55 protein-coding genes and 1 tRNA gene are annotated in these 49151 nt (G+C 44.3%); 22 read left to right on the top strand and 34 right to left on the bottom strand.

The annotated features are described in order from the left end of the window. The first annotated feature begins 98 nt into the window (after positions 1-98). From purE to JV36_RS0103700, 6 genes are all read left to right on the top strand, one after another. Complete coding sequence (gene purE / locus JV36_RS0103725; protein WP_032095432.1) at positions 99-593, top strand: 5-(carboxyamino)imidazole ribonucleotide mutase; 495 nt, start codon at positions 99-101, stop codon at positions 591-593. After that, entirely contained in the window at positions 590-1726 is a 1137-nt protein-coding gene (locus JV36_RS0103720; protein WP_032139765.1) for a 5-(carboxyamino)imidazole ribonucleotide synthase, read from the top strand. Before purE ends, JV36_RS0103720 begins: the two co-directional genes overlap by 4 nt. A gap of 61 nt (positions 1727-1787) precedes the next feature. Further along, positions 1788-1863 (top strand) — tRNA-Thr (locus tag JV36_RS0103715). Positions 1864-1930: 67 nt separating this feature from the next. Beyond that, positions 1931-2521 carry a copper chaperone PCu(A)C gene (locus tag JV36_RS0103710; RefSeq protein WP_052010107.1) on the top strand — a complete coding sequence of 197 codons (591 nt, stop codon included), beginning with the start codon at positions 1931-1933 and terminating at the stop codon, positions 2519-2521. A gap of 191 nt (positions 2522-2712) precedes the next feature. Then, a complete protein-coding gene (locus JV36_RS0103705) occupies positions 2713-3186 on the top strand; it encodes a Dps family protein (protein ID WP_032095430.1) in 474 nt (157 codons plus the stop codon). A 380-nt stretch (positions 3187-3566) separates the two neighbouring features. Continuing rightward, entirely contained in the window at positions 3567-4712 is a 1146-nt protein-coding gene (locus tag JV36_RS0103700; RefSeq protein WP_032095429.1) for a PQQ-dependent sugar dehydrogenase, read from the top strand. A gap of 159 nt (positions 4713-4871) precedes the next feature. Here JV36_RS0103700 and JV36_RS0103695 read toward each other — a convergent pair whose 3' ends face one another. Together JV36_RS0103695 and JV36_RS0103690 are read right to left on the bottom strand one after the other, a co-directional pair. Next, complete coding sequence (locus JV36_RS0103695) at positions 4872-6986, bottom strand: S9 family peptidase (RefSeq protein ID WP_032095428.1); 2115 nt, start codon at positions 6984-6986, stop codon at positions 4872-4874. Between the two features lie 183 nt (positions 6987-7169). Further along, positions 7170-7499: a DUF962 domain-containing protein gene (locus tag JV36_RS0103690; RefSeq protein ID WP_032095427.1), complete on the bottom strand. Its 330-nt coding sequence runs from the start codon at positions 7497-7499 to the stop codon at positions 7170-7172. Between the two features lie 232 nt (positions 7500-7731). Here JV36_RS0103690 and trxA point away from each other — a divergent pair, with 232 nt between their 5' ends. Beyond that, positions 7732-8601: a thioredoxin gene (gene trxA, locus JV36_RS0103685; protein ID WP_052010106.1), complete on the top strand. Its 870-nt coding sequence runs from the start codon at positions 7732-7734 to the stop codon at positions 8599-8601. A 75-nt stretch (positions 8602-8676) separates the two neighbouring features. Here trxA and JV36_RS0103680 read toward each other — a convergent pair whose 3' ends face one another. Next, complete coding sequence (locus JV36_RS0103680) at positions 8677-9105, bottom strand: hypothetical protein (RefSeq protein ID WP_032095480.1); 429 nt, start codon at positions 9103-9105, stop codon at positions 8677-8679. A gap of 247 nt (positions 9106-9352) precedes the next feature. Here JV36_RS0103680 and JV36_RS0103675 point away from each other — a divergent pair, with 247 nt between their 5' ends. The 6 genes from JV36_RS0103675 to JV36_RS0103650 all read left to right on the top strand — a co-directional run bounded on the left by JV36_RS0103675 (position 9353) and on the right by JV36_RS0103650 (position 15200). Further along, on the top strand, positions 9353-10516 hold the full coding sequence (locus JV36_RS0103675) for an aminotransferase class V-fold PLP-dependent enzyme (protein WP_032095426.1): 1164 nt from the start codon (positions 9353-9355) through the stop codon (positions 10514-10516). Positions 10517-10623: 107 nt separating this feature from the next. Then, positions 10624-10806, top strand: a complete 183-nt coding sequence (locus JV36_RS0103670) for a DUF2065 domain-containing protein (protein ID WP_032095425.1) — start codon at positions 10624-10626, stop codon at positions 10804-10806. A 271-nt stretch (positions 10807-11077) separates the two neighbouring features. Then, positions 11078-12376, top strand: a complete 1299-nt coding sequence (locus JV36_RS0103665; RefSeq protein WP_032095424.1) for an adenylosuccinate synthase — start codon at positions 11078-11080, stop codon at positions 12374-12376. 311 nt (positions 12377-12687) lie between these two features. Beyond that, positions 12688-14094, top strand: a complete 1407-nt coding sequence (locus JV36_RS0103660) for an aldehyde dehydrogenase family protein (protein ID WP_032095423.1) — start codon at positions 12688-12690, stop codon at positions 14092-14094. A gap of 11 nt (positions 14095-14105) precedes the next feature. Continuing rightward, on the top strand, positions 14106-14522 hold the full coding sequence (locus JV36_RS0103655) for a VOC family protein (protein WP_032095422.1): 417 nt from the start codon (positions 14106-14108) through the stop codon (positions 14520-14522). A 207-nt stretch (positions 14523-14729) separates the two neighbouring features. After that, entirely contained in the window at positions 14730-15200 is a 471-nt protein-coding gene (locus tag JV36_RS0103650) for a LabA-like NYN domain-containing protein (protein ID WP_032095421.1), read from the top strand. Positions 15201-15245: 45 nt separating this feature from the next. Here JV36_RS0103650 and ggt read toward each other — a convergent pair whose 3' ends face one another. After that, positions 15246-16844, bottom strand: coding sequence for a gamma-glutamyltransferase (gene ggt, locus JV36_RS0103645; protein WP_235207757.1), 1599 nt, complete (start codon positions 16842-16844; stop codon positions 15246-15248). Between the two features lie 169 nt (positions 16845-17013). Beyond that, positions 17014-18390: a Na+/H+ antiporter NhaC family protein gene (locus tag JV36_RS0103640; RefSeq protein ID WP_032095419.1), complete on the bottom strand. Its 1377-nt coding sequence runs from the start codon at positions 18388-18390 to the stop codon at positions 17014-17016. A gap of 176 nt (positions 18391-18566) precedes the next feature. Here JV36_RS0103640 and JV36_RS0103635 point away from each other — a divergent pair, with 176 nt between their 5' ends. Further along, a complete protein-coding gene (locus tag JV36_RS0103635) occupies positions 18567-20771 on the top strand; it encodes a glycoside hydrolase family 3 N-terminal domain-containing protein (protein WP_235207753.1) in 2205 nt (734 codons plus the stop codon). A gap of 902 nt (positions 20772-21673) precedes the next feature. Here JV36_RS0103635 and JV36_RS0103630 read toward each other — a convergent pair. The 3 genes from JV36_RS0103630 to murQ form a co-directional block, all read right to left on the bottom strand. Next, on the bottom strand, positions 21674-23077 hold the full coding sequence (locus tag JV36_RS0103630) for an exo-beta-N-acetylmuramidase NamZ family protein (protein WP_052010105.1): 1404 nt from the start codon (positions 23075-23077) through the stop codon (positions 21674-21676). Next, positions 23028-23216, bottom strand: coding sequence for a hypothetical protein (locus tag JV36_RS19550; protein WP_152561518.1), 189 nt, complete (start codon positions 23214-23216; stop codon positions 23028-23030). Before JV36_RS19550 ends, JV36_RS0103630 begins: the two co-directional genes overlap by 50 nt. A gap of 173 nt (positions 23217-23389) precedes the next feature. Further along, entirely contained in the window at positions 23390-24358 is a 969-nt protein-coding gene (murQ, locus tag JV36_RS0103625) for an N-acetylmuramic acid 6-phosphate etherase (RefSeq protein WP_032095417.1), read from the bottom strand. Positions 24359-24639: 281 nt separating this feature from the next. Here murQ and alr point away from each other — a divergent pair, with 281 nt between their 5' ends. After that, complete coding sequence (gene alr / locus JV36_RS0103620; protein ID WP_032095416.1) at positions 24640-25722, top strand: alanine racemase; 1083 nt, start codon at positions 24640-24642, stop codon at positions 25720-25722. A 433-nt stretch (positions 25723-26155) separates the two neighbouring features. On the opposite strand, the gene JV36_RS0103615 is transcribed toward alr, so the two are convergent. Beyond that, on the bottom strand, positions 26156-26866 hold the full coding sequence (locus tag JV36_RS0103615; RefSeq protein ID WP_032095415.1) for a YitT family protein: 711 nt from the start codon (positions 26864-26866) through the stop codon (positions 26156-26158). Positions 26867-27106: 240 nt separating this feature from the next. Beyond that, a complete protein-coding gene (locus tag JV36_RS0103610) occupies positions 27107-27409 on the bottom strand; it encodes a hypothetical protein (protein WP_235207752.1) in 303 nt (100 codons plus the stop codon). 448 nt (positions 27410-27857) lie between these two features. On the opposite strand from JV36_RS0103610, the gene JV36_RS0103605 reads away from it, so the two are divergent. From JV36_RS0103605 to JV36_RS0103590, 4 genes are all read left to right on the top strand, one after another. Then, the gene (locus JV36_RS0103605; RefSeq protein ID WP_032095413.1) at positions 27858-29000 is read left to right on the top strand and encodes a hypothetical protein; all 1143 of its coding nucleotides are present in this window, start codon (positions 27858-27860) and stop codon (positions 28998-29000) included. A gap of 18 nt (positions 29001-29018) precedes the next feature. Continuing rightward, positions 29019-29816 carry a substrate-binding periplasmic protein gene (locus tag JV36_RS0103600; protein ID WP_032095478.1) on the top strand — a complete coding sequence of 266 codons (798 nt, stop codon included), beginning with the start codon at positions 29019-29021 and terminating at the stop codon, positions 29814-29816. 100 nt (positions 29817-29916) lie between these two features. Beyond that, positions 29917-31260: an alginate export family protein gene (locus JV36_RS0103595; protein ID WP_032095412.1), complete on the top strand. Its 1344-nt coding sequence runs from the start codon at positions 29917-29919 to the stop codon at positions 31258-31260. Between the two features lie 121 nt (positions 31261-31381). Beyond that, positions 31382-32656: an NRAMP family divalent metal transporter gene (locus JV36_RS0103590; protein ID WP_032095411.1), complete on the top strand. Its 1275-nt coding sequence runs from the start codon at positions 31382-31384 to the stop codon at positions 32654-32656. A gap of 18 nt (positions 32657-32674) precedes the next feature. Here the strand turns inward: JV36_RS0103590 and JV36_RS0103585 are convergent, their stop codons facing one another. From JV36_RS0103585 to JV36_RS0103560, 7 genes are all read right to left on the bottom strand, one after another. Continuing rightward, entirely contained in the window at positions 32675-34153 is a 1479-nt protein-coding gene (locus JV36_RS0103585; RefSeq protein WP_052010104.1) for a hypothetical protein, read from the bottom strand. A gap of 347 nt (positions 34154-34500) precedes the next feature. Further along, the gene (locus tag JV36_RS19750) at positions 34501-34674 is read right to left on the bottom strand and encodes a hypothetical protein (RefSeq protein WP_200883130.1); all 174 of its coding nucleotides are present in this window, start codon (positions 34672-34674) and stop codon (positions 34501-34503) included. A gap of 98 nt (positions 34675-34772) precedes the next feature. Further along, positions 34773-35282, bottom strand: coding sequence for a shikimate kinase (locus tag JV36_RS0103580; protein WP_032095410.1), 510 nt, complete (start codon positions 35280-35282; stop codon positions 34773-34775). Further along, positions 35276-35860 carry a histidine phosphatase family protein gene (locus JV36_RS0103575; protein WP_152561517.1) on the bottom strand — a complete coding sequence of 195 codons (585 nt, stop codon included), beginning with the start codon at positions 35858-35860 and terminating at the stop codon, positions 35276-35278. The genes JV36_RS0103580 and JV36_RS0103575 overlap by 7 nt, the downstream gene beginning before the upstream one ends. Before the next feature lie 105 nt (positions 35861-35965). Further along, entirely contained in the window at positions 35966-36610 is a 645-nt protein-coding gene (locus JV36_RS0103570) for a DUF4386 family protein (RefSeq protein ID WP_032095408.1), read from the bottom strand. Positions 36611-36648: 38 nt separating this feature from the next. Next, on the bottom strand, positions 36649-36945 hold the full coding sequence (locus tag JV36_RS0103565; protein WP_032095476.1) for a YciI-like protein: 297 nt from the start codon (positions 36943-36945) through the stop codon (positions 36649-36651). A 105-nt stretch (positions 36946-37050) separates the two neighbouring features. Beyond that, a complete protein-coding gene (locus tag JV36_RS0103560) occupies positions 37051-37410 on the bottom strand; it encodes a hypothetical protein (protein WP_032095407.1) in 360 nt (119 codons plus the stop codon). Between the two features lie 228 nt (positions 37411-37638). Here JV36_RS0103560 and JV36_RS0103555 point away from each other — a divergent pair, with 228 nt between their 5' ends. Beyond that, entirely contained in the window at positions 37639-39099 is a 1461-nt protein-coding gene (locus JV36_RS0103555) for a potassium/proton antiporter (RefSeq protein ID WP_032095406.1), read from the top strand. A 90-nt stretch (positions 39100-39189) separates the two neighbouring features. Here JV36_RS0103555 and JV36_RS0103550 read toward each other — a convergent pair whose 3' ends face one another. The 8 genes from JV36_RS0103550 to JV36_RS0103515 form a co-directional block, all read right to left on the bottom strand. Beyond that, entirely contained in the window at positions 39190-39516 is a 327-nt protein-coding gene (locus JV36_RS0103550; RefSeq protein WP_032095405.1) for a gamma-glutamylcyclotransferase family protein, read from the bottom strand. Between the two features lie 90 nt (positions 39517-39606). After that, entirely contained in the window at positions 39607-39975 is a 369-nt protein-coding gene (locus JV36_RS19195; protein WP_052010102.1) for a glyoxalase/bleomycin resistance/dioxygenase family protein, read from the bottom strand. A 51-nt stretch (positions 39976-40026) separates the two neighbouring features. Next, on the bottom strand, positions 40027-40542 hold the full coding sequence (locus JV36_RS0103540; RefSeq protein ID WP_032095404.1) for an AAA family ATPase: 516 nt from the start codon (positions 40540-40542) through the stop codon (positions 40027-40029). 65 nt (positions 40543-40607) lie between these two features. Further along, positions 40608-41819, bottom strand: a complete 1212-nt coding sequence (locus tag JV36_RS0103535; protein ID WP_032095403.1) for a metallophosphoesterase — start codon at positions 41817-41819, stop codon at positions 40608-40610. Between the two features lie 162 nt (positions 41820-41981). Beyond that, positions 41982-42344, bottom strand: a complete 363-nt coding sequence (locus JV36_RS0103530) for a hypothetical protein (RefSeq protein ID WP_032095402.1) — start codon at positions 42342-42344, stop codon at positions 41982-41984. Positions 42345-42477: 133 nt separating this feature from the next. After that, the gene (locus JV36_RS0103525) at positions 42478-42891 is read right to left on the bottom strand and encodes a hypothetical protein (RefSeq protein ID WP_032095401.1); all 414 of its coding nucleotides are present in this window, start codon (positions 42889-42891) and stop codon (positions 42478-42480) included. A 91-nt stretch (positions 42892-42982) separates the two neighbouring features. Beyond that, the gene (locus JV36_RS0103520; protein WP_152561516.1) at positions 42983-43396 is read right to left on the bottom strand and encodes a hypothetical protein; all 414 of its coding nucleotides are present in this window, start codon (positions 43394-43396) and stop codon (positions 42983-42985) included. A 131-nt stretch (positions 43397-43527) separates the two neighbouring features. Further along, complete coding sequence (locus tag JV36_RS0103515; RefSeq protein WP_032095399.1) at positions 43528-43809, bottom strand: hypothetical protein; 282 nt, start codon at positions 43807-43809, stop codon at positions 43528-43530. Between the two features lie 218 nt (positions 43810-44027). On the opposite strand from JV36_RS0103515, the gene JV36_RS0103510 reads away from it, so the two are divergent. After that, positions 44028-44312 (top strand): type II toxin-antitoxin system RelB/DinJ family antitoxin, encoded by a 285-nt coding sequence (locus JV36_RS0103510; protein WP_032095398.1) that lies wholly within the window; start codon positions 44028-44030, stop codon positions 44310-44312. Continuing rightward, positions 44309-44590, top strand: coding sequence for a type II toxin-antitoxin system RelE/ParE family toxin (locus JV36_RS0103505; protein WP_032095397.1), 282 nt, complete (start codon positions 44309-44311; stop codon positions 44588-44590). Before JV36_RS0103510 ends, JV36_RS0103505 begins: the two co-directional genes overlap by 4 nt. Before the next feature lie 272 nt (positions 44591-44862). Here the strand turns inward: JV36_RS0103505 and JV36_RS0103500 are convergent, their stop codons facing one another. From JV36_RS0103500 to JV36_RS0103455, 9 genes are all read right to left on the bottom strand, one after another. After that, positions 44863-45465 (bottom strand): hypothetical protein, encoded by a 603-nt coding sequence (locus JV36_RS0103500; RefSeq protein WP_152561515.1) that lies wholly within the window; start codon positions 45463-45465, stop codon positions 44863-44865. Between the two features lie 108 nt (positions 45466-45573). Then, positions 45574-45789, bottom strand: coding sequence for a hypothetical protein (locus JV36_RS0103495; RefSeq protein ID WP_032095395.1), 216 nt, complete (start codon positions 45787-45789; stop codon positions 45574-45576). Positions 45790-45918: 129 nt separating this feature from the next. Then, positions 45919-46245 (bottom strand): hypothetical protein, encoded by a 327-nt coding sequence (locus JV36_RS0103490; RefSeq protein WP_032095394.1) that lies wholly within the window; start codon positions 46243-46245, stop codon positions 45919-45921. A 103-nt stretch (positions 46246-46348) separates the two neighbouring features. Next, positions 46349-46642: a HigA family addiction module antitoxin gene (locus JV36_RS0103485; protein ID WP_032095393.1), complete on the bottom strand. Its 294-nt coding sequence runs from the start codon at positions 46640-46642 to the stop codon at positions 46349-46351. After that, the gene (locus tag JV36_RS0103480; RefSeq protein ID WP_032095474.1) at positions 46642-46920 is read right to left on the bottom strand and encodes a type II toxin-antitoxin system RelE/ParE family toxin; all 279 of its coding nucleotides are present in this window, start codon (positions 46918-46920) and stop codon (positions 46642-46644) included. Before JV36_RS0103480 ends, JV36_RS0103485 begins: the two co-directional genes overlap by 1 nt. A 547-nt stretch (positions 46921-47467) precedes the next feature. Further along, positions 47468-47713, bottom strand: a complete 246-nt coding sequence (locus JV36_RS0103470) for a hypothetical protein (RefSeq protein WP_052010101.1) — start codon at positions 47711-47713, stop codon at positions 47468-47470. 111 nt (positions 47714-47824) lie between these two features. Next, entirely contained in the window at positions 47825-48091 is a 267-nt protein-coding gene (locus JV36_RS0103465; RefSeq protein ID WP_032095391.1) for a hypothetical protein, read from the bottom strand. Positions 48092-48286: 195 nt separating this feature from the next. After that, complete coding sequence (locus JV36_RS0103460; protein ID WP_032095390.1) at positions 48287-48571, bottom strand: hypothetical protein; 285 nt, start codon at positions 48569-48571, stop codon at positions 48287-48289. Between the two features lie 104 nt (positions 48572-48675). Beyond that, positions 48676-48999: a hypothetical protein gene (locus tag JV36_RS0103455; protein ID WP_032095389.1), complete on the bottom strand. Its 324-nt coding sequence runs from the start codon at positions 48997-48999 to the stop codon at positions 48676-48678. Between the last annotated feature and the right edge of the window lie 152 nt (positions 49000-49151).

Genomic DNA, 49151 nt, shown 5'->3' with positions numbered 1-49151 from the left:
CTATTACTTACTTTTGCAACGCAGTAATTCGCGTTTCTAGTGGTGCTGAGCGCCTTTTCTTAAACAGGATTCAGGTTACCTACTCCGAGGATCATTAGATGGCGAAAGTCGCGATTGTAATGGGTTCAACTTCAGACTGGCCTACCATGCAGCAGGCTGCAAAAATGCTGAAGTCGTTCAACGTCGAATTTGACGCGAAAGTCGTGTCGGCGCACAGAACACCAAACTTACTAGTGGAGTTCGCAGAGAGCGCTGCAGATGAAGGCTTTAGCGCCATTATTGCAGGTGCCGGCGGTGCTGCTCATTTGCCTGGCATGATTGCAGCGCATACTCATTTGCCAGTATTTGGGTGTCCGGTAAAATCAAAAGCACTTAGCGGTTTAGACTCATTGTTATCAATTGTGCAAATGCCTAAGGGCGTTGCCGTTGGTACGCTCGCCATTGGCGAAGCTGGCGCAGCCAATGCTGGGCTATTGGCCGCTCAAGTTGTTGCGTTGCAAGACGAGACAGTGCGAGACGCGATTATTGCCTTTAGAAAAACTCAAACCGAGACAGTGCTAGCGTCAAGTAACACATTGGAGCTAGATGAATGAGAGTCGTCGTTTACGGTGCAGGTCAATTAGCACAAATGATGTACCTTGCGGGTAGTCCGTTAGGTATTGATGTACAGGCCGTTGACGTAAATAACGACACGGTTGTTCATCCGGTAAGTAAAACCCCTCTAGATATCCCTCTTGATGAAGCGTTAGTCGGTGCTGATGCGCTAACCGTTGAATTTGAGCACGTTCCAGAGCGCCTGCTTGAAGTTGCCGCGCAAACCAATAAGTTAATGCCGAATATTCAAAGTATTTTGGTGGGTGCAGATCGTGTTCGTGAAAAGCACTTGTTGCAGACTATGGGTGTGGCAAATTGCGAGCACAAAATTGTTACGCACTTAGACCAGTTAGATGAATGTGTTGATGCGCTTGGCAGCAAGTTAATTTTAAAAGCCAGTCGCGATGGTTACGATGGTTACGGCCAATGGCGTTTGTCAGACGACGCCGAATTACCAGAGTTAAAGCAGTCTCTTCAGGGCCTAGATTTAGAAAATGTGCCTCTAGTTGTTGAGAAAATAGTTGCCTTCGACCGCGAGCTTTCACTCATTGGTGTGAGAAATGCCAAAGGTGATATTCGCACTTATCCACTTGCGGAAAACTTGCACCATCAGGGCCAGCTACATGTGTCTGTTGCGCCTGCAACAAACGTCGATGAGGCGCTACAGCAACAAGCACACGATATCTTTACCACCTTGGCCGACGGTATGGACTATGTGGGTGTACTTGCGGTGGAGCTATTCCAAGTTAACGATACCTTATTGGTGAATGAGTTAGCGCCCCGGGTTCACAATTCAGGTCACTGGAGTCAATCTGGCGCGGTAACCAGTCAGTTCGAGAATCATCTCAGAGCGGTGTGTGGACTGCCATTAGGCGATACATCAGCGTTGGGACCCAGTGCCATGGTGAATATTATTGGGTGCAGCAGTTTCTCTCGAGAGCTTTTGAGTATTGATGGCAGTCATTTGCATTGGTACGGTAAATCGGTAAGAGACAAGCGCAAGATGGGCCACATTAATGTGACGACTGATAGCTACCATCAGCTTGGTGAAAAGCTGATGGCCCTTAGTCAATATCTTCCCCTTGAGTACTTCCCCAAATTAGTTGCTGAGGCAACGCGATTAAAAGGTTGACAGTAACCATTTAATCGCTAGAATACGCATCCGCTGTCTAGGCAGCGGTTTTAAATAGTGTGCCGACTTAGCTCAGTTGGTAGAGCAACTGACTTGTAATCAGTAGGTCGCCAGTTCGATTCCGGCAGTCGGCACCATTTATCTTTGTTATTACGCATTTCTTACGTAATATAGTTCCGTTAACCACAACGGAGCAATTTCTCAATGTCATTATCTTCCTATGTTCGCCAATTTCATGGCAAAGCGTTTAGCTGTCTGCTAGCCCTGTCTTGTTTTACTTCGGCTACTGTTTTTGCTCACGGTGAGCACAGCCATGAGAATGAGCACGGCAAAAGCCATGAGCACGACAAAAGCCATGAGCATCATAAAAACCATGGGCACATGACAGACTCCCAATCGCCCGTTGTTCTTAACGATGGCTATGCCCGCGCAACCTTCCCAATGGCTAAAACTGCAGCCGCTTATTTTACACTGCACAATCATAGCGAAGACGACCTTCAACTAAGTGGTGTTACTGTTGACGCCAAAGTGGCAGACGAGGCGCAAATTCACACCACGAAAATGGAAGGCGACGTTATGCGTATGCGTCACTTAACTGATGGTGTGACTATAGGCGCTCACGAACATGTCACTTTCACATCGGGTGGTTACCACGTAATGCTTTTAGGTTTAAAAAATGGTTTAAGCGAGGGAGAAGAAGTGCAGCTCACTCTTCACTTTGATGGGCAAGAGCCATTGCATACGGTTCTACCTGTAAAAGCCGATAAACAAGCTGTGCACAAGCACGGGCATTAAGCACTGTGACGTGTTTATGATGGCGGACAATACCCGTATCTTTCACGTTGAAACTTAAGGGGCTAGCATCTATAAAATAGATGGCTGCAATCAACTTAATGCGAGTTCTATCTGCGTTAGGTTGATATATAATATTTAGATTCGTTAGCGTTACTGCTAATTAGTTTTAACATTATGTTGAGGAGCGGAACATGAGTAAAATTGATATTGGAATTTCAGAAAGCGATCGTAATGAAGTGGCCCATGGTTTAAAGAAACTATTGGCAGACTCGTACACGTTATACCTTCAAACTCATAATTTTCACTGGAATGTTGAAGGCCCACAGTTTCGCGAACTACACCTAATGTTTGAAGAGCACTACACCGAACTGGCATTAGCGGTAGATGAAATCGCAGAGCGTATTCGTACTTTAGGCGTGGCGGCTCCAGGAACGTACAAAGCATTTGCCGAGCTAAGTGCAATTGAAGAAGTGGATGGTGTGCCAGAGGCTACCGAAATGGTACGTTTACTTACCCATGGCCACGAGCAGGTGGTAAAAACGTGCAGAGAGTCTTTGAAATTAGCCCAAGGTGCGGATGATGAATCGTCTGCTGCACTTATTGGCGACAGAATGCGCGTTCATGAAAAAACCGCTTGGATGCTTCGCGCGACGTTACCGAAGTAGACGTCAAAAGGCAGCGTTTAAGAAAGCTTTTTAAAAAGAGAACTCTGTAAAAAGAGGTCTCTGTCCGATATCTCGGGACAAATAAAGTAAAGGGTACAGCTATGCTGTACCCTTTTTTGTATAATTGTTACTTCACTTAGCTATATTCGCCTTATTTGGATATAGAAAGCCGGATATAGAAAGCCGGATATAGAAAGCTGGATATAGAAGGCTAAATACATAAAGCCGGATACAGAAGACTAGATACAGAGCACTAATTACAGATAACTAGATACAAAAGATTCTATACACAGCAAAAGATGTATCTACGATAGCGCATTAAAAAATGCGGCATTCAAAAAACGACATCGATAAGAGCAATAGCGGACATTGAGGCACAGATGAAAAAATTTACAGCGGGGTTACTTGGCCTTTGTAGTATCAGTTTGGCAGTGAGCCAAGGCGTGATGGCAAATAGTCACAACGACTCAGACAAGGTCATTAGCACTAAAAATGACGGGATAAAAGTAACGACACTAGCACAAGGGCTTGAGCATCCGTGGGGAATGGCGTTTCTACCTAACGGAGATATGCTAGTAACTGAACGCTCTGGTGGTATTCGTAGGTTGTCACAAAGCGGCGAGCTATCAGACAGGCTAGCAAACGTGCCAGAGGTTGTTGCAAACAACCAAGGCGGAATGCTAGATATTACTATCGACCCTGATTTCAGCGAAAACAATACGGTGTATTTTTGCTACAGCAAACCCTCTGATGATGGCAAGCCTGGCAGCAGCAGTAGTGTGGCGAAGGCGACACTGATAGACAATGGGCTCGAGAATGTAGAAGTAATATTCAGCGCTTCGCCTGTTATCGACAGTGGTTTTCACTTTGGATGTCGTTTGGTATTTGATGCTGAAAAGTCACTGTATATCACCCTTGGCGATCGCTACAAATACATGAAAGAGGCACAAAATACGGATAATCACTTCGGTACTATAGTGCGCATAAATCGCGATGGCAGCGTACCTGAAAGTAATTCCTTCACTGACGGTGATGCGCCGGAAGTATTCAGTTTTGGTCATCGAAACGTTCAGGGCGTAACGGTTCACCCCGATACTGGTGTAGTGTGGGCAATGGAGCATGGGCCTAAAGGCGGTGATGAAATAAACCTTATCAAAAATGGCGCCAACTATGGCTGGCCTGAAATTACCTATGGCATTGATTACAGTGGAGAGATCATCAGCGATAAAACGCACATGGACGGCATGGAGCAACCTTGGCTCTATTGGGACCCTTCTATCGCTCCTAGTGGACTCGTATTTTATAGCGGTGATATGTTCAAAGAATGGCAGGGCGACATTCTTGTGGGGTCGTTGAAGTTTACTCATCTTCGTCGTATCGATGTGGTAGATGGAAAACCCGCAGAGCAGTACGAGTACCTACGAGATAACGGCGCTCGCATCAGAGATGTTGAGGTTGACGAAGCAGGTGCAATTTATCTGTTAACGGATGCGCCAAATGGCAAGGTGCTAAAGCTGACCAAATAGTGTCAACTCTAATGCCAACACCAATGTCAATACGGGTGACGCGATAGGTCAGTCGACGCTCTTATCATCAACGGTAAGACAAGGCTTGGCAAAAAAGGCAAGCAAAAAAGCCGAGCTAGCGAATTGCGCTAGCTCGGCTTTTTATTTGAAGCGCGTAGCTTATTTATCTTCACCTTCGGATGTGGTTTTGTAGCGCTCGAACCACGCAAGAATATTCCCCACCTTTTGAATAAGGCGAGATGGCTTGCTTGCAATCCCATGCGAAGCGCCAGGTATTCTCACCATGGCTGCATCAATATCCTGAAGCTTTAGCGCCTGGTAATACTGTTCAGACTCACTAATCGGTGTGCGGTAATCAGACTCACCGGTTAACAGCATAGTGGGTGTCGTCACGTTGCCAACTAATGAAAGTGGGCTGCGTTTCCACAGCTTGTCGGCAATATTCCACGGCATATCAGACATCCAATATTGACTGAAAAACGGATATGCATCGGCGGTCAAAGCAAAGCTCATCCAGTTAATCACGGGCTTAGCAACCACGGCCGCAGCAAAGCGGTCGGTCTTTCCGATTGACCAAGCAGTGAGCACACCACCCCCTGAGCCGCCTGTAATAAATAGGTTGTCGGTATCAACATAACCCTTGTCGATGACAGCATCTACGACATCCATAAGGTCGTTATAATCCTCAGACGGGTAGTTATGGTGAATAAGGTTGCCAAAATCTTCGCCATAAGAGCTACTGCCTCTTGGGTTAGACCAAGCCACTACATAACCTTGCGCCGCCATTAACTGTATTTCCATGGCGAAGTGGGGGCCGTAGGCAGCGTGCGGACCACCGTGGATTTCTAAGATAAACGGGTATTTTTTACTGCTATCAAAACCTGGTGGCAGTGCTATCCAAGCATCGATGTTTCGCTCATCAACGCTAGAGGTTACCGATAAATCGATCACCTCTGCGAGTGCCTTATGACCCAGTGTATCGTCGTTAAGGTGTGTTAAGGTTCTATCTTCATCGCGGGTGCGATACAACGTAAGATCCCCCGGCATGTTTCGAGCTGCGCTGGTATACACAATGGTACCTTCATCGCTCATGGCGAAGGCCCCCGATGTATATGGTCTACCTAGCGATTGACCACCTATGGCAACGTCCAATGGCTTCACGTCGCCTTTGAGGTTAACTGCTGCTAGCTTATTGTCACCTTCATCAAGGTATGAAAAAAGAAGCCCTCGACTATTCTTACGCCAAGTAAAGTCGCCGATAGCACGGTCAAGGGAAGAGGTGAGACGGGTTATTTCGCCGTCACTTAGCTTCATTACAAGCAGGTCGTTGTTTTGATAAGACAATTTTCTATCGTTAACATGGGTAAACGCGAGATATTTACCATCTGGGCTTAGGGCGGGTGAGCCCTCAGGTCCTTCCATACTGGTCACTTGCTCACTTTCAGCGGTAGCGACGTTGACTCTGTAGATATCACTAAAGTAAGGATGCAGGGCATAGTCCTCTCGATGAGGCGTGGCAAAGTATATCCAATCTCCATCCCGCGAAAATGAAAGCGAACCACCGCTGGGAAACTTTCCATCCGTTAATTGTCTCGGCGTGCCGCCTTCAACAGGAAGAACATAGATTTGGTTATACCCTTCCCGTAAATAGCCCCGTCCGTCGCCGCGGTATTGCGTGGTATCAATATAGGTGGCTTGTTCTGCCCATTTGGCTCCCTCTGGCTTTGTCGGCATTCCGGTAAATATTGGGGCGTTTTTTTCTTCGGTAAAAAGACTAAAGGCAAGCGACTTGCCATCTGGAGACCACGTTAAGTTAGATGGCGCTTCGTCGCTGTTGGTAAGGCGTACAGATTGCTTTGAATCAAGGTAATACAAGTGCAGCTGAGCGCGTCCATCAACGGCTTTGGTATAGGCGATAGCTGTGCCGTCGGGGGACAGTGTGGCTTGAGAAATATTTTCATCTTGCGCAATGAATGGACGATGTTTACCTGAGCTTATATCAACCTGCCATAGCCTGCTTTGCTTGCTGTCAGACATAATGTCTAAGCTCTGACGGCTATAAATAACGGTGTCATCATTGATGAACTGCGGATTAGAAACAAACTCTAAATTGAAGGTGTCGTTGTAGGTTAGCACGTTGGGTGCGTTATCAGTCGAGCTGGCAACACCACCGCTATCAGCAGCAGATGCTGGCGTTAGGGCAGCGCATATAGCCGTCATCGCAGCACATAACGCGAAGTTACGTTTGCGATTTACCAAGCGGTAAGCAGACATAGGTTTTCCTTTTTATTTTTAATGCAGAGAATGATTCGGTAACGATCATTTCTCCTACCATAGCCTGTTGCTTTAAATTGTGTAAAGCCTGTGCGGCAAACTTACCCTTTAGTGTGACAAACAGCGCACTGCCTTTGTGTTAGGTCGCGCGCAGAAACTACTTATTGAGGCTAATTGTTAAGGCTAGTTTCTAAGACTAATCCGGCCTACCAAAATATCTTTAAACATTACCCAGTCGCCTATAAAGCTGTAGAGGGGGTATTTAAAGGTAGCGGGTTTGTTTTTTTCAAAGAAAAAGTGACCCACCCAGGCAAATCCATATCCCACTAGAGGAATCAACCAAAGGTAAACCAACACGTTAGTGAATATGGCTGTGGCGATAATACCCAGAACAAGCCATGAGCCAATAAAGTGCAGCGTGCGGCAGGTGGCGTCGCTGTGTTCTTTTAAGTAAAACGGATAAAACTCTGCAAAAGAGCTAAAGCGGGAATCAGACGATATTTCATTGCTCATAACTTGTTGCCTTATTTATACACGTCATCGCTTACTTAGGCGAAGCGCTTGTTCTTACTATTTACACTAATTTAACATGGGTCTTTGTCAAATAATGTCATAAATACGACAATGTTTTTTCTATTTTGTCTGCCATTACTACCTATAAATAGGATATGCGCTTAGCCTTGTATTTTGTGTCTAACTACCCCATATTCCTTTGCATATAATGATTAAACAAAAGGCACCCGTTATGGAAAATATGATTGCTAATACTCAGGCAACCATTGTTGATATTACCGTCGAGAACTTTCAACAAATTATCGTTGAAGCGTCGCAAGAGAAAGTGGTGCTTATCGATTTTTGGGCTCCTTGGTGCGAGCCATGCAAAGACTTACAGCCAATTTTAGAGAAACTTGCCGGTGAATACAGTGAGCACATGATACTGGCGAAGGTTGATTGTGAAGCACAACAAGAGGTGGCTGCCCAGTTTGGAATTCGCAATCTGCCCACGGTGATGGTAGTGCAAAACGGTCAGCCTGTAGATGGTTTTGCCGGTGTGCAGGGCGAGCCGCAAATACGCGAAATGTTGAGTAAATACCTGCCTAATCCTGAAGACGAACTGCTTGCCACTGCGGGTAAAGCAATTCAGCAGGGCGATTATGCCGCAGCATTACCTGCTGCAAAAGAGGCGCTGGCACTTAACGAAAGCAATGTGAATGCTAAATACATGCTTATCGACTGTTTTATAGAAACAGGTTCAATCGATGTGGCCAAGCAGCTATTGTCAGAAATTAAGCTAGTGGATCAAGACTCCCGCTACCAAACCTTAAATGGCAAGATAGAGCTGGCGGAGCAAGCGGCCGATACCCCTGAAATACGACAGCTGCAGTCGGTGGTTGAATCGAACCCAAATGATTTACAAGCAAAGGTGGATTTGGCCGTTCAGTTACAGCAGGCCAATAAAGCGCAAGATGCACTTGCACTGCTCTATGCGGTGTTAAAGAAAGAGCTTGGTTTCGGCAATGCTCGTAAACTGATGATGGATATGATGAACGCGCTGCCAGATGGTGACCCGCTTAAATCTGAATACCGCAGAAAGGTATACAGCCTGCTTTACTAAACTGCACAAGGCATAGTCTTAACCGCGGTTGTTAAGGCTATGCTTTCCAATACCAAGTCTTTAAGACGTTGGCCTTCAAGGTTTTGTTAGAATGGGTGAAAATCCCTCCTGATTAAGCCAGTTAAGCGCTTCAAAATACTTTTTAAAATACTGTCGTTCGTAGTGAGGAAACTCTAAATCCCTTTGTTTAGACGGGTGAGTTCGTTCGAGGTGTGCCTTTTTAACCATGCCGCTGTCTAGTACGTAAGCCGAGCGGCACAGCCCCATAGCAATGTTAGTCTTAATCGCTTCTGACAGGTACGCCTGACAATCTGGTGTAGCCAGTACCCAGCGCCTACCATCCATCAACGCTGCCCACGGTTCACCGTCAAAGCGCTTAATCAACGAATGCATCTCTTCAACAAATAGCTGGGTGGTCTTTAAATTCCATGCGCCCAAGGCAAACACTTCAAGCACATTGCCAGAAATGTCTACAGAGTAATTGCCGTAAGGAGGGAACTGCATTTCTTTTTTACTACCGCCGTGATTTTTAAAAGTCTGTGCTTCACGAGAACCAGTGTGACGCGTATGATTTTTTATACTGTTACTTAATTTTATAGCATATATTATGGGTTTTAAAACTTGCATAGGTATAAATATCCATACGGTGGATTAAACTTTTTACACTTAGGGAGAGTTTAGTTTGCTGTTTGCATGTCAGCGCTGATAGGTTTTGGTAAATTAAGTCGCGTCAAAATAAGAGTATTTCATCATGTCCTATCAGCATTTTTATACCCGATTTCTTGAAGCAAATGAGGGCAAGCAACATTACGCGTGCCACAGTCATTACTTTTGGCCAGACTGCACTCGCGATGCCATGCTTCAATACTGGGATGATAGCGCCCGCTACGTTGATGCAAAATGGGGCTATTTTTTTGAAACACTCGTTCCCGAATTACAAAGCAAGATAAGTGAAATCATCGGTACTAGCGCACCAGAACAGCTGGTGTTTGCATCTAATACCCATGAGTTACTCTATCGCATAATGAGCTGCTTAGATTACTCTCGCGAAGTGACCATTGTATCCACAGATAGCGAATTTCATAGCTTTCAGCGACAAGTCACCCGCATGAATGAACAAGCCAATATTAATCTTATCAGCGTGCCCACGCAGCCCTTCGATACCTTTAGCGCGCGTTTTAAAGCTGCTATTAGTAAGCATCAGCCAGATTTGGTGTTCTTTAGTCATGTGTTTTTTAATTCAGGCTACGTGGTAGATGACGTAGACAGTATCGTTGCTAGTGTCACTAATGACGATACGTTAATCGTGGTAGACGGTTATCATGGCTTTATGGCAAAGCCTACAAACCTTAAACATATAGAAGACAGAGTTTTTTATCTATCAGGAAGCTACAAATATGCGCAGGCAGGAGAGGGGGCGTGTTTTGCTCACATTCCTACAGGCTGTACGTTGCGCCCAGTCTACACCGGGTGGTTTGCCGAATTTGGTACGTTAGATAAGCCTCGTTCGGGGGAGGTTCAGTACAGCACCGACGGCATGCGGTTTGCCGGCGCCACGATGGACTTTACTGCGCTGTACCGTCTGCGTGCAGTACTAGAGTTGTTTGAAGCGCATCACCTCAGTGTCGAGAAAATTGACGAGCACGTTATGGGCATGCAGCGTCACTTTTTAGCTCAGCTAGATGCAAGCGACCACACGCAGATTAACCGACAGGCGTTAGTGGTTAAAGATGACAAAGCACGGGGGCATTTTCTGACCTTTGAATTTGATAGTGCTGATGAAACCCAGCAGTTAGCGAATGCTTTAAAAGCGCAGAATATACTCACCGATTACCGGGGTAATCGATTGCGTTTCGGATTTGGCTTATACCATACGACAGACTATGTAGATTTGAGCGCCCTTGGCAGGGTGTAACGCACTATTTGATAGCGTCCTTTTCCCTCAACGGTTACCCTTATAAACTTATCCAAAGTTTGTCAACGAAGGCTGCTAGCTGAATTCGCTAAAGAAAGGAGAGGGAAATGTCATGGTTTTTACCTGCACTGGCGATGGTGCTTATTATTGAGGGAATAGGGCCATTGCTATTTCCCAACAAATGGCGCAATTACTTGCTGCAAATAAGCCAGCAGCCCAGTAATCAACTTCGTCAAATAGGTGGTGTGTTGGTTATTTTTGGTACACTGTTACTCCTGTTTTTTTCGTAGATGAATAAGCACTCTAATAAAAGCATAAGAAAGACGGTTTTAATTCTATTGACCGTTTGTTCAGTTTATCCCGCTCGCGAATAAAAAACGTTACCCGTTAACCCTTTATAAAATATAGGGTTAGTGGGTTTTGCTCCTTGCTTTATGAGTGCGTTGACAAAATATCTTCACACCAAAGGGCGTTCTGTGGCGCATTTTTGTTCGAAAAATAGATGATCCTTTGCGTAGAATTTTGTAGAATCCCCGCCTAATTTTTTAACACATATGATTCATGGCAAAGAACGTTGTGGTACTCGGCACTCAATGGGGTGACGAGGGTAAAGGAAAGGTCGTAGACCTACTCACTGATCGCGCAAAATATGTTGTTCGCTACCAAGGCGGGCACAACGCAGGTCACACTCTAGTAATCGACGGTGAAAAAACCGTTCTTCACTTAATCCCATCAGGCATCTTACGTGACAACGTTACCTGCATAATTGGTAATGGTGTTGTATTAAGCCCAGACGCACTTATGAAAGAAGTCACTATGCTAGAAGAGCGTGGTGTACCTGTGCGTGAGCGTTTGAAAATTAGTGAAGCTTGTCCTCTGATCCTTCCTTATCACGTAGCACTCGATGTTGCTCGTGAAAAGGCGCGAGGCGCTAAAGCCATCGGTACAACCGGTCGCGGCATTGGTCCAGCCTATGAAGACAAAGTGGCTCGTCGCGGTCTTCGCGTGGGCGATTTGTTTAATGCTGAAGACTTTGCAGCCAAGCTAAAAGAAGTGCTTGATGTGCATAACTTTACGCTGACTCAATATTACGGTGAAGAAGCTGTCGATTTCGACGAAACGTTGAAAGGCGCGATGGAAGTTGCCGATATTCTTAAAGCAATGGTTATTGATGTTACCGATGAACTTGATAAAGCCGACAAAAACGGTTTGCCAATCATGTTTGAAGGCGCTCAAGGTACGCTGCTTGATATCGACCACGGTACCTATCCTTACGTTACCTCGTCGAACACTACCGTAGGCGGTGTGGCAACAGGTGCAGGCTTTGGTCCGTTGAAGCTTGATTACGTGCTAGGTATTGTAAAAGCCTACACGACACGAGTTGGTTCTGGCCCATTCCCTACAGAGCTTGATTGTGAAGTAGGTCAGCACTTAGGTGTTAAAGGTCATGAGTTCGGTGCAACGACAGGTCGTAAGCGTCGCACAGGTTGGTTTGACGCTGTGGCCATGAAACGCGCAGTGCAGATTAACTCTATCACAGGTTTCTGCCTGACCAAGCTTGATGTACTTGACGGTTTGGAGTCGCTTCAAATTTGTGTAGGCTACAAAGACGCTGACGGTAATGTGAAAGACGTACCGCCTATGGCAGCTGATGGCTACGATAAGATAACACCGGTATACGAAGAAATGCCGGGTTGGTCTGACAACACCTATGGTGTGACAGAGTTTGAAGGCTTGCCACAAGCCGCGAAAAACTACATCAAACGCTTAGAAGCGTTAACAGGTGTGCCAATCGATATCGTATCAACAGGCCCAGACAGAAACGAGACTATCGTGCTACGTCATCCTTATGATGCCTAATGCAACGAAACGTTAGCTTAAGTATGCAGCAGCCGCTGTATACTTAAGCCGATACACCAAAAAACCTAGCCTGTGCTAGGTTTTTTTATGCGCGAAACAAAGTAGACAACATTGACATAGTTGTCTAAGCAGCCCTAAAACCGCTATAAAAATGCGCTGCAAAGGGCAATAAGCGCTAATCACGCGCTAATAAAATACGGCAACGAGCGAATATTAATAAACAATTTAGTTGCGTTGCAGCAGAACATACCTATTAATAGAATATAGAAAGTCGACTTTTTTCGAGCTGACAACGCCAGCGGAGCCTTCATATGCCAACTAGACCTACTCTTCATGCTATCGAACCGGGTATTTGTTTTATCGACAATGTTAAAAAGCTAAACGCTAGCTATCGCACCGGAAAGACACAGTCTCTCGACTGGCGGAAAAATCAGTTGTTGGCATTAAAGCGCATGTTAGAAGACAATCAAGAGGCGTTGTTAGAGGCTCTTAAAGCGGATTTGGGCAAATGTGAAACCGAGGCCATGGTTGCCGAACAAGGTTTTTTGTTATCCGATATCGATCACACCCTTAAGCATTTAGACAAATGGGTTAAGCCTCGCAAGGTGTCTACTCCCATGGTGGCGTGGCCAGGTAAAAGCTTTCAGCAGCCTGAGTCGCTAGGTACAGTGCTAATCATTGGGGCCTGGAACTATCCTTTACAGCTATTGCTAGCGCCTTATATTGCCGCACTAGCGGCGGGTAACTGCGCCGTATTGAAGCCCTCAGAGCTCTCAGCAGAAACCTCAGCGCTGGTGGCAAAGCTCATCCCTCAATACATGGATGTGTCTTGTGTAGAGGTGATAGAAGGCGGTAAAGAAGAGGCAACTGCGTTACTTGCTTGTAAATGGGATCATATCTTCTACACCGGCGGCGAAGCCGTTGGTAAAATTGTGATGAGTGCAGCGGCCCGTTATCTTACTCCGGTTACCCTTGAACTTGGCGGCAAAAGTCCGTGCTTTGTCGATAAAAATACAAATTTGAAGGTTACTGCTAGGCGCATTGTCTGGGGTAAGTGGATGAACGCAGGACAAACCTGCGTGGCCCCAGATTACATTATTGTAGAAAAGGGTTTTGAGCAGCCGCTCATTGATGCCATTAGAAAAGAGCTTAAAAAGCAATATGGTAAATCGGCACTCACCTCGCCAGATTACGGCAACATTATCAATAAACGCCATTTAAGTCGTTTACGCAGTTATTTAGATAACGTGAATGTGGTTTATGGCGGTGAGTTTGATGAGGAGCGCCCAGCAATGGTGCCCACCTTAGTACTGGAGCCGGGTCTTGATAGTGCTATTATGCAAGAAGAGATCTTTGGGCCTATTTTACCCATAGTCACGGTACCGTCGTTAGATGATGGTATTGCGCTAGTGAATGATGGTGCTAAACCCCTTGCCCTATATGCATTTAGCGACAGCGACGAGGTGCTCGACCGCATTATAAGTGCCACTAGCTCCGGTAGCGTATGTACAAACGACACCATGTTATTTATGACCAACCCCGAACTTCCCTTTGGCGGTGTTGGTAATAGCGGTATGGGCAGTTATCATGGTCGTGCAGGGTTTGATACCTTCAGCCATTTGAAGACAGTAATGAAGCGGTCATTTGCGCTAGATGTTCCCTTTAGATACGCGCCGTTTTCTAAATTTAAACTGTCGCTACTCAAGAAATTTTTATAATAGGACGTTTGATGACACAGCCTTTTCACTTAGCTATTCCAGTAACAAACTTAGACGATGCCAATCGATTTTATGGCGAACTGCTTGGCTGTGAGAAGGGGCGTAGCGATACCCAGTGGATAGATTGGAATTTCTTTGGTCATCAGCTAGTTACTCACTGCGTAAATGAAATGCCCTCGCCACCTTCCTATAATGGCGTAGACGATCACGCAGTGCCTGTGCCTCATTTTGGCGTGGTGCTAACAATGGGGGTATGGCAGGAACTAGCAGAAAAGGTAGAGGCGGCCAATATTGACTTTATTGTTGCTCCTTACATTCGTTTTAAGGGAAAGCCTGGAGAGCAGGCCACTATGTTTTTTAAAGACCCTTTCGGCAATGCGCTAGAATTTAAAGCGTTTGCCGACATCAATCAGCTGTTTGCCTCGTAGCTTAAAGTTCAGGTTCGTGGCCTGACGCTCAAAGCGCTACACTCAACGCTCTAGCAGCACACCCTCAGTGTAGTGACATTACCTAGGTAATGTCATTCTCATTTCGTTTTCTCATAGCTAGTCAAAATCAGGTCAGTCAAAATCAGGTCAGTCAAAATCAGGCGAGTCTAAACCAGACGAGTAAAAAACAAGCGAGTATAAATAATCGTGCAGAAAGTTCTTATTTTAGTCGATGTGCAAAATGTCTATTACACCTGCCGTCAGGCGTACAAACGCAACTTTAACTACAATCGCTTTTGGCAGCGAATTAACGCCAATAGCGATATTGTCAATGCTTTCGCCTATGCAATAGATAAGGGCGATAACAAACAGCGGGAATTTCAAAATATACTTCGCGCTATTGGCTTTGATGTAAAGCTAAAGCCTTTTATTCAACGTGCCGATGGGTCAGCAAAAGGTGATTGGGATGTTGGCATTACCGTTGATGCATTGCAATACGCCGACAATGCCGATGAAGTGGTGCTGGTATCTGGCGATGGCGACTTCGATATACTCGTGGAGGCATTAAAGGCCAAGGGCAAAAAAGTCTCTGTATATGGTGTGCCGGCGCTAACGGCAGAAAGCCTGCAAAAAGCGGCATCGGAGTATATACCCATCGATGCCGCACTTTTACTCTAGCACTCTCGCTATTTCACCGCGCTCCTAATACTGGGTTTACACGCCCTAGTTATGGGCAGCAACAATGCTTTTTCCTCTGCCGCTGGCCTCTGATGCTGCATCAATGCCCGCGTCAGTTCGTTTGATAAGGTGTACATCACCAAAGCGTCGGTTATCAATGATATACCCCATGCTTTCAAGGTTTTTCAACGTGTCAGTGTTGAAACCATCGTGCATTCTAATGGTGTCTTTCGGAAATAGTTGGTGGTGAAAACGGGGCGCATTAACGGCATCTTCGGCGCTCATGTCGTAAAGCAACACATTCAATAACGACTGCGCTACCGATGAAATGATGGTGGTTCCCCCTGGAGAGCCAGTCACCAGCACCACGTCATTGCCTTTTTTCACCAAGGTTGGCGTCATCGAAGACAACATACGCTTGTAAGGTTCAATAGCATTAGCCTCACCGCCTACTGCGCCAAAAAAGTTAGGCACGCCTGGCTTGGCACTAAAGTCATCCATTTCGTCATTAAGTAAGAAGCCAGCCCCGCTAACCACCACACCGCTACCAAAGGTCAGGTTAATGGTGGTGGTATTGGCAATAGCATTGCCCCATTTATCCATAATAGAAAAGTGGGTGGTATCTTCGCTTTCAGGAAGGCCAGGCTTAATCGCGATGGTTTCTGAAATGGTATCTGATTGAATATCCTTTGCCCGCGCCGCAATATATTGTGGCTGGGTAAGGGCGGCAACAGGCACGCTTACAAAGTCTGGATCGCCCAAGTATTCAGCTCTATCGGCAAATACACGCTTACCAATTTCCGACATGATGTGAATGTATTCGCTGCTGTTGTGGGCTGGCAGTTCGTGTTGCGCCGTGTAGGCCTCAAGCATACCAATCCACTGCGCTACAGCGACACCGCCTGAGCTTGGCGGCGGGGCAGTCACTAACTCATATCCCTGCCAGCTCAATTGCAGTGGTTTTCTCCACACTGCTTTATAGGCCGCTAGGTCGTCGTGGGTAATTAAACCCTTATTCTGCTTCATAAAGTCCACAATAAGGTTAGCCACTTCGCCTGAGTAAAAGCCCTCTTTGCCTTCTAATTGTATGGTTTTTAACGTGGCCGCCAATTCAGGTTGTTTGAATACGGTATTGGCTTTGGCCTGTTGAAAATAGTCTGCAAAGTTGCTGTTAATACCGTTATTTTGAGTTCGGCGAATGTAGTTTGAAATATTATTAGCTAGCTTGTCGTGCACAACAAAACCGTCTTCAGCTAATTGCACTGCAGGGGCGAGTAAGCGTTCCCAGCTTAGCGTGCCATACTTTTTATGGGCGGCCCACATTCCTGCAACCGTGCCCGGAATACCGGAGGCTTTTGCACCAAAAAGCGATTCGTAAGGTTTTACGTCGCCGTTATCGTCTAAATACATATCGCGGTGAGCCTGTTGAGGCGCCATTTCCCGATAGTCGAGAAAGTCGGTAGTGTCTTCAAACTTAATGGTCATAAAGCCACCGCCACCAATGTTGCCTGCCTCAGGCAAGGTGACTGCCAATACAAATTGTGCAGTAATCGCGGCGTCAATGGCGTTACCGCCTTCTTGTAATACTGCCATTGCAGCATCGGCACTGTAGCTATCTGGCATGGCAACAGCCTGCTGCGCCATTGGGCTTTTAACAATATCATTTTCATACTGACCAGCATCAGAAGAAGCCGTATAAGTGCAGCCTGCTCCTAGTGCTATGACGCCAAAAAGCATTGCCGCTTTTAGCATCCAGGCATTAAATATTATCCGTCCAGTCATGTATAGCTCCTTTGTAATGCAAAAATGGGGGTTACCCAATCATAATGACGCTAGCAATGAAGTATGCAATTAGCGTAAGTACACCGGCGAAAAGCGCATAGGGTATTTGTGTTTTAACATGTGTAAGTACATCGCACCCTGCTGCCAGAGAAGAAACCGCTGTTGTATCTGAAATAGGCGAGCAATGATCGCCAAATATACCGCCTCCCAAAATAGCCGCAATAACCAGCGATGGGGGGAGCCCTAAACTTTGTATTAGCGGTACGCCAATAGGAATAAGAATAGCAAAAGTGCCCCACGAGGTGCCCGTGGTAAAAGACATCACGCCACCGGCAATAAATAGCATTGGCACAATAAACACAATAGGAAGGTATTCGCCCACTACGCCAGCAACAAACACCCCTGTTCCTAAGTCTTTTAAGCTATTACCAAGGGTAAGAGAAAGCAATACAATGGTAACCAAGGGCAGAAGCTCGCCCATGCCTTTAAAGCCAATTTCTACCGCTTCTTTGTGGGTGAATCGTTTGTGAAACAACAGCAAGAAATACGCAAGAGCAGTAGCGAGCGCTGTGGCGTAGAGTACAGATTTACTGCCGCTTCCTTGTGAAAGCGTGCCGTTACCAGTCCAGAACATAAAGCCCACCATGCTAAATACCATCACCAGTAAAGGCGCTATCATAAAGCGCGCTTTGGTAGCCGGTTCAGAGTGCTGCGTTACATCGGTGTGAGAAAGCGCGTTTTCTTCTTCTAGCATTGGGCCGTGTACTTTGTCGGCAGATATTGTGTAGGCGACAATAAGAAGAGTAAAAATGGCGTAGAAATTAAATACAACGCTGCCCCATAAAATTGAGGCAGAAGAGGCGGGCAGTTCGTAGGCGTCTAGCAGACTTAATATAAACGCGCCCCAACCGTTAAGGAGTATTAGTATACAAACTGGCGCACTGGTAGAGTCAATAACGTAGGCAAGGCGAGCACGGCTCATTCCAAAACGGTCGTATAAACCTCTGGCAAATATACCCGCAGTCAGCACGCTTAAATTCGATTCGATAAACACCGCAATACCGGTAAACATAGTCAGTCCGCCCACCTGTTTACGGGTTTTGGCTACGCCTTTGCCAACCAGAAAGTTAACGGTAGCGGTAACACCGCCAGAATCGCGAATAAAGGCTAGCAGTGCACCAACCAATACGGAAAATAATAATACCCTTGTATTACCCGGGCTAGAGGCTGTGCCAACCACTCTTTCAATCGCATTTATCGGCGCAAGGTAAGTGCCGCTTAAATCCGTATTGACCAATATCAGCGTTTCCGCGCAAAGCACAGCAAGGGCGAGTGCGAGAATGACTTCTTTTTTCCAAAATACAACGGCAATAGCCACAATTGGGGGGATGACTGACATCCAATCCATACTACTTTCCAAATCTAAACGTATTGACTTAGCGCCAGGGGAGCGCTCATTAACGTGACTAACTCGCAGAGAAACTGCGGGTTTAGCGGTGATCAGAGCAGTTCGCGTTCTGCTAGCTTCCTGATTTATAGTAGCGTACCGTATTGTGTGCGTTGTTACCAAGGATTAGATAAACATTGTCGTTCTTCACATTTAAGAAAACTAAAACCCCCGTTATAACATCAAGTCGTTCAGTGCTCTCTGCGTTAACGCTCTACAGAAACAGCCTATTTATTACTGGGCTTTTTATTGCTGTAGCTGTGCCTTGTTTCGCATCTGATTTTAGCGCTAGTTTTACACCTGGCGGCACGAATACTGAAGCCAGTGACGCCCAGCTTAAAAAAGCCAAGTTAATGATAGGGCAAAAAATGATGTTGGATTTTCGTTATTTTTGCCAAGACGGTACCTTATCCAAGCAATGCAGAACTCCTGTTACGACCATGCCACAGCCATTACTAAATTTACTCAGTAGTGAAAATATTGGCGGCGTAATACTCTTTAGTGAAAATATCCATAGCGCCAAGCAGCTTGTAACAATGAATTACGAGCTACAGGCCAACATGCGACAGGCGGGAAAAGAAGCCCTCTTTATTGCTGTTGACCAAGAAGGTGGGCGGGTGGCTCGGTTACCTACTACTATATTACCTGCTTTTGCGGGTAACCTGGCTATTGGGGCGTCTGCGCATCAACATGGTAATGCGTTTGCTAGCAACATTGGTGAGCACATAGGTAGAACATTGCTGCCGCTGGGAATAAATACTAACTTCGCCCCTTCGGTTGATATTAATAGCGAACCTAACAACCCCGTTATTAACGTTCGTAGCTTTGGTGAAAGTCCTGAACAAACCGCAGAACTTGGTGAAGCCTTTGTGTCGGCTATGCAGAAAGCAGGGGTATTAAGCGCGCTTAAACATTTTCCTGGTCATGGAGATACTCGCGTAGACAGTCATTCGGGACTACCGCGAGTTGACCATTCGCTTAAACAAGCACAATCTGGCGACTTGCTTCCATTCGCTAATATTATTAATAGCGACACACCGCCAGCCATGGTGATGAGTGCACATATTCAATATCCATCCCTAGATAATACCACTATCAAAAACAAACAAGGCGAACTGCAAATTGTGCCGGCCACCTTATCAAAGCGTATCTTAACCGACATTTTGCGCAATCGTTTAGGCTTCGATGGACTCATTGTAACCGACGCGTTGGATATGGCGGGCATATCACAATTTTTTACAGAAGAAGAGGCGGTGATGATGGCCTTTGACGCGGGTGCAGACATTGCGCTTATGCCATATACCATTCGCAATCTACAAGATATAGAGGCATTTAAAGCCATGCTAAATAGCCTTGCAATGCGAACGGTGAAAGATAAGCAAAAGATGGGACGGTTAACAGCATCACACCAACGGGTGTTGCGCATGAAGTTACATCATCAGCTAGGCCGGTACGTGAGTAAACCTATGTCGTGGTGGCTTAATGAAGCACAGGCGAACACCGGTGAGACTACTCCACGCAGTGACAAGGTTATCCCAGAATCGAAAGGTAAAGCAGCAGGCTACTTAAAAGGGAATGCGGAAGAGGGCGCAAAAGAGAGCGCAAAAGAGAATACAGCAGAGAGCGCAGCAAAGAACGCAGATAAAAACGCAAAAGACAATTCAAAAATCGCTGCAAAAACTCACGCTAATGCGCCCAAAAACGAAAATGCTAGTGCGCTGTATTTAAAGGGGAAACAAATTGAGAAAGCGCTTTCTGAGGCGTCTGTCACCTTACTGTTTGGAAACAATAAACTTCCCGTAAAAGCAGTGAAGTGGGTAGCGCTCATGCCAGACGCAGCGAGATGCTTAGCCCTTGAAGACGCCGTACTTTCTGTCGACGCTAATGCGCAGTACGCGTGTTTGCCGCTCATCGAGCTGCCGAATAAAGGGTTAGTATCGCGGTTAATCAAGCAATCTGATGCACTCATTGTGGGTGATATTACGCCGCTTCACGCCAACTATGAGCTTGGTGGGTTAGATCGAGCCTCGCAACTCGCAAATAGGGCCAGTGGAGCGCAGTTAAACGCCTTTGGCGCGTATGCAATGAAGCTGGCAAGATCGCAAGGCAAAACAGTAATTTTTGCTGCAATGAGAATGCCTTACACCGCCAAGGCGGCAATGGACTATGCAGACATTGGCATTGCAACTTATGACTATGCACTGGAGAAAAGTGCGCTAATCGATACCAACAGCGACGAACCTAGCCAAAAGGTGTCTAGTCAGAGTCTTCAAACCTTGATGAAAGTGCTAAGTGGAAAACTTGTCCCAAAGGGAAAATCTCCAGTTAGCTGGCAACAATAGTTACGCTGCTATTTTTAATGTTACGTGCCAAAGCAATATAAATAAGGGGCTAATATTGGGTTTAATATTTGGTGGTGATGAAGGAGCAAATCAGGGTAAAAAAGAGGTCGGAAGCAAGGTGAAAACTAGGTGAAAAACAAGGCGTGTGTTAGATCAAATATGTAGGAAAGAAGACCTGTAAATTGCTACTCAAATACTAAGCCAAACACCAAGCCAAACACTAATAAAAATACATAAAAAAAACGCGCTGAAAATAGTAGAGAAGAAGCGGTATGTTAGTACTCACTAATTAGACTTTTAGAGAGTCTAAAATGTTATCTCAAGCTGAAAAATTAGCAGGGTTTTTAGTGAAAGCTTTATCAGTAACTTGCGCTATTTTCGTCTACTTTTTTGTGTACTGATAGACATCGAATAAAGCTGAAAATAAGATAAAAAACGAAGGAAGTAACCAAGCTCTCACTGTCAGTTTATGCCACCTAGTAGTATGGCACCTAACATGGTGTGTTGTTATGCACCAACCTGCTAATAATTGTGAACTGTAAAAACCTGGGTAAGTGCTGATTCTCTCAACCTGTTCCTTAAGTTAAGTCCCAATTTACAATTACAATACACGTCAGCAATTCTCAACGAATATTTAAATAACATTCAAAACATCCCTTTAGCCAGCATTCAAATTAACACTCTTTAAAGTTAAGTGTGAGTGCTTACTAATCTCTATGCATACATTCAGTAGGCATGCTTGTTGCCGATTTATACATGGCGTTAAACGTCCACGCTTTTACAGGCGCTCACGCTGTAGCAGATATAAGCCCATTACTGTTGAAGATAACCGCTTGTCATAAATGGTTTGCTGGGCAATATCTAAGTGGATATTATTAATAGTTTGTAAGCGGTTACTAACGTTATTTTGCAGTGTGTTGAGTGTGCTCTGAATAAAGTAGATAGGGGGCTCGCTGCGCTTTAAATTTTACAATGTCTGCTAGCCAAGATTCATAAATTTCATCTGCTTTCTTGCCGGCCACTATGGCTTCTCTCAAAGACGAACTTCCGGCTAATTTATCGAAAAAATTTGGGCGAGTAAAAAAAGTCTCATCAGCCAGTTTTACAGCGTTAAATGTATCTAGCAACGTTTGAATATCTAGCCCGCTTATTGGGCTTAATCTTGCATTTTTGGCCGCTGGTTTTCGCGCTTTTGTTCTGGTGTTTGTTCTTAAATTTGGTGTTGTCGACTCCTCTATTATTTGTGGCTCTAATATTTGCTTCTGTGCTTCAGAATCTTGTGCGCTAGAAAGCTCAGAAATAGAAGAGTCAGCCACAAGAGTCTGGGCAAACAATGTTGTGCCTTTGTGCTTCGGATTTGACGATCCATGGTTTGCATTTACCTTAATACGGCTGTTGCCTAAATTGGCAACAGGGTGACCTATAAGTTGAAAAGGAAGGTCAGTTCCGCGACCAATGCTTACCGATGTGCCCTCAAAAAAACACAGTGTGGGGTAAAGCCGAATAGCATTATCGTTGGGAAGGTTTGGACTCGGCGCTATGGGAAGCGAGTAGGGCGTGGTTCGGGTATAGTTTGCTACTGGCACAACCGTTAGGTTTGCGCGTTTATCTGTGTCTAGCCAACCTTCTCCCACTATCATCTTGGCAAGTTCACCTAGTGTCATACCATGAAGTACGGGAATGGGATGCATGCCAATAAATGATTTAAAGGGTGGTGTAAGTAACGGCCCGTCAACGTAGGCTATATTAGGGTTCGGCCTATCAAGCACAATCACATCAACACCTTGTTCAAACGCGGCTTCAATAACGTAATGCAGGGTACTCAAATAGGTATAAAAGCGCACGCCCACATCCTGTATGTCGAAAATAACGGTGTCGATATTTTCTAACATCGCCACAGAGGGCTTTTTGGTTTTACCGTAAAGAGAGTGAATGGGTAAGCCGGTTTGAATGTCGATGTTGCTGTCTATCTTTTCTCCGGCATCTTTATCTCCTCGAAAACCATGCTCGGGAGACATAATACTGACCACATTGATGTTGCGAGCGAGCAATGCATCAAGCAGATGCTGTTTGGTTGCTGAAGGAGCGCCAGTTGAATTACCTTCACCATCAACATCAACATCAACATCAACGCTAGGCTCCGGTTCGCTATTCGCAACCAGAGCACTTTGGTTAACAACCAGAGCAACACGTTTTCCAGATAACAAAGGCACATAGCTATCAAATTGCTCAGCGCCAACTTTAATTTGTGAGGCACTAGCGGTTGGTGTATTTAACGCTGCCATAGCGCCTAATGGAATGACCATTCCTAAGCCTAAACTCAGGAACAATCTCAAGCACAATCTCAAAAGCCATTTCAGGCACAAACCCAAGCTTGCCCTCAAACTTACTTTGAAGAACATTAAGCTGTATCGCACTGCCGGGATAAAAGACGGTAAAAGGCATTTTGATGATCTATGTGTTTTCATATTGCTTCCCCTGTTAAAGCTTTGCTGCATGCCTTTTACCAATGTATTGCACCCTTGTTGACCCTTATAACCTTTTACAGCCTCTTATAGCCAAGGCCCCATCTCTTTCGTCTCTATTTTCTATTTATTTATTAGCTAGTTACCTATTCGCTAGTTATCAGCTTTTGGCATTGGCTTGTCCGCAGCGCCTGTTTTGACTGCTTTTCTTAAGTATCCGTTATGATTGCTCAGGCTTTTAGCCGCCTGCTCTGCATTGGTGTTAGTCAGTACCATCAATATGGCGACCTTTGCCTTATTATCGCAGGCGTCGAGTGCCTCCATGGCGGTGGCCTCATCACACTCGGTGGCTTGCATTACAATGCGACATGCACGGGCTTTCAATTTCTCATTCGTGGCGTTCACGTCTACCATCAGGTTTTCGTAAGTTTTACCCAATTTCACCATGGTGGTGGTGCTTATCATATTGAGGATCATTTTTTGCGCCGTGCCCGACTTCATTCGGGTACTGCCTGTTAATGCTTCTGGGCCAACTACTGGGCATATTGTAATAGCGGCGGGTTCAAATATGGCTGCGTCAGGGCTACAGGCAATAGCGGCGGTGGTGCAGCCTAGCTCACTTGCATAGGTTAACGCGCCACTGACATAAGGCGTGCGGCCACTTGCTGAAATGCCCACTACGGTGTCGTTTTTAGTCAGTGATAGGGCAACCAAATCGTCTTTGCCTGCCTCACGATTATCTTCAGCGCCTTCTACTGCGTGCACTATGGCATCGTCACCTCCTGCAATAACTCCCACTACCAATGAGTCGGGCACGCTGAAAGTGGGTCTGCATTCCACCGCATCTAAAATACCTAACCTGCCGCTGGTACCGGCTCCAATATAGATAAGTCTGCCGCCCGCTTTAATGCTTTGCGTTGCTGCATCAACGGTTTGTGCAATTGCTGCAATTTGCGTGGCTACGCTTGCCGCCACTTTTGCATCTTCAGCATTAATTTTTGAGAGTACGTCTACGGTGGAAAGTGTATCAATGTCGAGAGTGTCTGGATTTCTGCCCTCCGAAACAATACGCGCTAAATCGTTGATAAGAGAATGAGAAGATGAAGGCTGTGACAACGGCATGAGAGATACTCTAGTGATTGGTTAATAACAAGCTAGAAGCAAAGCGCTAGTAGTGCCGTGCTTACTGTAGGCTCTTTGCTAGTAGCAAAGGTGCTAATAGCAAAGGTGCTATTGGTAAAGAGCTAAGAATAACGGCATTTGTCTAAAGGTGAAAGGCCACAAACCACAGGTAAAGACAAACGCGGTCAGGTTTAACTCATGATATAATCTGCGTCATTAGATATGGTCACACGGTGATTGTATTGTGATTAGCAACTTTTTTATGCAGTGAGAGTTAACCTGTGAGCCGTCAAACTCAAGCCATCATCCACGCAGATGCCGTACTTCAAAATTTCAGAACATTGTCGTCTATGGCAAAGCACAGCCAGTCTATGGCCGTGATTAAAGCCGACGCCTATGGTCACGGTGCAATTAATGTTGCGCGCATACTTCAGCATGTGTCGCCGCGCTTTGCAGTGGCTATTATTGAAGAAGCGGTGGCATTAAGAGAAGCGGGTATCACAGTGCCAATAGTGGTGCTTGAAGGGGCGCATCAAGCCAAAGAGTGCGCAATGGCGGCGCAATACGACTGTATCTTGGTGATGCATTCTTATGAACAACTACAGTGGATGCAAAAGTGTGAGGTATCTAAACGCCCGCATATTTGGTTAAAAGTAGATAGTGGTATGCATCGACTGGGTTTTTCTACCGACGACATTGTTCAGGTTGTGGCTAAAAACCAAAGCCTGCTTACCAACGAGACCACTTTGGTAACGCATTTCGCCAGCGCCGACGATCCAGATAACGATTTTACAGCCACTCAAATAGCCGCCTTTGAAACCAAGGTAGCGTCTTTGTCGTTACCAGTTAGCCTAGCAAACTCGCCAGCATGCGTGAACTGGCCACAATCTCAAGCACAGTGGAATCGGTTAGGGCTCGGTGTTTATGGTGGAAAGGTTTCTACTCAATCTATCACCAGCACGTCGGTGCAGTTGTTCCCTGCAATGACCTTGCGCTCTAGCGTTATTGCACTTAGAGACATCGCTGAGGGTGAAGGGGTAGGCTACGGGCAAACCTGGCGGGCACAAAAGCCAAGTAAAATAGCGACAGTGGGAATAGGTTATGCCGATGGTTATCCACGACACTGCCCTAACGGCACGCCCGTAATGATAAGAGGGCAGCGCGCGTCGCTTGTAGGTCGGGTGTCTATGGACATGATAACCATTGACGTAACTCACATTAATAATGTTACCACTGGCGACACGGTAGAGCTGTGGGGAGAAAACATCTCCATCAGCGAAGTGGCCTCTTGTGCGGGCACCATCGATTATGAGCTGATGACACGCGTGTCCAGTCGCGTCCCTCGTATCGTGAGATATGCCTAAACTTTTATGTAGAGTGTTTCCCACTCAGAAACTGCACTACACGGCGAATCGCTAAAATTTTATTAACAACTATTCGACAAAAGAATGAGGCGCTTTGGCCTACCTTGTGTCTATACTGTTGTTGGTTGACGTGTGTGTGAGGTGAATGTTTCATCATCGACAGCGTTGCCAATACTCATAAGTGAGGTTTGTATGCGTACTTCGTTTTCAAGACCGAGAGTGAACCGTGGCGCAGTAAGTCGTCCACCAACGCCTGTTAAAAAAGAAGCAGTAGCTAAAGTAGACGCCAACGTACCTAAGCGGTAAAAATACAAATAAGCAATTCAAAAAAGCCCGATTAATGTGAGTCAATCGGGCTTTTCTTTTGCGCGCCACGTCAATTTGGCTGGAGTTGTGTGGCCAACGGATAGCACACCAGACGTTTAAAGTTGCATCAGCTATTTTGAGGGTGTAATCCGTTGTCTAAATGTTCGTTCTGTTCGCCTGTGAGTGTGGTGTTGTTAGCGTCAGCACTACTCACGCTTTTACTGTTGTTCTTGTTTTTTGATACCGGCGCGTAACGCTCTGGGCGGTGATTAAGCGATATCACCATGTTAAGGCAAAGCGCTGCAAGAATAGAAATTAACACAAGATGCCATTCTATAAACTGTAAGGCGCATAACAATATGACGCTATCTACCGATAGCTGGAAAAAACCGGCTCGTATATTAAAGCGCTGTTGTAAGAAGAACGCCATAATGCCGATACCACCTAAGCTAGAGCTATGACGAAACATCATTAGCATACCCACACCAATGAGAATGCCACCAAATACCGCGGCAAAAAATGGGTTCACGTGGCTTATATCAACAAAGGCTGGTATTTGTTCGGTAAGCACCGATACCGTGGTAACAGAGATAAAAGTATTGATAGTGAAACGCTTACTAATTTGCGTCCACGCTAAGGCGTAAAAGGGAATGTTAATGAGAAAGAAGAGTACGCCAAAGTCTATATCCACTGCGTAGGTACCAAGCAATGCTAAACCTGCAGCACCCCCTACCATTAAGTCTTGAGACTGGAATAAGAACACGCCAAACGCAACAAATAAACCCGCACTAACTAAAGCGAATACATCTTCGATGACACTGTGATTTGGTTTTTGCATGATAAAGAACTTGCGTTAAGAATACACAGTGTAATTGTACGTTTACAACATGCGGGAATATAGGGGGGAGCGGCTAACTTAAAGTCGGCAAATCAGCGAATGGTATGCATGCCTTTACGACTCTTATCTCTTCCGTAAACAAGGTGTTGCCGCTATGTAAACGTTGCACCAAATTGTGACAACCACTTCAGTACAAGGCATAAAATGACCGCGTTCAATCACGCACTAACAGGTTGTTGCCTAATCGAGAGTGGCACTCCAAACGATGTCTTGTTTATTAAAACTAATATTGCACTGCATAATGCCAAAATGGAGCGGACTGGACGCTTCTATTCTGCTGCCGTTAGCGACAAATTCCGTATGCCACGTTAAAAGCTCAGCGGTGTTCAACTGACGCTCTACATTGGCTTTTGATATACCAGGATAGAAATTGTCGCATAAAATGATGACTTCTCTTCGCGCTTCAATCCAGTAAAAAGTCACGGCAATGAGCGCCGCAATAGCAGCGATTGCAGCAATATCCGCAAGAATTGAACGTTTCATAGCATGCATTGTTTTACCTCTATCATTGCGCGGTGGCAGACTACATCGAGAAGTTTCAGACACTATAATGAGTTAAAAGTGCGTTTGCAGGTTAATAAAAAAAGATACGGTTCCTACTTAAGCGCATAAACATATCATGACCACGTGTGGGATATAAAGAATGCAAAATAGGGAAATGTGCTGTCGTAACGCGGTTGTTTTCTAGTTAGAAAACCTGTTGGGAGCTTATGTAGCAAAAGGCCGCATTACACAAGCCTGTGTTGCACACGCAAAGGCGAACGTATTAACTGTCAATGTCATACGTTATATTTTTGTAAGGTTTGCGCTGGGCTGATACCATTACTGCAAATCTATCGGCGTAGAATTATTTTTTGAAAGCTAGGTAATCAAACACCTTTCGTAAGCCTTCTTCTTCTCTTGTGTCGCCAATTTACTTGTAGGAACTGCAATGAAAAAACTCCCCATCGCGCTATCGCTGCTTGTCGGTAGTGGCATCGGTTGCTCTATCGGAGCTATTGGCTTTAGCAAATCAGCGATAGCTGACGAATTACCTTTTACTCTTTCTGGTCATGCACGTGTTAACTACGGGCATCAAGACTGGCTTATCCCTGATTTTAGAGACGGCTTTGAATTTGAATCCTTTAAACTGGGTGTGGCTGGCGAATCTGATCAATTTAGCTATAAAGCGGAGTACCGTTGGTATGAAAATGTCGACTTCAATACGGTTCGTTTTGCCGATCTAACCTATCACTTTAACGATCGTACAGAGATTACCGGTGGTATTACGCAAACGCCTTTTGGCTTACAGCCCTTCGCCAGTAACAGTTTCTGGTTTTCAGTCAATTACTACCTAGGGTTTGAAGACGACTACGATGCTGGCGTTAAAATAAATCATACGCGAGGCAACTGGGATTTTCAGGCGGCCTACTTCATGAACGATGAATATAACGACGCTGCGAAGTTTAGTCGTTATTCCTTCGATGTTGCTGACGATGGTGAGTTTAGAAACTCAGAAGATGGACAGTATAACTTGCGTGCAAATTACACTGGCCGTTTTATTAGAGGTGCTACCACTGAGATTGGTGCGTCTTATCAGTATGGTAATATTCTCAACTTAGATACCTCTAGCAGTGGCGATATGAATGCCTATGCCCTGCACATGCGTCATACCCAAAATGACTTTAAGGTAGAACTTCAGTATATCAATTACGAATACAACTTAGCTGCGCCTGAAGGTCAGGCTGACGATCGTTTAGCGCTATCTTCGTTTACCTTTCCTTTTTTGGCAGCGGCAGACGGACAAACCTACTCGGCCAACCTCATCTACTCGGTGCCATACGACTTTGACAATATATCGTCAATGACATGCTACTCAGAGTTCAGTCTTGCTAAGGGTGATGATGCCTCAGGTAAAAACTCATCTCAGTGGGTGAATGGCTGTAGCGTGGGATGGGATAAATTATTCATGTATGTGGATAGCATTCGAGGCAAAAATATGTGGTTTAGCGGTGGCCCGGGAATTGGCTTAGACATCGGCGGCCTGCAAGACACCACGCACAGGCTTAATATTAACCTTGGAATTTATTTCTAAGCGCTTAGGGGAATGATTATGAAAACAGTATTTACCATTATATGTTTACTTGCCTTTATACCATCGGTGAGCCACGGGCATGCGTGGTTAAAGTTAAAAATAGCCACCGCTGAGTATGCGCCTTATACCTCATCGAATATGCAGCATGGCGGCTATATAAACCATATCATTACTGATGCGCTGTTAGAAACTGGAGTGCAGGTTGAGTATGTATCAATGCCATGGGATGAAGCGTTAGAAGCTACCTTGGCCGGTGAGTATGATGCGCTATCTTACGGCAATTTTGTTCGCTCCAGAGAAAATGAGTTTTTTCACAGCAAGCCAATTAGCGCTGAAAGTTTAGTCTTTTATGTGAACAGCGAAAATGAAATACGTACGTGGTCTGAGTTAAGCGATATTGCCGATTTGAAAATGGGTATTACAGAGGGATACCTCTACAACGATGAGATTGCTGCTTTTATAGAGAACAATGAGAATGTAGTAAAACGCGAAAGCGATCAGGAAAACTTTGAAGCACTAATCAATGGCGATATTGATATTTTCCCTATTGATGAATTAACGGGTTGGTATCTATTAGAGCGAGAATTCACTGACACTGAGCGAGATAACGTGGCCCTTATTTCTCCTAATATTTCTACCGTCACTACCCACCTTCTTGTGCCTAAGGATAAGCAAAATAGTCAGCTAGTGCTTTCACTATTCAATAAAGGTATTGATGAGCTCACATTAGAAGGCAAGCTGACACGGTTTAAGCGCTTGTTAAAAGAGGGCTACTACCAGCATCCTCAGAAAAAAGTGCACTACGATAGACGATAGCCCAATACAAATAACGCGCTACACGTAAACAGATAGTGCGTTATGAGTAGCTCTGCGTATAATTACAACCCATAATTTTTTAGGTCTTTATGGGTTGTTAATGCGTTCTTTTTATAGTCGGTTACCTTTACTCTTCGCTTTTCCTTTCTTTCTTTTCTCTATAGCGCTGATTATAGTGTCGCCACTTGTGGCTAATAATGCGTTAGCGGATACAGCGATACACAACGACAACCAAGTGCATGTGGACGTATCAGGCTCACTAAGAGTGCGCTATGAGTCGCTGCACAACCCTATTTTTCCTACTACGCGTGAGCAGCGCGAGCAAAACAATGAGCGTATTTCTACCCGAATCATTGTTAACACTACGGTAAGCTACAACAATATTAGCGCGACTTTAGACGTAAGAGACTCCAGAGCATTTCTTGATGATAACGACCCCACATTGGGTGCCAATCAGGTCAATACACTGGAGCCTGTGCAGTTCTATGTCTCTTATGCGCCAACCTCACTAGCCAATATAGACGCCATCAAAGTAGGGCGTATGGAGCTTGATTACGGCAGCCGTCGCCTGCTAGCAAAAACCATCTATCGCAATGCTACAAACAGTTACGACGGGGTAGTGGTAGACGCCACATTCTCACAGTGGAATGTCAGTGGTATATATATTCAGCCTGTGGTGCGTTTTCCTCTTGATGCAGCAAGTGTTGATGCAAATGAGCGAGCATTTGATAAAAGCTACAGCGAGAGACGGTTATTCGGCGCATACATCGCCTCTCCCGATGACAATGTAAAGTTACAAAGCTACTGGCTAAAAGAAGATGACGGCGACCAGTTAGCCACGAATAACAGAGATTTGTATACCTTATCCGTAGATTATACCAAAGCGTTTAGTCATGGTTGGAAGGGCAACGTAGAGATAGTCGGTCAAACTGGAACCGCAAGAGAAACCAGAGCCGCCGATGACACTCTAGATAAAGACGTTCGCGCCTACATGCTTTTTGGCTATCTAGGCAAAAAGATTACTGCCAATACCTTTTTACGCGCCGAGGTAGATTACATCAGTGGTGATAACGATACGTCAGACAACAGAATTGAGAATTTCGACAGTTTATTTGGTGTTAGGCGTTTTGATTTTGGGCCAACGGATGTGTATCAAGCCATGCCCCGTAGAAACTTGAAAACGGTAGGGTTGCGCAGCATTAGCAAACCTGCAGGCGCCCACCATGTACTGCTTGGCTATAAAGCCATGTGGTATCAAAAAGCCCCTGAAAGTGTGGATGATTTTATCGGCCATCAAGTAGAGGCTAGATGGCGCTATAACGTATTACCTAATTTGCGCTTGGCTATTGGCGGTGCGTATTTGTTTAAAGGGCGGGGCTTTGAGCGCGGCGACTATAGCGATAACAGTGCGTTTGTTTTCACAGGTGCAATGTACAGCTTTTAACCGCCGTTTACTGATACCTGATGCGTCTCGCTAGTAGAAATGAGTTAACCTTTTCCCTGTGTAATTAACCTGTTATCTTTGCTCATCGTTTGCTAATAGTTAAGAGAGCACCTTGCCATTTATGTCGCTAATTTCCCGTTTTCGGGCACTCTTATCGCTCCTTGGGCCCGGAGTGCTCATGGCCACAGCGGCCGTTGGAGGAAGTCACCTTGTAGCGTCAACGCAGGCAGGGGCTAAGTTTGGCTGGCAGCTGGCCATACTCATTCTTGTGGTAAATATACTGAAGTACCCTTTTTTTAGGGCCGGGGTAAGCTACACCATAAGCACTCAGAACACCCTGCAGCAGGGGTATCTTAGTATGGGTAAGCGCTATTTAGCGTCGGCGCTGTGCTTAAATATGCTCGCCTCTGTGGTGAATGCCGCCGCACTTTTACTGTTCGCCGCCAGTTTACTTTCATATTTTGTGCCTTTCGATATCGCGATCACACTCTCCTCATCCTTGGTATTGGGCCTTATTTTAATCATTTTGTTAGCAGGGCATTTTGAAGGCCTAGACAATATTGCTAAGGGCATAATGGGCATCTTGGTGTTAGCGACTATTGTGGTGTTTGTTGTTGCCCTAGTGGGGTACGCCCCGGTTACGCCCAAAGAGACACCTCCTTCTCCATGGACGTTAGCAACCCTCGGATTTTTAGTTGTTACCATGGGCTGGATGCCTGCGCCTATCGAAATATCGTCAATTACGTCGCTGTGGCTAAAGCGCCAGTGCAAAGACAAAGCGGTTACTCCTAAAAGCGCGCTGTTCGATTTCAACCTTGGCTACGGCGTAACGGTGTTGCTTGCCATGCTGTTTTTAGGGCTAGGTGCGTTGGTACTCTATTCAAGCGGCACGCCTCTGGCCACAAGCGGCATAGGGTTTTCTCATCAGCTTATTAGCATGTATTCAGCCACCATTGGTGAATGGGCCCATGGGCTTATAGCGCTGGTGGCCTTTCTGTGTATTTTCGGCTCGGCGCTGACCGTTTACGATGGTTATGCGCGAGTGGTCGCAGAGGGTATTTCGCTGCTTTTACCGAAAAAAGCGGGCGAAGCAGCAAACAGTGAAAAAGGCTCTCAGAACGCTCTGGTTACAATAGTGCTGCTTGTTATGGCAGCGATAAGTTTTGCCATAGTGCTATTTTTTAAATCAGCGCTGTTAGCCATGCTAGGGTTTGCGATGACCCTCGCTTTTGTGACAACCCCAGTTTTTGCGTGGCTTAACCATAGATTAGTGGCCCGAAGTCAGCTGCATGAAGACGCCGCCCCAAGCAAATGGGTAACGGCAATAAGCTATATGGGGCTTATATATTTATTCGGATTTTTGCTGGTCTTTGTTTGGTGGAAATGGTTGGCATAATGCGAACTAACACACACATTAGTCTCTAAAGCGAATAATATCGCCCACGGAGCAAATAAATTTCACCAGCTTATCGTGCTCATACAATTCGCTCATTAAGGTAATGGGTTTTTGTCGTAATGAGTCGCTTGCAATAATGTTTTGCCAATTAAGCGGTGTTACCGATTCATTGGGCCGGGCGTTTTGTATTTCTTTGAGAAATGCGTCGGCAATGATGCCTTGCCCTATCGCTGTAGGGTGCACCCCGTCTAGGCTAAAAATACCGCCAGATAAAATGTCGCCTTCAGTCGATGTATCGTAATACTTGGTGTCGATGGGAGGATAAATAAACTGTAAAGCCTCGGGCAGTGGGTAGGTAGGCTCTCCAAAATTACGTTTCCACGCCATTTCAGTTAAGTCATTACCAATATCAACAATATGAAAGCGCTCGCTACCTAAAGCGTCATTTTTAGCGGCCACCAACGCTTTAATACTGCGATTAAACTCGACGATAGTTTTATCGATGAATACCGCATCTCTAAACGGGAGGTATTTACCACAACCCTTTGCAGCTGATTCTGACAGCGGAAAATAAGAATAAAACTCATAATAAAGGGCCTTTTTATCAGGCCGAGAAGGATCGGTTATTACCCGCTTTTCGCCCATTCCTTTGGCAATAGGCGCAATAGTGACCAAAGGAACCGTGCCAACGAAAACTTTCCAGTCACTTTCCTTATTGTCTGCCATAGCGTCAACAACCTTGTTTAACAGCATGTCGTATTCGGCGTGAAAGTCGTTGGGGTGCCATAAATTCCATTGGCTACGCTCCTTGCGCGAAGCCTGTAGCACTCGTTCGGGGTCGTTTGGTGTTTGGGCTATATTGAGGCTTAACACCGTGCCTAGCGCGTTATTGGCGCCAAGCCACAGGCAGAGATTTTCAACGCCTTCTTCTCTCGCGCAATGCTTAAGCCAGTCAACGGCGGTAAAGTTGCCGAAGGTGTCTAATCCTTTATCGCCTAATGGGTTAAGTACGCGATAGGCATTTCTGGAAAAAGGCGTACTCACGGCTTGAAGGTAGCCATCGCCGGTGGCGGTGCTGTTTGCTATCACATCTAGGCATGAGCGGGGAGTGACCATAAAGGCATCGCCCACATCCATCCCTTCTACGGCCACATTGTGAAAACCTTGCGAGTCGAAATCGCTACCCACGGGTTTACCCGGCATGCCGTCACCACGCTCGAAAAAGTCTTCAGCCTGATCGAGCACGCTATTAATCACTGAAAATGCATTTAGCCATTCGAGGCCACGAATGTTAGCGCCGAACTTCCTTTCCAGCGCCCTAAAAATGCGTTCTAAATCGATTTTTGTTTTATAGCGCTCGTCCCAGCGAAGGTAACGGTAGTTGGGTTCGCCAAGCGCATCGGCAAGCAGTGTGCTGTAACTGAGTCGCGTGTTAGCGGCACTGCCTGACATAAAGCCTTGGGAAATGCTGTCGCCTATAGTAAATATTTTGGTCATTGAGGTACGTCCGTGCTGGGTAAGTGAGGACCCCACTCCAATAACATCAGCGCAATGACACCAGCGCAGTAGAATTTGTGTCCGTTTACTTAATTCAAGAGTGGTTAATGTAAAATAGACTGGTTAAATTTTCAACAGTTAAAGTGTCAGGCAGCTTAGACCTCAAAAAGCAAAGGTCTCAAACAGCTAAGACCTCGAACAGCCAAGACCTCAAAAAGCTATAAACCGATCTGCAAACTAAACTGCTATTAAACCCGAGATAAAATCTCTGATTAAGCCTATGCTCAAACAGGTGCTCAAGCTGTTGCTCAAATTGGCAAGCAAACCGGTGGCCGCAGAGTGATGCACTAAAATTTTTGCTTTCTTCTTTTTATTGGGAAAAGCCCTAACCAAAACCCTGCCTCAAAGATAAAGCCAAGTACGACAAGAGCAAACAGACCCGTTTCAAAGCCCATGCTGTATGAGAATAACGCAGCAAATAGAAATAATAACGCAATGGTGATACGAATAAATGGGGGCATCAGAATACTCCATATTGGTATGCCGAATTGTAATTATAGTGCATTTAGTAAAGCCATTAGCTAAAACAACGTAAGCGTATGTGTCTGAGCCTTAAGTTTCATTGCTGCGAGAGCCAACGAGCCTTTGCTTGGTTCGACTGAAACATACGCTTGTTGCCCTCAAAGCTATTAAATAGGTGTTCATGAGCCGCTTTTGAAAATGTGTCAGTGCGTTCGGTGTATTGCGAAATCCAGTGTATAAGCATATCTAAGTTGGCGTCTTGGGCGTCCTTACTCTCGTATTTATGTGGCTCCCAAGGCCTGTTTTTGGCATTTTGTATACAGTCATTAGCGGATAAATTGAGAAAAAGCACGTTACTGGCCAAAGGAGTAACAAGCGCTAATAAATCAGAATAACATCCTTCAATTACCCAGTGAGTATGTGTATTTACAAACGCATCTATCAACGCTTTAGACTCTGCCATGGGCATTCGCGCTGGTGGCGATTGCGGTTGCCACGCTATGGTGTCTAAGTCTAAATGGGCGACACCGTATGTATTCGCAAGCCCTTTGGCGAGGGTTGATTTTCCAGACGCAGAGTTTCCAAAAATCAGAGTGTTAGTTAACATGGCGTTTCTCGTGACCCGCTTTCAAAGGCGGTGACTCCCCAATACTGGCTTGATTTGCAAGTTTGCTTTAAGCCGCAATTGCGAAAGTGTTTTCTCATATGTAAATTTAAGTAACCGTGGGCAAATACAATTACCTTACCTTCTTTTTGCGCAATGGTGATTAATTCTTGTGCTGCAGTTTTAGCGCGCATTTTTGCTTGTCGATAAGATTCGAACGGGCCCATTTTTCCTACCGTCCATAAAGCTCGGTTTACATAAACCCAGGTCCACGCGTTTAGGGTAAAAGGTAATTTGAAGCGCGGAATATCCATCTCTCGATATAGCGCCGATGTGAGGTCTGGAGATTTGTTGAGTGCAATTTCACAGCTATGAACAGCACGAGGCAAATCGCTAGACACCACGTAGTAATCATTAAAGCTTTCAGTAAATACAATGTTTGGGCGACTAGTCTTAGCCACCATCGAGTGATTGTAATTCCTTACCCAGTTTGCGAAGCCCGCGCTTCCCAATCGAGTATTTTGGGATTTTTCTGGTTTTCCGTGTCGTACTAGCACTATTTGCATATTATCTAGTTTCACTTCCGTGTTATCACTACTATTGAAGGGCAACGCTTATTAAATGAAAAACCCTATTAAATGACAAACCCTATTCAATGACAAACCCATGTTACCTATATATGGCTGTTAAACTTCGCTGCTTTTCAACAAGGTTACGCCCAGCCAAGCAAACCATACTATCTGACTTACGCCAAAGATTTCGGTCAATACGTCGGCAGGGTACACAGTGAGTACACCAACAGATCCAACAAATAATCCAACAACGTTAAACGCTTTTGGCAGCGTTTGGCTTTGTAACGCCGCAATGCTTATCAGTAAAACCCATAGTCCACCTACCACTTCGTTTCCGCCACCCAACCCTTCTACTACGGTGTAAACGGTGCGCCACATTATCATTGCTTGTTGTGGCTCTGTGGTAGCAAGGTCTATGGCTGCGGCTAAGCCAATATTCGCTATCATACCGCTGGCAATCACTAAGCCTACCCAAACCACACCAAATACAGCGGCGAGTGAAGAAAGTGTTGGAGCCCCTTTTTTTAAACGTTCGTGAAGTGCCAGTACTAATACCGCTAATACAATGCCAAAAAGGACATACATAACGAAGTTAACAATGGATAGCACTGTTTTGTTTTCGGCGAGAAAGGCAAATTGTTGCGCTGCATCGGCGCCACCGGGTGAGCTCCAAAACGCACCAAAGAACACAAACGCCGAAACATAAATAACGGCTTCAAATAATGCAGCTACGCCGCCTGTTTTTTGTAAGTTACTCAAGCTGTATATTCCCAAGGGTTAAACATCGCTATACACCACTACACACCAATGGGGTCAACACCAGCGCCAATCACTATGTCCCATTGTCTTACCGTCCAGTTTGTTACTAGACCATTAACCACGTAGGGGTCGTTTTTAGCAAACTGCTTTGCCACTTCGTCGCTATCGCCTTTAAAAAGCAACACCGCTGAGTCTGTGGGGGCAGATAACGCTCCACCTAAACAGAGCTCACCCCGTTGAGCCGCCTCGTTAGCCAATTGAATGTGCTGTTGTCGATACTGCTGCCTTGCTTCTAGATAGCCAGGAATAACCGTGTAGGTAAGTAAGAAAAACATACTAATTTCTCGGTGGGTAAAACGCGAAAGCTCAATGTCAAATTGGAGCATACAGCATTGTAAATACTAGTTTTCGATATAATAAATTTATTGTGTGCGCTGACACTATAAATAATCGGCTTGTTCAAATTTATGAAAGCCTGCTCGAGTAAGGGCTGTTAATTCATCAATAAGAGTGTCGTCGAACGTTTTAAAATTGAAGCAAGACTTGCCCTGCATTCGTTTTTTAAGTTCAGGAGACACCTTGTCGAGTAATTCAGGAAAGACATAAACTGGCATCAGGTGAAAGCTAACGTAATTCTTATTGACCTTGGCTGAGGCGAAATACATTGGCTGTTTATTTTTCATAACATGATGGGTATTTAGATAAAAGTGGTCGGGTTCGTTGATGGCAACCACCATATCCTGTTTATAATTCATCAGAATGTTTTTTAAATAATCAAAGATGATGTCAAAGTCTTTCAATTATAATCTCCCTAAACCGAGCTTTAAATATAGCGCTGTTAAGTGAGACATCAAATAGTATTAAAGAGCGTTCTAAAAAGTGCTGTAAAAGGCATTTTAAAAAGACGGCAAAAAGGCCGAACAACGAAACCGTACGATTGTGGCGCTCAATCGTGCTTATAAGCCTGTTATTCTAGCACCTTTCCGTTTTCTTCATTTTTCCGCGCAACTCAGTACAAGGATATTCTTATGTTTGCGGTCGACCACATTATTTTACTCAGCGCTGTTCTTGCTATACTTGGTGTATTAGCCAGCAAATTGTCGCCGCGATTTGGCGTGCCGGTGCTCGTTCTCTTTTTAGGTGTTGGCATGCTCGCCGGAGAAGATGGCATTGGCAGAATTCTTTTTGATAACGTGGATGTGGCTCATTCAATTGGCACGTTTGCGCTTATTCTTATCTTGTTTGATGGTGGCTTACAAACCTCGAAAAGGTCGATAAAGCGAGCATGGAAACCTGCGGCACTTTTAGCCACCCTTGGTGTGGTGGGAACCGCTACGGTCACAGGCATAGCGGCCATGTATATTCTGAACTTGCCGCTGTATATGGGGCTGCTGCTTGGCGCTATTGTAGGGTCGACAGATGCTGCTGCGGTATTTTCTGTACTGAGAAATGCAGGCATTACGATACCTGCAAAAATTAAGGCCACGCTAGAATTAGAAAGCGCATCAAACGATCCCATGGCCATATTTCTCACCGTTGGGTTAATTACACTCATAAAAGACACCTCTACCCAGCCTATCGAGCTGGCGTCGCTATTTGTAAGTCAAATGGGAGTAGGGGCCTTGGTGGGGGCCGGTATTGGGGGTGTTGCGGTATGGATTTTTAGAAGGATTACCCTAATGGCTATTGGTTTATACCCGGTGTTTGTCATGCTGTTCGGGGTGTTAGCGTTTGGCTTGGCCGCAAATTTAAACGGCAGCGGCTTTCTAGCGACCTTTATAACGGGCGTTATTGTGGGAAATAGTCGTTTTTCTTATCAACGGAACACCTTTGTGTTTCTCGACGGGCTTGCGTGGCTTGGGCAAATCGCCATGTTCGTTATCTTAGGCCTATTAGTTACACCTACCGATCTCTTTCAAACCTGGAAAGAAGGGTTAATCATAGCTTTCGTGCTTATATTTGTTGCGCGGCCGTTAATCGTCATGCCGCTAATGATGCTAAGTCGTTTTTCGTTTAAAGCATCACTATTAATATCATGGGTTGGGCTTCGCGGCTCAGTGCCTATTATCTTGGCTATATTCCCACTGATATTTGAGCTACCGAATGCCGACCTCATATTCAACGTAGTGTTTTTTATCGTACTTATATCTGCCTTACTGCAAGGCTCTAGTTTACCCTTTGCAGCGAAAAAGCTGGGGCTAGTGCTGAATGCAAAGGCGAAAGAATCAAGCACTATCGAAATAGTAAAGGTGGCCAAGAGCAAGCGAGAGTTAATAGAAATAGAGTTGATAGAAGACTCACCAGCAATAGGGCTGTCGATTGGTGAGCTGGTGCTGCCTGCGCAAACGATTATTGCGGTAGTTGCGCGAGGGGAGGCTACGTTAATCCCTAAAGGCAGTACACGCTTAGAGGTAGGCGATCACGTATTTATTATTACCAAGCTGCTTGATAAACAAGCCGTTGAAAGCTGCTTTTATCACGATAGTTAAATGGCACTAAATGGGGTGAAAACGCATTAACATTCACCCTCCTAATGTTTAATATTTAATGCCTAGCGCCTAGCGCCTAGCGCCCAGTGCCTATCGCAGAGTATATAGTTGTGCCTCTACAATACGGCCATCTTCTAGGGTTACGTGTGAAACAACACGTAAGTATGCATCGCCTTCGAATTCGTCGAGACTAGCCCAATGTTGGGCTAGGTTTGCAGAGGTAAATACAAAGCCTTTAACCTCTTCACCGCGTTCATCCAGCGTTAAACCAGGAAACCCCATTTCGGCGCCCCAGCCTACATTTTTGAGAACGCCTTTCACGCTTCCTTTATCCCAGGTGCCACCAATATTACTTAAAATGTGTTCATTAGGTCGACCGCGGCCTAGTGTTCCATACACAAATAATTTATCGCTCATCAAAAACTGCTTCCCAATATTTTATTTTTCGATAATTACGTTACTTAAGCAAAGCACCACGCCAAAAGAGCGCATTGCGCGTTAAAAAGTTTATGCATTTGGGTTACGTGCAAATTCACGTATTTGAATATGGTTGCCCTCGTTGTCTACAATATTAGCCACTATAAACATGGGGTTTGCCCATTCACCGTCTAGTGCCTCACCACCTAACTTTATCGCTAGTGATTTGGCATTTTCAATACTTGTCACAGCAAAAAACAATTTTACAGCGCTTACGCTACTATGGGGAATAGCAAAAGGCGGTATGTGAATAATCAGGTTAAAGCCATCTTTATCTAGACTGATAAAATCAGCGGTTTCCCTGACCACTTTCATACTAAAAAGCTGCACATAAAACGCAGATAAATTTTTTAGATTGTTAGAGTAAATAATTGCTCCATGATGAGCGGGACCAGCCATGTGTAATTCCTTACTGTGTAATTAGATAGAAAATCAACTTGCTTTGATACTCTATGCTAAACCGCTAATGCCTTTTTTATGAAGTAGGTTGCTTAGCTCTTGTTTGCTTTGTTCTGGGGTCTTGCCGGCAGTGTCTAGAATGATGCTAGCTGATTTCCAAGGTTCATATTCTCTTGAAATCACGCTGTCCCATGAGGGAAGAGCAAGATTTGGAATGTCACACTGCCTGTTTTCCATACGCTGTTTATGCTCGACTTTGTCGGAGCAAATAACTTCTATCTCTATATAAGGTGAAGCAGCTTTGCTGGCTACTTCTATCCATTCCTGGCGTGATTCTAAAACCGGATTCGTGGAGTCTGCAATTACAGAGAGGCCGTTTTTTAAATTGTCTAAAGCAAGTGCGAAAGCTACGTTATAACCCTCGTCATAGAGTGCATTAAAGCCACAGTTTTTTAATTCTTGTTCGATGGTGTCGATACGAATATAAACGGCGCTTAACGATGTGGCTAAATACTTTGAAAGTTCGGTTTTACCCGAGGCTGGTAAACCACCAAAAATATACAGCATAGTATTGTAATGATTCCTCTCTCGCACTGCTTAAACCTTGGCTTGCTAGTTTATTATATCTATTATTACTCTGAACCTTCGATTTGAATTAACGGAAGCTTTTGCCCTTTCAAGTCAACTCTATAAACCGCATGGTTTTCAATTAACAATGCTTCGCTTGCCCCCGCGGCATGGTCAACATCAACTCGAATTACGTTATCATTAAAGTCGAAACTAATGTGGTTTGTCAGCGTGTGACCTATGGCTATTTTTTTCGCGTCATATATTGTCAATATTTGTTCGATATGGCTTTCACTTGCTTTCTTGCCTAACCCATAGTGACTCATATCCTTAGCTAAGCCTCTATAAAACAGTAAACCTTCTGAGCTATGTAGGATGTGCCCTTCGATATTTTTCACAATGGTTCCTGTTGTTACAAAAGACTCTTTTGCTAAATTATCGATGAATTTTAACGTTGGCTTTTTATCCAATACCTCGGGGGATATACCACCGTGAACGTATAGAACATCGTTTATCTTCAATAAAACCGGTTTAGTCCTCAGCCAGCGGCCTAGCACAGTTTCTTCCGACCACAACTGGCGTTGCGTCATGTTGGTCGCGCGGTATGTACCAAAATACTTTTTTGCTACAGATTTTGTTCTGCCATCCAATAAGTAACGTTCATGATTCCCAAGAATATAATGAAGATTGCCACCGGCCTTTCTTGCCTCAGCTTCAAGTTTGTATAATAGCCAAAGTGTTGGCACAACATTCGTGCCTCGGTCTACCATATCGCCAACTAACACCAGATGCCCTTTACCAAAGCTCCAATTTAAGGAGGTGTCTATCACACCATTGGCGGCGAGAATATTCACGGTTGCGTCAAAGTTTCCTTCGATATCAGAAATAGCTAACACACTTTCGGTTGTGGAATAGTTCAACTTGGAGCGAGGGTATGAGTATCGCAAAGGTACTTTAAATTGGGTTTGATTTTTATTGTCTACAGTGACTAAAAGCTCACCATGAACAGGTGACTTTGTAACGTTGTTAATTGACTGCTCGTTACTTTCAACTCTCAACGCTAACGGTTTATTTGAATTGACAAAAACATAAGGTCCGTCATGCTCGACGCGTTTATTTTGATATCCAATAAATAGCCATTCGTCGGTACTTTCAGAGTACCCCAAGTAGCGTCCGTCCGTGACTCTAATGCCCGTTCCGCTATACCTGCTAACTACTGCAAGTGATATAAACAGAATAAGGATTACTGTAGTCACAATATACAAAAACTTTTTCAAACTAAAACTTCCTTGTTTTAAAACTTTTACGACGGTCTGAATGCACACAACAGCCAAATGTGACGTAACACTCCAATAAGTGAATGTGCAATGGCTAAGCCGCTCTGCTTGTATGCGCCCCAGCGAACGAAGATATTGAGTGTATTGGGTTGTAATGTGTGCTCACGCTAAAACGCCATTTAGTAGCATGCCAGGCATAAAAAAGTAAAAAGCCCATAAACCTGAACTTGTAAAAAGAAGCGCAATTGCACAAAAAGAGGCTTGAACAAAAAAGACAGATGGCTTGGCTGAAGCACTCAGCTTGAAAGCGATAACGGAGGTCTGCAAACATTCTTTAATAGCCTTGTATTTAATGGCTACCCAAGAAATGAGTGGTGCTAAGCTGGCAAAGACGAGAGCAAACGCGACTTCCACGCCGCCTAGTTGCACTAAAAAGGCAATTTCTGGCAATAATGCCGCCGCCACGACCATCGAAATGCCGATAATAGCGCGTTGTAAATTGGTTAATTCATTCCATGACTTCATGATTTTCTTTTTAGTACATAGCTTTTCAATAACAGCCGGTGATTCATGAGGCTATTTCGAGAAGGTTATTAACAATCTCTGAGGTTCCAATCACGTTTCATATTTTATAAAAGGTGAAATTATTCACATTCTGCTAGTTTAAACCACAGAACCTTTTAAACATGCCTACTGTTGAAATCATTGGTTGGGTTCCTAGCGTGTCCACGTTTTTAAATGCTGGGTCGTCTAATGAGTCTGTTTCGGGTAATACGATAGTAACTATGTCGCCACTATTATCCGTATAGATTGAAGACCAGTATTCAGCACCTCTTTCCAATGCAAGCTCTGTGTAAACGCACATCATCCAGCGAGAAGCGCTAGCAGAGCGTTCTTGAAAGTTTGGAATGTTTAACACTGATACAGCTTCATTTCTTTCAACTTCAGTCACAACAAAGTCGAAAGCGGTAATATCTCTGTCTTTAGATGATACAGAGAACAGTGTTTCTCCATGCAAGTTGAAATGCATGAAGGCTAAAGTGATAAAGCTTGTTAAAAAAATACGTTTCATTATTTTTAAGTCCTTTTAGGTAAATAACCGCCACATTAATAAGCCAAAAATTGTTGTATAAAATCAGTGATGAAGTAGCAAAAGCCAATGGTTATTTGTCTTGCTTTACCGATTTGTTAGGCATTTTGTCGTCAATTTTCGACGCTATAGAGACTAAAGCCGCAATCAAGCAACTGGAAAATAGGATAAATAATCCTAGTACTAATTCTTTCCAATATTTCGAAAAAGCAAAAATACCATATCCTCTTTCGACTTTTTGTCCTGCGTCTGACCAAGCTACCTTGACTACAGCATAAAACATATCATAGAAAGCGTGGTATAAGTTCATACAAATGAACAGGCATCCGATTAAGAATCCTATGCGTGAAACTAATAAAACTAAAGTTAGATCTTCGGTCACCACTTTTTTAAAAGGAACTAAGAATAACGCTTTGGTCATAACTTTTTTAAATTGTACTAAGGATAAAACTTTGGTCATAACTTGATCTAATGGACTGAAATACAATAGATACTCCTTGTTTGACTAACTTTCCAATAACGGGCAAAAATACGTAGGCTATAATAATGAGCGAAGCGAGTCTGCGTGTTTTGTGCCTAGCGAGTTTATTGAGTTGTTCTATTTCAATCACTCAAAGGCTAAAGTATAGAAACACCTTCGGTTTGCAGTACTGTTCGGGCATCAGCACGCTCAATTACTTTTAACAAGGTAGTTTGAATAGTTTCATCTTTTCTCGCATCTCCTTCACTCGAAAATTTTTGCTCTTGTAGAGGAGCACCTTCTTCAGCCGTAAAGCCAACGATAATTTCTGTTGCAAGCTCTGCCGTCTGACCGAAATAAGAAATTGAAATTTGAGGGTACCCCTGAAATCCTTTTTTGACTCTCTTTGCTATACGTTTTGTAGATTTATCTAAATTCATAACAGATATCCGATGAAATTGGTCTTACCCACTAAAAGTGGAAATCCATAATGTCCCACTAAGGGGCAAAAATATGAAGGTCAGAATAACAAGCGAAGCGCGAGGAGCCTACGTGTTTTTATCCTAGCGAGCTTGCGAGCGAGTTAATGCATTTGTTAGTTGCCGTAAATCCAATGGGTGTGCTAACGTTTGTGCGTACATTGAGTAAGGAATTTACTATGGATACTCGCATACAATTTAGAGTAGACGAAGAAACTAAACGGCTAGCTCAGAAAATGGCCGAAAGCCAAGGGCGCACTTTAAGCGACGCTTGTAGAGAGCTTACGGAAGAGCTTGCTGAACAGCAACGCAAAATAATTACCCATGAGCAGTGGCTTACTGAAGAGGTGAATGCTGCGTTTAATAAATTAGAAAGTGGGCAAAGTAAGTTTGTCAGTCATGAAGAGGCAAACTTGGACATGGAAGCTCGAAAAATGAAAATTAGGAATAAAGCCAAAAAATGATCGTGTGGGAAAAGAGTTCGTTGGACGATCGTGAGGCTATTTTCGAGTTTTTATACGAATTTAATCCATTAGCAGCAGAAAAAACTGATGCAATAATTGAGAAAAAAGTTGAAAACTTGAACCAGCAACCTCTTATGGGAGTGGAGAGAGAGGGTATACCGGGAAGATTGTTAATAATTCCAGAGGTCTCAATGATCGTTTCATATTTCATGAAAGATGACATTATTCACATTCTTCGAGTTTTACACCAAAAGCAAAAATTTCCTGTAGGCAACTAACTTTTAAATAAGGGGCGCAGACATGTGGGGCATAATGGCGAAGCCGCGCAACGTAATCGCCCCAGTAAACGACTTAAGCGTTTTTTATGTAACTTCCCTAAAACAACCACCTGTTGAATTCGAAACTCACTGGCTTGGTGGTGGTATTAGCAATGCTAAAACGGTGTAAATTATTAGACCAGCGCCACCGGTAATATAAGATTGCACCGATATTCAGAAGTAAAAACGCCCCAGCGAGCAGCGCGAGTGCCTTTAGTGTTTTGTTCGGTTTTTCACAGTTCCCATGCGAGCAATATAAACGATACGAAAAAAAAGAGTAAATATGGTAATGGTCTGCCGATACCTTTTACAAAGATTGAAGTCCTAAACCAAATAGACAAAAAAAGAAGTATTAGAGTGATTACTGCCCACAAATAGACTTTTGCTCCATTTGGGTTTCTTAATACTCTGACCTCGAACTTTCTAAACAAAGAAACATTTTCGCTGGCGCGAATTGTCAATGTAACTCCTTTAGGGAACTCTTTGTTGAATGTGCCATAGTTAAGCGTCCCATAATACCGTTTTGTTTGCCCTGAGTAGCTTGCTGCTCTTGGGTTTAAGACTAATGACCAGTTTTCTGTACTGCCTTCCGTTAGAAGTAACTTGATAGTTACCTTTTCTTGACTTGTTTTGCGTGAGCCACCGTAACTTACGGTGGCTCTGAAGCGTTCAGAATCCATTCTATTTATTAAGCAAATAGACTCTTTTTTAGTCACTAAGTCTGCACTGCACACGACGTCAGGATTTGAAAGTTCACTTTGGAAGACGATTAAAAACCATATAAAACTTAACCCAGAGAGAGAAAAGAGAACTTTTGAACGGGTGAATAATTTCACAAGAAACCTAGCGCCCTGTTAACAGGCAAAAAATAGTCGGTTAAAATTAGCGATGAAGGAGTAAAACCAACTGTTTTTTGTCATTGTTTAACAGCTTGTTATATGCAATTAATTACACGCACAACCGGTTTGCCCATTTTTTAAAGGCCACTCTTCATAATTACCATCAGAGCATTGGCTTTTAATAAGCGGACATTGTGCGGCATTTCTGGAAAAATCCTTCCCTGTCACACTTTCTAAAACTTGGTCTTCCACTCCATCTGAAAAGCTTTGAGATGAACAACCCGAGATGACGACTAATAGGATAATTGAAAAATATTTCATGCTGCTTCCTTTTGCATATAACTTTTAAATATGGGGCACAAACAGGCAGGCTATAATGGCGAAGCGGCCCCGTGCTAGCGTCCCAGGAGAGTTCACCCATAAAAGTGGACACTGGTTTTAATTGTTAATTTAACCCTTATAACAGCTGATAGTAGCAACAGCTTCTAATATTGAAGATTGATTATCGTGCCAGCCTTCTGAGGGTGAAGAATTTGAAATGCCTTTAAGACTGATGTTTTCTCCAAATTTAGACCTACTAAATTCGTAATATCTAGAACGGCACGCTTTTCTAGCTGCAAGATGTATCTTATTTTTGACTGCAACTTTCCCTTCCGATATTGGGCCTTGCGCAGTAATGCGATAAGAGTTTTCTGATAGTTGTTCTACAACTGGCTCCTGTTGTACCGCGCAACTTAGCAGAGTAAGAAAAGCAAATGTTAGAAAAGTAAATCTCACCTAAAATCCTTCTTTGGCATATAACGTCCTACTTTGGCGGCACAATCGCGTGGGCTATACTGCGAAGCAGAGCCCGCGTGTTTGTGTCCCCAACATTTTATTGTTAGGCGGCATGCAGATCTATTGGCTGCACGTTATCCAAGTTAATGCTCTGCTTTGCTTGCCAAAGATCATAATTGTTTTGCATGCTAAGCCAACTTTCAGGGCTTCGCCCTAATACTTTTGATAGCCTCAATGCCATTTCTGGTGTTACTGCACTTTTGCCCTTAACGACACGATTTAGTGTTGAAGCGGCGACACCAAGATGGGTAGCGAGCGCCCTGCAACTTATGCCGTGTGGCTTCATGTAAATGGATTCAATAAATTCACCAGGATGTGGTGGATTGTGCATATTCATTAGTGATAATCCTCGTAATTTAAGATGTAAGCATTACCATCCGTGAACTCGAACGTTACTCTCCAATTACCGTTAACTGATATTGACCAAATATTAGACCTTTCTCCCTTGAGTTGATGGAGAGAGAAACCTGGTAGATTAATGTCATCGATATCTTGTGCGGTATGAATAGCTGCTAACTGCATACGAAGCTTTTTCGCGTGCTTAGTCTGGATGCCTGAAGTTTTCCCTTTTTCGAAAAATAGCTTCAGATCTTTATGCTTAAATGACTTAATTATGGGGTAAAGTGTAGCGCATTGCGCAACGCGGTGCAACTTGCCGCCTAACACCAAATTAAGCGGCGTTGCCCGCTCTTGCCAATGACCGCTTCAATTTCCTTGTTATGTGCTGCAACCTCTCTCATATACTTCCTTATATGCAACTATTTGAGACGAACAACTCTCGGTATTTAAAAAATTAATGTAGCAAGACTTAGTTATTGTGGTCTTACCATCAAACAATTCAGGTTTATTCCAGGTCGGACATAACTTAGGATTATGCATTTCAGTAAACACTTCATAAGTTACCCCTAAGATCGAGTGTTGCTGTGAAGACTTTCCAGTTTTTAAATCTAAGGTCGTCGTTACCTTTTCTAAATAAGGCGCGGTTATCAACACAACGCTCAATACTAAAGCAATGAGTAGAATCTTCTTCATTCAAACTCCAATATACTCGGGCACATAACTTTAAAATATGGGGCGCAAATACGTGTGCAATAATGGCGAAGCCGCGCACGTGTTTGCGTCCCAGCGAGTGCCATAATTTGTTTGTTATATGACATAAAGCTCACGGTTTACTCAATGCTGAATGATGAATAAGCCAATAGACAGCGGCTACAAAGACACCACCAACCAAGACAGCTAGTGTCCAAATTACTGGCCCCACGAACGCTAGTTGATGATTTTCGTCGTGCAATTTACTTGAGTCATTAAATATAGCGGCACTAAATGCGAGGTGCACAATTATAGTTGCTATAACTGGCAACATTGCCCACATAGACATTGACGAAAAGAAATGAGAATTAAAATCCATTTATTATGTTTCCTTTTTTATTTAAACCTAATTGGCATATAACTTTCCAATAACGGGCGCAGACGCGTGGGACATAATGGCGAAGCCGCCCCGCGTGTGTTGATTGGGTAGTTATGTGCGTAGCTTTATAAGAGCAAAGCGCTCTTGCTTTTCTAAAGCAAATCCGAGCGTAAGTACCATAAAAGCCCCCATTGGTAGCCAAGTTTTACCTGCGAACAAAACCGGTAAAAAACCACATGAAAAAGCAAACAGCCACTTTACAGGGCGGGGTACTCGAAAATATAAAACTGTAAACAGTGTCGGCTTGTTAACGTAAAAAGCAATAAGACCAATTAATAGGACCGTGAAGAGAAGATAACCAATAACTACAAAATCCATTCGCTGAGTTTCCAAAGCTGGTTTTAACCTAATTCTAGTTTAATCTGATTATCATCAAATGTTCAATAGCACATAACGCTTCAATAACGGACGCAGGCACGTAGGGCATAATGGCGAAGCCGCGCGCGTGTTTGCGTCCCAGGAGAGTTCCAGTGAGCGCGAGCGAACGACAACAGTTGTTTGTTAGTAGCGGACCTATTTAAAACCTAAATAAAGTACAAAAACAGCCATAGAAAAAGGGAGTACTAAAAAGTTAAATGTAGTTTCAACATCCCTTTTGAATACTGCCCTGATGCCAATATAGCTATTAAACAGTGTTACTGCTACCGATAAAAAGCCAACGATGATTAGCTTAACAGAGTAGTCCATATTCGGATGAAATAAATAAGCAACTATTGCCGGTGGGATTAGAAGTGGTATCTCCGCCACGATCCAAGAAACTTGATTTAAATATTTAAGGTATTTTTCTGTAAAACTCATTGAAGGCTGCTAACGCCCAAATTCATCGCGGAAAGCCGCGCAGCTGGTTGACGTCACAGTCAGCGCTTTTTGCTGGCGGTAATATTTGCTTGTTAGCAACTTGATTAGTAAAAGCCGGATACACCAATAATACCTACAAGTAAAAAACAAAGGGCATACGATTCAGCAAAACCAATACTTCTAAAATTAAATAAATCCGAAATAAGTCTGTTCCAGATTTCCATAAAAAGCTTACTTACTGTAGACACAACCAACAGACTACAGAAAAACAACACACATAGAGCAATGATTGGGTTTTCTATCGTATCGAAAAGCGTCTCGCTCTCGCGTGGCCCCGCAGTGTAGTTGAATATCCAGTAGTCCACGGTATAAACAAGAAAAATTATAGCAGTCCATAAAACATTAAATTTTGTATCAATTTTCTTCATGTGATTGAGCTCCTTATCAGGCTAACTTTCCAATAACGGGCGCAGGCACGCAGGGAATAAGGGCGAAGCCGCCGTGCGTGTTTGCGTCCCAGCCCGCACAGCGGGCGTGCTTAATTTTTTTGTTATATGACATTTCTCAATCAGCCACTAAG

Source organism: Alteromonas sp. LOR (assembly GCF_000753865.1).
Taxonomy (GTDB): Bacteria; Pseudomonadota; Gammaproteobacteria; order Enterobacterales; family Alteromonadaceae; genus Alteromonas.
Note: the sequence above shows the minus strand (reverse complement) of the source record. Positions and strands in the feature narration are given on the sequence as shown.

Excerpts from the sequence above, each read along its gene's own strand:
- purE (WP_032095432.1), top strand. The coding sequence starts at position 99 with ATGGCGAAAGTCGCGATTGTAATGGGTTCAACTTCAGACTGGCCTACC.
- JV36_RS0103720 (WP_032139765.1), top strand. The coding sequence starts at position 590 with ATGAGAGTCGTCGTTTACGGTGCAGGTCAATTAGCACAAATGATGTAC.
- JV36_RS0103710 (WP_052010107.1), top strand. The coding sequence starts at position 1,931 with ATGTCATTATCTTCCTATGTTCGCCAATTTCATGGCAAAGCGTTTAGC.
- JV36_RS0103705 (WP_032095430.1), top strand. The coding sequence starts at position 2,713 with ATGAGTAAAATTGATATTGGAATTTCAGAAAGCGATCGTAATGAAGTG.
- JV36_RS0103700 (WP_032095429.1), top strand. The coding sequence starts at position 3,567 with ATGAAAAAATTTACAGCGGGGTTACTTGGCCTTTGTAGTATCAGTTTG.
- JV36_RS0103695 (WP_032095428.1), bottom strand. The coding sequence starts at position 6,986 with ATGTCTGCTTACCGCTTGGTAAATCGCAAACGTAACTTCGCGTTATGT.
- JV36_RS0103690 (WP_032095427.1), bottom strand. The coding sequence starts at position 7,499 with ATGAGCAATGAAATATCGTCTGATTCCCGCTTTAGCTCTTTTGCAGAG.
- trxA (WP_052010106.1), top strand. The coding sequence starts at position 7,732 with ATGGAAAATATGATTGCTAATACTCAGGCAACCATTGTTGATATTACC.
- JV36_RS0103680 (WP_032095480.1), bottom strand. The coding sequence starts at position 9,105 with ATGCAGTTCCCTCCTTACGGCAATTACTCTGTAGACATTTCTGGCAAT.
- JV36_RS0103675 (WP_032095426.1), top strand. The coding sequence starts at position 9,353 with ATGTCCTATCAGCATTTTTATACCCGATTTCTTGAAGCAAATGAGGGC.
- JV36_RS0103670 (WP_032095425.1), top strand. The coding sequence starts at position 10,624 with ATGTCATGGTTTTTACCTGCACTGGCGATGGTGCTTATTATTGAGGGA.
- JV36_RS0103665 (WP_032095424.1), top strand. The coding sequence starts at position 11,078 with ATGGCAAAGAACGTTGTGGTACTCGGCACTCAATGGGGTGACGAGGGT.
- JV36_RS0103660 (WP_032095423.1), top strand. The coding sequence starts at position 12,688 with ATGCCAACTAGACCTACTCTTCATGCTATCGAACCGGGTATTTGTTTT.
- JV36_RS0103655 (WP_032095422.1), top strand. The coding sequence starts at position 14,106 with ATGACACAGCCTTTTCACTTAGCTATTCCAGTAACAAACTTAGACGAT.
- ggt (WP_235207757.1), bottom strand. The coding sequence starts at position 16,844 with ATGGCGCAGCAGGCTGTTGCCATGCCAGATAGCTACAGTGCCGATGCT.
- JV36_RS0103640 (WP_032095419.1), bottom strand. The coding sequence starts at position 18,390 with ATGGATTGGATGTCAGTCATCCCCCCAATTGTGGCTATTGCCGTTGTA.
- JV36_RS0103630 (WP_052010105.1), bottom strand. The coding sequence starts at position 23,077 with ATGGTCATTCCATTAGGCGCTATGGCAGCGTTAAATACACCAACCGCT.
- JV36_RS19550 (WP_152561518.1), bottom strand. The coding sequence starts at position 23,216 with ATGCCTTTTACCGTCTTTTATCCCGGCAGTGCGATACAGCTTAATGTT.
- murQ (WP_032095417.1), bottom strand. The coding sequence starts at position 24,358 with ATGCCGTTGTCACAGCCTTCATCTTCTCATTCTCTTATCAACGATTTA.
- JV36_RS0103615 (WP_032095415.1), bottom strand. The coding sequence starts at position 26,866 with ATGCAAAAACCAAATCACAGTGTCATCGAAGATGTATTCGCTTTAGTT.
- JV36_RS0103610 (WP_235207752.1), bottom strand. The coding sequence starts at position 27,409 with ATGAAACGTTCAATTCTTGCGGATATTGCTGCAATCGCTGCTATTGCG.
- JV36_RS0103605 (WP_032095413.1), top strand. The coding sequence starts at position 27,858 with ATGAAAAAACTCCCCATCGCGCTATCGCTGCTTGTCGGTAGTGGCATC.
- JV36_RS0103600 (WP_032095478.1), top strand. The coding sequence starts at position 29,019 with ATGAAAACAGTATTTACCATTATATGTTTACTTGCCTTTATACCATCG.
- JV36_RS0103595 (WP_032095412.1), top strand. The coding sequence starts at position 29,917 with ATGCGTTCTTTTTATAGTCGGTTACCTTTACTCTTCGCTTTTCCTTTC.
- JV36_RS0103590 (WP_032095411.1), top strand. The coding sequence starts at position 31,382 with ATGTCGCTAATTTCCCGTTTTCGGGCACTCTTATCGCTCCTTGGGCCC.
- JV36_RS0103585 (WP_052010104.1), bottom strand. The coding sequence starts at position 34,153 with ATGACCAAAATATTTACTATAGGCGACAGCATTTCCCAAGGCTTTATG.
- JV36_RS19750 (WP_200883130.1), bottom strand. The coding sequence starts at position 34,674 with ATGCCCCCATTTATTCGTATCACCATTGCGTTATTATTTCTATTTGCT.
- JV36_RS0103580 (WP_032095410.1), bottom strand. The coding sequence starts at position 35,282 with ATGTTAACTAACACTCTGATTTTTGGAAACTCTGCGTCTGGAAAATCA.
- JV36_RS0103565 (WP_032095476.1), bottom strand. The coding sequence starts at position 36,945 with ATGTTTTTCTTACTTACCTACACGGTTATTCCTGGCTATCTAGAAGCA.
- JV36_RS0103555 (WP_032095406.1), top strand. The coding sequence starts at position 37,639 with ATGTTTGCGGTCGACCACATTATTTTACTCAGCGCTGTTCTTGCTATA.
- JV36_RS0103550 (WP_032095405.1), bottom strand. The coding sequence starts at position 39,516 with ATGAGCGATAAATTATTTGTGTATGGAACACTAGGCCGCGGTCGACCT.
- JV36_RS19195 (WP_052010102.1), bottom strand. The coding sequence starts at position 39,975 with ATGGCTGGTCCCGCTCATCATGGAGCAATTATTTACTCTAACAATCTA.
- JV36_RS0103540 (WP_032095404.1), bottom strand. The coding sequence starts at position 40,542 with ATGCTGTATATTTTTGGTGGTTTACCAGCCTCGGGTAAAACCGAACTT.
- JV36_RS0103530 (WP_032095402.1), bottom strand. The coding sequence starts at position 42,344 with ATGAAGTCATGGAATGAATTAACCAATTTACAACGCGCTATTATCGGC.
- JV36_RS0103525 (WP_032095401.1), bottom strand. The coding sequence starts at position 42,891 with ATGAAACGTATTTTTTTAACAAGCTTTATCACTTTAGCCTTCATGCAT.
- JV36_RS0103515 (WP_032095399.1), bottom strand. The coding sequence starts at position 43,809 with ATGAATTTAGATAAATCTACAAAACGTATAGCAAAGAGAGTCAAAAAA.
- JV36_RS0103510 (WP_032095398.1), top strand. The coding sequence starts at position 44,028 with ATGGATACTCGCATACAATTTAGAGTAGACGAAGAAACTAAACGGCTA.
- JV36_RS0103505 (WP_032095397.1), top strand. The coding sequence starts at position 44,309 with ATGATCGTGTGGGAAAAGAGTTCGTTGGACGATCGTGAGGCTATTTTC.
- JV36_RS0103495 (WP_032095395.1), bottom strand. The coding sequence starts at position 45,789 with ATGAAATATTTTTCAATTATCCTATTAGTCGTCATCTCGGGTTGTTCA.
- JV36_RS0103485 (WP_032095393.1), bottom strand. The coding sequence starts at position 46,642 with ATGAATATGCACAATCCACCACATCCTGGTGAATTTATTGAATCCATT.
- JV36_RS0103470 (WP_052010101.1), bottom strand. The coding sequence starts at position 47,713 with ATGGATTTTAATTCTCATTTCTTTTCGTCAATGTCTATGTGGGCAATG.
- JV36_RS0103465 (WP_032095391.1), bottom strand. The coding sequence starts at position 48,091 with ATGGATTTTGTAGTTATTGGTTATCTTCTCTTCACGGTCCTATTAATT.
- JV36_RS0103460 (WP_032095390.1), bottom strand. The coding sequence starts at position 48,571 with ATGAGTTTTACAGAAAAATACCTTAAATATTTAAATCAAGTTTCTTGG.
- JV36_RS0103455 (WP_032095389.1), bottom strand. The coding sequence starts at position 48,999 with ATGAAGAAAATTGATACAAAATTTAATGTTTTATGGACTGCTATAATT.